Origin of the sequence: Kitasatospora sp. NPDC001547 (assembly GCF_042894165.1) — a bacterium.
GTDB lineage: Bacteria > Actinomycetota > Actinomycetes > Streptomycetales > Streptomycetaceae > Kitasatospora.
Genome location: NZ_JBIAVL010000036.1, coordinates 1 through 54887, shown reverse-complemented (window position 1 = coordinate 54887; position 54887 = coordinate 1). Strand labels below are relative to the sequence as shown.

The following is a 54887-nucleotide window of genomic DNA, read 5'->3' as shown; positions in this document are numbered from 1 at the left end:
GCGCGCCCCCGCGGCCCCCACGCCCCCCCCCCGCGCGGGGGGGGGGGGGGGGCCCGCCGCCGCCCGGGCGGGGCCGGGGGGGGGGGGGGGGGCCCCGGGCCCCGGCCGGCGCGGGCGCACCCGCAGCGGGCCCCCGGCTCGGATTCACCCGGATCCACCGGCCGGTCGGGTGAACACACCCGGGACTCCACCCGAAGGGCGCACACTGCGCACCGGAGCTGCCACGCTCCGGTGGCAGGCGACCGCACGGTGGATGACGGTGGATCAGGCGCACCCCCCGCGAGTCCCCTTGTCCGGCACCGTGCCGGCAGTCGCGGTCCTGCGCGCCGGAAGGATCATCCTCATGCGTTCTGCACGCACGCTGCTCGCCGGGGCGGCCGTCGCCGCCGTCCTGACCGTCGGTACCCCCATGGCCTTCGCCGACGGTGCCGCCGACCAGGGTAAGAACCTGACCTGGCAGGAGAAGCAGGACAAGCCCGAGACGAAGCCCTCCGACAGCTCCAAGGCCACCGACGACAAGAAGGTCGGTGCCGCCTCCGAGGAGCACAAGGGCACCGACGAGCACTACAAGGGCACCGACGACCACAAGAGCACCGACGAGCACAAGGCCACCGACGACCACAAGGCCGTCGAAGCCAAGGGCGAGGACCACAAGACCCCGCACGGCGGCGTGCACACCGGTGGCGGCGGTCTGGCGGTGACCGGCGGCGGGCTCGCCTCCGGCGCGGTGCTGCTGCTCGGCGGCCTCGGGGCGGGCGCGTACGCCCTGCGCCGCAGCCGCCGCGCCTCCGGCGCGGTCGCCTGACGGCAGGCCCTGCCAGGGCGTGCCCGACAGGGCACCCTGCTTCCGCCGCCTCCGGGCGTCCTCCCCGCACGGGGCGGGCGCGCCGGGGGCGGCGGTCCGTCGCGGAACCGGTTGAGCGGAGGACAGGAATGACGGGCGGTCCCGCCTCTGGAAGGCCCCGGCTGCTGCGCGCGGGGATGGGCGCGGCAGCGGTCGGGCTGCTGCTGATCTACAACTCGGTGGACACCGGGTCGGACGCGGACGCGGAGGACGGCAAGTCCGCTCCCCCGGCGGCCGCCGGACCGACCGTCCCCGGGCCGTCGGGTGCCGCCACCAAGGCCCCGGCCGCCGGCCCGCAGGCGCCGGTGCTCAAGCGCGCCAAGCCGACCCGGCTGCGGATCCCGCAGATCGCCGTGGACGCGCCGTTCACCGAACTGGGGCTCGGTCCGACCGGCCAGCTCGACGCGCCGCCGCCGGACGAGAAGAACCTGGTCGGCTGGTACCGGGACGGCGTCACCCCGGGCGAGCGCGGCAGCGCCGTCCTGGCCGGCCACGTGGACACCTCCAAGGGCCCGGCGGTGTTCCTGCTGCTGAGCTTCCTGCTGCCGGGCAACAAGATCGAGGTGAGCCGCGCGGACGGCACGGTCGCGGTGTTCTCGGTGGACTCGGTGGAGACCTTCGCCAAGGACGCCTTCCCCGACGCGAAGGTCTACGGCAGGACCCCCGACGCCCAGCTGCGGCTGATCACCTGCGGCGGCACGTACGACAAGAAGAAGCGGGACTACCTCGACAACGTGGTGGTCTTCGCCCACCTGGAGTCCTCGCACCCCGGCTGAGCCGGTCCGGCCGCCGTGCACACGACCGCCGGCCCCCGAGTGTCGGGGGCCGGCGGTCGTGTGCGGGGCGGCGGTGGCTCAGCCGCTCACGGTGGCCTCGAAGGCGTGCAGGTAGGGGTTGACCGGGCGGACCGCGGTGACGGTCAGCCCGGCCTCCGCCATCAGCCCGACCATGCTCTCCTCGGAGTGCTTGGCGCCGCCGACGTTGAGCATCAGCATCAGGTCCATGGCGGTGGTGAACCGCATCGAGGGGCTGTTGTCGACCAGGTTCTCCACCACCACGACCCGGGCGCCGGAGCCGGCCGCCTTCACCACGTTGGCGAGGGTGCGGCGGGTGCTGTCGTCGTCCCACTCCAGGATGTTCTTGATGATGTAGAGGTCGGCGCGGACCGGGATCTCCACCCGGCAGTCGCCCGGCACCAGGCTGGCCCGGGCGGAGAAGGCGCCGCCGGGCTGGAGCCGGGGGTCGGCGCCGGCCACCACCTTGGGCAGGTCGAGCAGGGTGCCGTGCAGTGCCGGGTGCCGCTCCAGCAGGCTGGCCAGCACGTGGCCCTGGCCGCCGCCGATGTCCGCCACCGAGTCGATGCCGGTGAGGTCCAGGTACTCGGCGAAGTCCTCGGCGGACTGCCGGCTGGAGGTGGTCATCGCCTTGTCGAAGACCTTCGCCGAGTCGCCCCCGTCGCTGTGCAGGTAGTCGAAGAACTCCTTGCCGAACAGCTCGGGGAAGACGTTGCGGCCGGAGCGGACCGCCTCGTCCAGCTTCGGCCAGGCCTCCCAGGTCCACGGCTCGGTGCACCAGAGGGAGATGTAGCGCAGCGAGTTGGGCGCGTCCTCGCGCAGCAGCCGGGACATCTCGGTGTGCTCGAAGCGGTCGTCGCCGCTCTCCGCGAAGATCCCGTAGCAGGCGAGGGCGCGCAGCAGGCGGCGCAGCTGGCGGGGCTCGGTGTCGAGTGCGACGGCGAGGTCGGTGACGGCGGTCGGGGTGTCGCCGAGCACGTCGGCGACACCGAGCCGGGCGGCCGCGCGGACGGCGGCGGCGCAGGCGGCGCCGAAGACGAGCTCGCGCAGGCGCATCGCGGCCTGGGGGCTGGTGTGGGCGGGGGCGGTGGTCATGGCGGGGCTCCTCGGATCCATGGGAGTGCCTGGGGCGGCGGGCGGCGAGGGGGTGCCGGGGCTCAGCAGCGGCCGGCCGGCTCGGAGCGCTCGCAGGTGTTGCGGGCGAAGGTGTTGTCGGCGCCGGGGTCGCGGTCGGCGAGGTCGGCGGGGCCGTTGCCGCTCAGCTGGTTGCCGGTGATCACGGCACGGGCGTTGGAGACGCCGACCACGCTCCGGAAGAGGACGATGCCACCGGAGAACTCCGAGGTGCCCGTGTTGTCGCGGACCTCGTTGTCCGTCACCCGGGTGTCCTCGGTGCCGGTGAGCACGATGCCGGCGCCCTGGATGGCCCCCAGCCGCGGGTTGGCCGCGCAGAACTTGTTGTTGCCGATGACGGTGTTGTGCCGGACGTCGAGGTTCCCGGCGCGGGGCACGCCCTCGTCGCCGACCACGAAGACGCCGGCGCAGTTCCCGATGATCCCGTTGTCCTGGACGGCCAGCCCGCGCAGCCGGCGGACGGTGACGCCGACGCGGTTGCCGGTCAGCACGTTGCCCTCGACCACGGTGCCGCCGGTGTCGGGCGAGCCGCCCTCGCGGTAGGCGTAGTTGGCGAGGAAGACGCCGGACTGGCCGTTGTCGGTCGAGCGGTTGCCGCGGATGGTGGCCCGGGTGGACATCTCCTGGCTGATGCCCTGCTGGGCGTTGTCATGGACGTAGGTGCCGCTGACGGTCAGGCCGGTGGTGCCGCTGGCGTCGATGCCGTTCTTGCGGAAGCCGGTGACGGCGAGGCTGTCGATGGTCACGTCGGACAGCGGCTGCTCCTCGGTGCCGACCACGCAGAGGCCGTGTCCGGCGGCGCCGCAGGCGTTCTCGGTACCGTCGCCGGGGACGATCACGCTGTCCGCGCCGGAGCCGCGCAGGGTGAGGCCGGGGGTGGTGATGCGGACGCTGCCCCGGTAGGTGCCGGGGAGCAGTTGGACGGTGTCGCCCGGTCTGGCGGCGTCGACGGCCTGCTGGATCGACTGGCCGGGGTGGACGAAGTGCGGGGAGGTGCCGATGTCGGCGCGGGCCGCGGGGGCGGCGGCCAGCGCGGTGAGGGCGGTGGTCAGGGCGGTGGCGGCGGCGGTGGCCGCGGCGAGGTGGTGGACCCGTCGCGTGGGCATGAGTGGTGACCTGTTTCTTTCGGCGCGCGTGGCGTTCCTGCTGGTGTGGTGGTCTTCCGCACGGCCCGGCGGCGTGGGCTGACGCGCTGTGCGCGGGCGGTGACGGCCGGTGGGTGCGGCCGTGTCGACGGTATGGGCGGCCGGGTGGGCCCGCCACCAGGGCTGGGCTGCGGGGCTGACGGGGTGTCGGCCGGAGGTGGGACGGCCCGGCGTGGCGCGCGGTCGTGGGCGGTCGGGTGTGGCCGGCGAGCGGGGGGAGGGTGACGGGTGGGGCGGAGCGACGGGTGGGGCGGGGCGTCGGTCCCCGGCGGGTACGGCGACGCGCCCGGCTGCGGAGGGCGGTCGGGCGCGTCGGGTGTGGCGGATGCGTCGGGCGTGACGGGTGCGTCGGGTCCGTCGAGCGGTCGGGCTCGGCGGCCCGGGGTCAGGCCGCGGCCCGGGCCTGCGGCCCGAGGCGGACGGGCAGCGCGGCGAGGTGCCAGGCGGCCGGGTTCGGGCCGCGCTCGACGGCTTCCGGGCCGACCGCGAGGGCCAGCCCCGGGTACGTCCGCAGCAGGGTGTCGAAGGCGACCACCGCCTCCTGGTGCGCCAGCACCGCACCCAGGCAGCGGTGGGTGCCGTGGCCGAAGCCCAGGTGCGCCTCGTGGTGCCCGGCGCGGTCCGGCGCGCTCGCCCGGCAGACGTCCAGGCGCTCGGGATCGGCGTACGCCCGCGGGTCGTGGTTGGCGCCGGCGAGGATCGGCATCACCGCCTCGCCCTTGCGGACCAGCGTGCCGGCCAGGAGGAGGTCCTCCGTCGCGTACCGCGGCACCCCGCCGATGGTCGGGCCGCACCAGCGCATCAGCTCGTCGACGGCGGCGGGCAGCAGGCCCCGGTCGGCCCGGACCATCGCCAGCTGCTCGGGGTGGGCGAGCAGCGCGGCCGTTCCGTTGCCGATCAGGGTGGCGGTGGTCTCGTGGCCGGCCACGATCAGGTTGAGGATCAGCGAGATGCTCTCCACCGGGTCGATGGTGTCGCCCTCCGCCGCGGCCAGCCGGGAGAGCAGGTCGTCGGCCGGTTCGGCCCGGCGGCGCTCGACCAGTTCCCGGGCGGCGGCCACCATGGCGCGCAGCGCCTCGTCCAGCCCGGGCCCGGCGCCCCGGCCGAGGTAGGAGCTCCAGCGGCGCCACCGCGGGCGGTCGGACTCGGGGATGCCGAGCAGTTCGCAGATCACCGTGACGGGCAGCGGGTAGGCGAAGTGCGCGACCAGGTCGACCACGCCGTCCGGGCCGGCGTGCTCGGGTAGCGCCCGGGCGTACTCCTCGGCGAGCCGTTCGATCCGGGGCCGCAGCCGTTCCACGGCGCCGGTCGTGAAGGCGGGGTGGACCAGCCCGCGCATCCGGCGGTGCCGGGCGCCGTCCGCGCCGAAGACCCCGGCGCGCAGGTACTTCGCGCACTCGGGCGGCATGCCGCGGGCGCGCCAGACCTGCTCGGTGCGGTGCGCGGGGGCGGAAGCGGGGGCGGTGCGGTCGGCGAGGGCGGGGGCGGTGCGGTCGGCGGGGGCGGGGCTCTCCGCGGCGGTGGGGCCGGCGACGGCGTTCACGTCGTTGACGAAGCGCGGGTCGGACAGCACGGTGCGGACGTCCTGGTACCGGACGGCGATCCAGAACGGCTCCACGCCGGGGATGCCGGCGCGGGCGAGCGGGGCGCGCTCGCGCAGGTCGGCGAAGGCGGTGAAGGGGTCGCGGATCAGGTGGTCGGCACGCAGGTCGACGGTCTCGGCCGGTTCGGCGGTGGTCACGGCTGCCTCCTCAGGAGTCGCGGAGTCCATCTGGTCACGGATCGTGACGGAGGGGCGGAGCGCGGTCCCCGGTTTCCGGGCCGGATTCACTCGATCGAGCACGGCGGTACGTTTCGTCCCGACGTGGCACGTCGGGCATCGGGCCCCGGGGGCCTCCGGGGCTCCCGGACCGGCCCGCCCGACGCCGGGGGCCGGTCGCGTGGCATGCTCGGGGCCATGAGCACCGTCCCCGTACCGCCCGCCGCCGCCCGCCGCAACCCGATCGGCGCCCACGTCCCGGTGGCCGGTCGCGGACTGGCCGGCACCGGCCTGGCGTACGCGGACCGGGTCGGCGCGGAGACGGTGCAGGTGTTCGTGGCCAACCCGCGCGGCTGGGCCACTCCCCCGGGCACCCCGGCCCAGGACGAGGCGTTCCGCACCGCCTGCGCCGAACGGCGCATCCCGGCCTGGGTGCACGCCCCGTACCTGATCAACTTCGGCTCGGACAACCCGGCCACCCGGGAGCACTCGGCCGACTCGCTGCGGCACTCGCTGCGCCGCGGCCACGCCATCGGCGCGCTCGGCGTCGTCCTGCACACCGGCTCGGCGGTCGGCACCGCGCCCGGCGGCGGTTCGCGCCGGGCCGAGGCGATGGCGCAGGTCCGGGCGGACGTCCGGCCGCTGCTGGAGGAGCTGGACCGGCTGGGCGACGACGCGCCCTGGCTGCTGCTGGAGCCGACGGCGGGCCAGGGCAGCTCGCTCTGCTCGCGGCTGGAGGAGCTGGCCGAGTACGTGGAGGCGCTGGACCACCACCCGAAGGTGGGAGTCTGCCTGGACACCTGCCACGCCTTCGCCGCCGGACACGACCTGGCGGAGCCGGGCGGGGTGACGGCCGCACTGGACGCCCTGGCCGCCGCGGCCGGTCCGGGCCGGCTGCGGTTGATCCACGCCAACGACTCCGAGGACGTCGTCGGCGCCCGCAAGGACCGGCACGCCAACATCGGCGCCGGGATGATCGGCGCCGAGCCGTTCCGCGAGCTGTTCGAGCACCCGGAGACGGCCGGGGTACCGCTGGTGGTGGAGACCCCGGACCGCAAGCACGGCGGGGACGGCACCGGGCACGCGACGGACATCGCGGTGCTGAAGGAGCTGCGGGCCCGGGCTGCGCTCCGGGGCCTCGCGGCCCGGGCGGCGAAGCCCCGGGAGCCGGTGGCCGCCGGACAGGCGTGAGCCCGGAGACCGACGGACGGCCTCCGGGCCCGGAGGGTGCGGGGATCAGCAGCCGCAGTCGCTCTCGCCGTGCTCGGCGTAGTTGAACCAGGTGGCGTGCGGGCCGAACAGGCCGACGCCCGCCGTGCCGGACTCCAGGCTCTGCCCCTCCGACTGCGTCGGAGCGAAGCCGCCCGCCATGGCCGAGGTCGGGACCGCCACCACGGCACCGGCCACGGCGACGATCACGGCGAGCTTGCGGATCTTCCCACGAAGCGACATCTGATGTCCTTTTGGTTCGTCTCTGGTCCTCACCCGCGCCCCCGACCGGCCGGTTCGACCGCCCGACGGGCCGGGCGGCGCCCCACCGGGGAGGCGCCGCGCCAACGTTGGCACACGAACGCGCGGCTTCGGGCGCACGCCGCAACCGGGCTGAGGCATTCGGGTGAGGCAACTCCCCCGGCCGGACGAATCCGGGCGTACCTCTGCGAATCCGGTCGAACAGCCGACGGGGGGTGCCGGACGAGTGCCCGTCGAGCCCCTCCGCGACCGCAAGTATTGCGGCGAGGGGCCGGGCGAACTGAACAAATCCCGTCGATTTGGTGCAAGGTGCCGCCCAGTCCGAGCATGAACGGTCGCTCCACGGCGCTCCACCGAGCGCGAGCAGCAGCAGGAGCAACAGGAGCAGCACCACGAAAGGCGCACCACCCTCATGCAGACCAGTCCCGCCGCACCCCGGCAGGCGACCCGACCGAGCGGCCCGGAGACCCCGGGGCCGGCCGGCTCCCCGTCGGACGGCCCGGCGCCGACCGGCCCGACGCCTCGGCAGACCGGCCCGGCACCGCGGCAGACCGGCCGCCGCTTCGGGCTGGTGACCGCCACCGCCCTGGTCATGGGCAACATCATCGGCGGCGGCATCTTCATGATCCCGGCCGCGGTCGCCCCGTTCGGCACCGTCAGCCTGGCCGCCTTCGCGGTGCTCACCGTGGGCGCGATCGCGCTGGCGCTGGTCTTCGGACAGCTGGCCCGCCGCAGCCCGCGCACCGGCGGACCGTACGTCTACGCCCGCGAGGCCTTCGGGGACTTCGCCGGCTTCCTGTCCGCCTGGTCGTACTGGATCACCACCTGGGTCAGCAACGCCGCGCTGGCCGTGGCCGCCGTCGGGTACCTGGACGTGCTGCTGCCGCTGCACCACTCCGTTCCCCTGGAGATCACCGCCGCGCTGGCCATCCAGTGGCTGCCGGCGCTGGCCAACCTGGCCGGCACCCGCTACGTCGGGGTGGTCCAACTCGTCTCCACCGTGCTGAAGTTCGTCCCGCTGCTGCTGGTCTCGGTGGGCGGCCTGTTCTTCTTCGACCCGGAGAACCTCGGCCCCTTCGACGCCGACGGCCGGGGCTGGGCGGGCGGCATGACCGCCGCCGCGGCGATCCTGCTGTTCAGCTACCTGGGCGTGGAGTCGGCCGCGATGAGCGCCGGCAAGGTCCGCGACCCGGAGCGCAACGTCGGCCGGGCCAGCGTGCTCGGCACCACCGGTGCGGCGGTGGTCTACCTGCTGGGCACGATCGCGGTGTTCGGCACCGTGGCGCACCAGCAGCTCGTCCACTCCAGCGCGCCGTTCTCGGACGCCGTGGACGCCATGTTCGGCGGCACCTGGGGCGGCACGGCGATCGCCGTCGCCGCGCTGGTCTCGATGACCGGCGCCCTCAACGGCTGGACCCTGCTCTCCGCCCAGGCCCCGTACGCGGCCGCCAGGGACGGCCTGTTCCCGGCCTCCTTCGGCAAGGAGCGGCGCGGGGTGCCGACCTTCGGCGTGCTGGTCAGCGTGGCGCTGGCCTCGGTGCTGACCGTGCTCAACTTCGCCAGCGGCGCGAAGGGCGCCTTCGACACGCTGGTGCTGGTCACCACCTTCACCGCCACCGTGCCGTACCTGCTGTCCACCGCCGCCCAGCTGTACTGGCTGGTGCGCGGGGCCGGCGAGAAGGTCGACCGCGGACGGCTGGTGCGGGACGCCGTCCTCGGCCTCGGCGCCTTCGCCTTCTCGCTCTGGCTGCTCGCCGGGGCCGGCTACGCCGCCGTCTACCAGGGCGTCCTGTTCCTGTTCGCGGGCATCCTGGTCTACGTCTGGATGGCGGGCCGCCGCCGCGACTGAACTCCCCGGCGGCAGCCGGAAACCGGACACACCACCCCGAACCTCCGTGACGCGCGCCGGACTTGTCCGGTGCACGTCCGATGTGCACGAGGATTTCACTTCCCGCATCTACCCGCGTAGGTGACCGGATCGCCACACTGGCGCACGCAATTCAGCAGTTCTTCCGATCTGATGATGGAGCGTCCGCCATGGCCCCCACCGCACCCGCGCGCCGGTTCCTGTCCTCCATACCGGCTGCCGCCGCCCTCGCCGCCGTGACCGTGTTCACGGCCGGCACCCCCGCCCAGGCCGCCCTGCCGACCCCGATCTCCGCGGCCACCGCCCGCAGCTACCTCGCCGCGATGCCCGCCACCGCGGAGACCCACGGCGACACCTACGACCGCACGCTGTTCCCGTCCTGGATCACCATCAGCGGCACCTGCGACACCCGCGAGTGGATCGTCAAGCGGGACGGCAGCAACGTCGTCACCGACACCTCCTGCAAGGCCACCAGCGGCAACTGGTCCTCGCCGTACGACGGCGCGACGACCACCACCGCCTCCTCCTTCGACGTCGACCACCTGGTACCGCTCTCCGAGGCCTGGGCCTCCGGCGCCTGGTCCTGGACCACCGCCAGGCGCCAGGCCTTCGCCAACGACGTCACCCGCCCCCAGCTGCTGCTGGTCTCGGCCACCAGCAACCGGTCCAAGGGCGACCGCGACCCGGCCGAGTGGCTCCCCCAGGCCTCCTACCGCTGCACCTACGCCCGCGCCTGGGTGCAGGTGAAGCAGTACTACGGCCTGGACGTGGACAGCGCCGAGAAGAGCGCGCTCACCGGCATCCTCGACAACTGCTGAACCCGACGGCCCTGCGGCCCGGCGCCCACCCCGCGCCGGGCCGCGGGGCCGTCCACGCCGGGCCAGGCGCAGGGCCGCGGGGCCACCGGGCCGGGCCGTAGGGCTGCGGGTCGTCCCACGCCGGACTGTAGGGCCGCGGGGCCACCGGACCGCGCACATCGGACCGGTCAGGCCGCCGGCTCCGCCCAGTCGGTCGTGTCCGCCGGGAAGGCGACCGGGTAGGCCTCCGCGAAGTCGGCCGAGCGGGCCACCTCGCGCCACCTGGTGTCCTCCGCCAGGAGCCGCCGGTCCATGGCGATCGAGCCCTCGGCGGCGTTGACCCCGAGCGGCAGGTGGTGCGGAACGTCGCGCCGCTTGGCCACCCGGACCAGGATCTCGGCGGCGCGGACCGGGTCGCCCGCCGTGCCGTCGCCGCCCTGCCGCAGCCGCCGGTTCACGGCGCCGACCGTCTCCCGGTAGGCCTCCGGGACCTCGTGGACGACCATCGAGGAGCCGGCCCAGTCCGTACGGAAGCCGCTGGGTTCGACCACCAGCACCCGTACGCCGAACGGCGCTGTCTCGGCGCGCAGCACCCGGCTGAACCCGTCGATGGCGAACTTCGCCGCCTGGTACGAGGCGATGCCCGGGGAGCCGCCGACCCGCCCGCCCATCGAGGAGAACTGCACGACCAGCCCGCCCTTCTGCTCGCGCAGGATCGGGAGCGCGGCCTTGGTGACGTGGTAGACGCCCCAGAAGTTGGTCTCGAACTGGGCGCGGAAGTCGGCGTCCTCGGTGGTCTCGATCGGCGAGACGTTGGCGTAGCCGGCGTTGTTCACCAGCACGTCGATCCGGCCGAAGGCGGCGCGCGCCTCGGCGAGGGCGGCGCGGGCGGCCGCCGGGTCCGTGACGTCCAGCGCGACCGGGCGGATCCGGTCGCCGAACTCCTCGACGAGGTCGGCGAGTTGCTCGGGCCTCCGGGCGGTCGCGGCCACCCGGTCACCGGCTTCGAGTGCGGCGCGCACGAGGGCGCGGCCGAAGCCGCGCGAGCTGCCGGTGATGAACCAGGTCTGTTCGCTGTCCTGCTGCATGCTCTGCTCCATGCCGCTAGTAAAACACCGTTGCGTTATTAGCGCAACGCCGTTGCGGTATTACGGCAACGGCGTTGCCCTACCATGGGCTGGTGGAAGACGCATCGGAGTTCCAGCGCGCACGGTCGCCCGAGGCCAAGCGCCGGCGCGAGACCGCGATCCTGGCGGCGGCCCGGTCGCTCGGAGCCGAGCGGGGCATCAGGGACGTCACCCTGACCGACATCGCCGCCGCGGTGGGGATGCACAAGTCGGCGCTGCTGCGGTACTTCGAGACCCGCGAGGAGATCTTCCTGCGGCTGACCGCCGAGGGCTGGGCGGAGTGGTCGGACGCCCTCACCGCACGGCTGCGGGAGAGCACGGAGCCGGGCCCGGCCGCCGTGGCCCGGGCGTTCGCCGCCACCCTCGCGGCCCGCGGGATGTTCTGCGACCTGCTCGCCCACGCCCCGCTCAACCTCGAACGCAACGTCTCGCTCGACGCGGTGCGCGACTTCAAACTCGCCACGCTCGCCGCCCGCGAACCGATCAGCGCGGCCGTCCGCGAACGACTGCCCGCCCTCGACGAGCAGGACGTCGTCGACCTGATCGCCACCGCCGTCTCACTGGCCGGGGCCATGTGGCAGATCGCGAACCCGGGCGCCGAGGTCGCCGCCCTCTACCGCGGCGACCCCCGGCTGGCCCACGCCGTCATCGAGGTCGAACCCCGGCTCGCCCGCATCCTGACCGCCACCCTCACCGGGCTGGCCGCCGGACGGAGCCGGCCGCAGGCCTGAACCGGCCACGCCGGACACGCCCGCTCCGGTGCACCCGGATGGATCATCTGACGTGCCGCACAAGGGATTTGACCCTACGGTGCGGCCAGGGGGTCAACCGAGCGGAAGGCTGTTTCTGGCATGGCTGGGAAATTCGAGCTGTACGTGGACGAGGGCGGCATGCACCGGTTCCGGCTCAAGGCGAGCAACGGGGCGATCGTGGTGACCGGCGACCCGCAGGAGAGCAAGGACGACTGCCTGAAGAGCATCGAGTCGATCCGCAAGCTCGCGCCGTACGCGGAGCTCAAGGAGACCGCCGGATCGGTGTGACGGGACGCGTTCCGGGACGCGGGTCGGTGGTGCGAATCGCCGACCCGCGTTCGCCTGTACGACAGATCCCTTTGGCCGGGAGCACGCCGGGCGTGGACAGAACTCCGGCATGCGCGTCGTCATCGTCACCGAATCCTTCCCGCCCGAGGTCAACGGAGTCGCCCACAGCGTGCTGCGGACGGCCGAGCATCTGGTCCGCCGGGGCCACCGGCCCCTTGTCGTCACCCCCGCACCGGCGCGGGGCACCGCGTGCCCGCCGGAGACCTTCGGAAACGCCGGGGCGGACGGGATTCCCGTGGTGCGCATCCCGTCGGTGCCGCTGCCGGGGTACCCGCAGGTGCGGATCGCGCTGCCCAGCCGGCAGCTGGCCGCCGCGATCGCCGGACACCGGCCGGACGTCGTCCACCTGGCCAGCCCGTTCGTGCTCGGCGCGCGCGGGATGCAGGTCGCGGCCCGGCTCGGGGTGCCCGCCGTCGCCGTCTACCAGACCGACCTGGCCGGGTACGCGCACGCCTACCGCGCCGGGCGGGGACTCGGGGAGGCCGCCGCCTGGCGGCGGATCCGGGCCGTGCACCGGGCGGCCGCCCGTACCCTGGCGCCCTCCACCCCCGCCGCCCAGGACCTGACCGCGCACGGGGTGCCGCGGGTGCAACTGTGGCCGCGCGGGGTGGACTCGGTGCGGTTCCACCCCCGGCACCGGGACGAGGCGCTGCACCGGGCGCTCGCCCCGGGCGGGGAGGTGCTGGTCGGATACGTCGGACGGCTGGCGCCGGAGAAGCGGGTCGACCTGCTGGCCGCGGCCTCGGCGCTGCCCGGCGTCCGGGTGGTGGTCGTCGGCGACGGCCCCTCGGCCCCCGGGCTGAAGGCCTCGATGCCGGGCGCGGTGTTCCTCGGCCGGCGCACCGGTGACGAACTGGCGCGCTGCTTCGCCACCCTGGACGTCTTCGTGCACACCGGGCCGCTGGAGACCTTCTGCCAGACCATCCAGGAGGCGATGGCCAGCGGTGTGCCGGTGGTCGGCCCGGCGGCGGGCGGCCCCCTGGACCTGGTCGCCCACCACCGCACCGGGCTGCTGGTGCCGCCCCGCGACGGCGCGGCGGTGGCCAGAGCGGTCGCGGACCTGGCCGCCGACCCCGCGCGGCGCGCCAGGTACGGGCGGGCCGGGCGGGCCGAGGTCACCGCGCGCACCTGGGAGGCGGTCGGGGACCAGCTGCTGCGGCACTACGCCGAGGTGCTGGCGGAGCACCGCGGGCTGGCGCTGCCGCCGGCCGCCCCGGCGGCGGTCGAGCCGGTGGCACCCGCCCTGCCGGAGGAGCTGCCGGCATGACCTCCGTTCCCGACGGTGGGGCGCCGGTGGTGGGCGCGGCTGCGGCGAGCGGCGGGGCGCCGGCGATCGGCGCGGCTCCGAAGACCGGTGGCGCGTCGGCGGGCGGCGGGCCTTCGGCGGGCGACGGGGCTCTGACGATCGTGCGGCTCGCCAACTTCGTCACCCCGGTCTCCGGCGGCCTGCGCACCGCGCTGCGCCACCTGGGCGCCGGGTACCTGGCGGCCGGGCACCGCCCGGTGCTGATCGTCCCCGGGGACCGGCGCTCCGAGGAGGAGACCGAGCAGGGCCTGGTGGTCACGCTGCCCGGCCCGGTGCTGCCGGCCAGTGGCGGCTACCGGCTGCTCACCGACCGGCGGGCGGTGGCCGCGGAGCTGACCAGGCTCTCCCCCGACCGGCTGGAGGTGTCCGACCGCACCACGCTGCGCTGGACCGGTGCCTGGGCGCGGCGGCACGGGGTGCGCTCGGTGATGGTCTCGCACGAGAGCGCCACCGGGGTGCTGCGCACCCGGGGCCTGCCCGGCCCGCTGGCGGCCGCGGCGGCCGACCGGCTCAACGCGGCCACGGCCCGCGCCTACGACTCGGTGCTCTGCACCACCGACTGGGCGGCGGCGGAGTTCCGGCGGATCGGCACCCCGAACCTGGTCCGGGCCCCGCTGGGGGTGGACCTGGACGCGATGCGCCCGCTGCCGCCCGCCGAACGGGCCGCCGAGCGGGCCCGGTACGCCGCCCCGGAGGAGACCCTGCTGGTGCTCTGCTCGCGGCTCTCGGCGGAGAAGCGGCCCGAGCGGGCGATCGAGGCGCTGGCCGTCCTGCGGGCCCGTCGGCGACCCGCCGTCCTGGTGGTGGCCGGAACCGGCCCGCTGCGGGAGCGGCTGGCGGCCCGGGCCGCCCGGCTGCGCCTGCCGGTGCGCTTCCTCGGGCACCTGGGCGGGCGGGCGGATCTGGCCCGGCTGCTGGGCTGCGCGGACGTGGTGCTCGCGCCCGGACCGGTGGAGACCTTCGGGCTCGCCGCGCTGGAGGCGCTGGCCTGCGGGACCCCGGTCGCGGTCAGCCGCTCCTCCGCGCTGCCCGGGTTGGTCGGGCCCGCCGGGGTGGCGGCCGTCGACACGGGCAACGGATTCGCCTCCGCCGTACGGCGGTTGCTGGACCGGCCGGAGGAGCCGCGGCGGGCCGCCGCCCGGGCGCGGGCCGAGCGGTACGGCTGGCCGGCCGCGGTGGCGGCGTTCCTGGCGGCGCACGGCGTACGCAACGACGAGGCGGTGGACGGGGGTCGGGATGAGCATGCTGGAAGCCGGGCGTGACCGGGCGGCCGAGCAGAGCCCCGCGGCGGGCGAGCTGCTGCGCTTCGTCGCGCTCGGGGACTCGCTGACGGAGGGGGTCGGGGACCAGGTCGGCGAGGGCCGGCGCGGCTGGGCCGCCGTCCTGGCCCACGCACTGGCGCCCGACGGGCGGGACGTCGAGTTCACCAACCTGGCGTACAGCGGGGCGCTCACCACTGATCTGACGCACTGTCAGCTCCCGGCGGCGCTGGCACTGCGGCCCCGGCTGGCGGCCGTCGTGGTCGGCGGCAACGACACCCTGCGGTCGGGCTTCGACATCCGGCGCACCACGCTGGAGCTGGACGCCACCATGGGCGAACTGTCCGGCCACGGCGCCAGGTTGCTGACCGCCTGCCTGCCCGACCCGGGCAGCCTGCTCCGGCTCCCGGCGCCGCTCGCCCGTCCGCTGGCCCGCCGGATGCGGGCGGTCAACACCGTGGTGCACGCGCTCGCCGAACGCCACCGGGCGGTGCACCTGCACATCGCCGAGCTGCCCTGGCTCGCGGAGCGCCGACTGCTGAGCGTGGACCGCCTGCACCCCAGCGCCGAGGGCCACCACCTGATCGCCCGGCGGTTCCACGAGCTGCTCACCGAGGCCGGCTATGCCCTCGGCCCGCCCCCGGCCGCGGCGCCCGCCGAACCCCCGCCGGGCCCGGCCGCCGACCTCTGGTGGATGGCCACCCGGGGCACCCGCTGGCTCGCCGCCCGCAGCACCGACCTGCTGCCGGGCCTGCTCGCCCTGGCGGCCGCGGAGGGCGTCGCCCGGCTGCGCGGCGGGAGCGCCCGGCACGACGAGCAGCTGGCGCGTGCGGCGGCGCAGGCACTGGCCTCGCTGGGGTGAGGCGGCGGCGGGCCGGCGGGTCCGTCGGTGCTGCCCGTCCCCGATCGTCGGAATCGGAGGTGCCTCCGGGTGGGAACCATCCGGGTGGCCCGGGTGGTCGTGTCCGGGGAGACGTGACGGAGGGAGCCGGGGTGGAGAGCGCGGGCAGGGACGGTCGGGAGGTCATGGCGGCGGCGGGGGTGCTGTTCCCGGACGGGGCGGGGCGGGTGCTGGTGGTCCGGCTGCCGTACGACCGGAAGCATCCGGTGGCGATCCCGGGCGGCGGGTGGGAGCCGGTGGACCGGTCGCCCCGGGAGACCGCCCTGCGGGAGATCCGCGAGGAGCTGGGCTTCACGCCGCGGCTGGGGCCGCTGGCCGGCGTGGACTGGGCGCTGCTGCGCCACGGCGACCTGCCGATCGTCGTGTACCTGTACTGGGCCGAGCCGCTGACGCCGGAGCAGGCGGCGGCGTTCCGGCCGGACGCGGCGGAGATCGGCGGCTGGACCTGGCTGACGGCGGAACAGGCCGGGCACGCGCTGCCGCCGCGGCTGTCGCGCCGGGTGACGGCCTGCCTGCTGGCGCCGCGCGACGCCGGACCGCTGGAGCTGGAGGACAGCCGGCCGGTCGGGCACACGCTCGGACGACTGCCCTCCGACGCTCCGGTGCCGGAGTACGCCGGACTGGCCGCGGCACCGGGGCTGACGCCGTCGGCAGAGGAGCCTGCGGAGCCGCCGATGGACCGGGAGACGTACTACGCCACCCGGCCGCGGATCCGGGCGAAGGCGCGGGCGCTGTTCACCGACGCCGCCGGCCGGGTCCTGCTGGTACGGCTGCGGCCGTGGGACGGGCCGCGCGGGCAGGAGCCGTACTGGACGCTGCCGGGCGGCGGGGTCGAGGCGGACCGTGAGATGCCCCGGGCGGCGGCCCGGCGGGAGGTCCGCGAGGAGCTCGGCTGGGAGGTCGAGCCGGGGCCGCTGCTGGTGCTGGACTGGCAGCCGGGTGCGGCGGCCGACCCGGCGACCGGCCGGGACACCGCCGTCCTGGTGTACGTGTTCGACGGGGGCACCGTGACGGAGCGGGCGCTCGGCTCGATCGTGCTGCCGGAGGAGGAGCTGGTGGAGTGGCGGCTCTGCGAGCCGGCCGAGGCGCGGGCGCTGCTCACCGGCCCGTCCTGGGACCGTACGGCCGCCGCACTGGCCGCCCGGGGACGGGCGGGCGGGCCGGTCGAGCTGGTGCGCGGGCGGGCCGTCGGACCGGACCGGGCGCAGGGCCTGCGGCCGGGCCTGTCACAGGGCCTCACGGAGGGCCTGTCGCAGGGGTGAGACCCGCTGGACGGAGCCCGGCGGGGGCCTGGGCCGCCGCCGGGGCTCCGTCCGCGGCCCCCTCCGTCGGAGCGGCGCGTCAGACCTCCAGCTCGGCCTCGATCCTGCTCAGCTGGTGGCGGGCCATCGCGAGGTTGGCCCGCGCCTTGTCCAGCGCGAGGTAGAGGAACAGGCCCTTGCCGGTGCGGCCGGTGAGCGGGCGGATCAGGTGGTACTGGCTGGTCAGGGTGATCAGGATGTCCTCGATCCCGTCCTGGAGGCCGAGCATGTCCATGGTGCGCATCTTGGCGCGGACCACGTCGGTGTTGCCGGCCGCCGCGACGTTGAGGTCCAGGCCGCCGGGGCCGTCGAGGGTGGCCAGCGCCATGCCGCTGTTGTAGTCCACCAGGGCCGCGCCGATGGCGCCCTCGATGCTGGTCATGGCCTGCTTGAGCGCGCCGGCTGCGTCGGTCATCTGGGTAACTCCCGTTCGGTGGTGGGTGGTTCGGTGCAGTTCGGACGAATGGTCCCGGTCAGCCCGCGTCGCGCGGGTCCTTGGGCACGAGGGCGTCGTCGAGCAGCCCGGCGATGCGCTGCGCGCTGCGACGGGCCTCCAGGTGCAGCCGGCCGACGTTGACGTCGGGGTGCGCCAGCAGGGCCAGCACGCAGCTGCCGCCGGCCGCGTAGGTGGCGACGTAGCCGTTCTCGCCGCGCACCAGTGACTCGCGGAACTCGCCCTGGCCGGTGGTGTCGGCGAGCCGCTGGGCCAGGGAGAGCGAGGCCGCCGTCATCGCGGCCAGCCCCGAGGGCTCGGTGCCATGGGTGTCGTGCGCGATCAACAGGCCGTCCACGCTGGCGACCAGGCCGCCCGCGAGGTGCGGCACGCGGTGTTTGACGGCACGCAGTTCGGCGAGCAACTCGGTCTCCAAGGCGATCAGTTGTCTCCTTCCGACACGCTGCTTGAGCGCCCGCCTCATGGCCGGAACGACGGGGTCGCGGGCGGGGAGTGGGTCAAAGTCGGGCCTCCAGAAGGTCTCGGACCCGGGTCAGCAGCGCGATGTCCGGGTCGGGGACGGCCGGCGGGTGGGCCGCGGCCGTGGTGGGCGGGCGTTCGCAGCGTGTGGGGGCTGGGGCGGCGGCGGGGGCGGCCGTGACCGGGGTGCCGGGGAGTCCGGCACCCCGGAGGCTGGCGCCGGGGACCCGGCGGTGCAGCCCGCCGGCCGGTCCCCTCGGCGCCGGTGGGGGAACTTCTCTTCCCGGCACGGCCGTTGGCGGCACCTCGGGCACCGGCACGGCCGTTGGCGGCACCTCGGGCACCGGCGCGGCCGTCCCCGCGTCGGGCGGGCGCGGGACGTCGGTCGGGAGCCGCGCACCGGGCCGGGCCGGCACGTCGGACGGGGGCGGCGCACCGGGCGGGCACGAGGCGTCCAGCAGCCCGGCGGCGGCCAGTCGGCGGACGTCCGCCGTCACCCCGAAGCCGGAGCGGCCGAGCAGCCGGGCCAGGTCCGCCGGGGTCCTGCGGCCGTCGGCGTGGTCGAGCAGCTCGCGGCGCCGCCGGCCGGACGGGCGGTGGGTCGGCCGGCGGCCGTGCCCGGCCGGACGGACGGGCGCGTTGTCGAGCCGGCCCCACGGCCAGATCCCGTCGAGCAGCCGCACACGGCGTTCGACCTCGCGGCGGATCCGGTCCGGGTCGACCTCCGCGACCGGCCCGAGCCAGTGCCGGGCGTCGGCCTCGAACCGCCAGACGCCGCCGGCCGGGTCGGCGAGCACGAAGAAGGCGGCGTCGAACAGCGTTCCCAGGTGGCCGAGTTCGAGCTCTCCCCGGGTGAGCAGCCGCCGTTCGACGAGCGCCTCGCCGACCCTGGACCGCGGGCCGTGGACCCGGAGCAGCTCCGCCCAGTCCGCGGGGGTGATCCGGCCGCAGCCGGTGAGCAGGTCGGCCAGACCGGGCGCCCGGGGGGACTCGGCGGCGGTCACCCGGCCGTCGACCAGGTGGAGGCTACCGAGCGGTCCGTGCAGGGCGCCGGTGGCGCGGCGGTCGGCGAGCAGGGCGAGGGCCTCGCCCGGCGTCCTCGGGGTGGCGGCCCCCACCGGGGGCGGCGCGGTGCCGGTCGCGGCGGTCACGCGCTCACCCCAGCACCAGTTCCTCGGTGAGCGCCTGGAGGCGGAAGCGGGCGGCGGCGAGGTTGCCCTCCGCGCGGTCCAGCCAGAGGTGCAGGACTAGCCTGCTGTCGAAGACGGTGTCGATGAAGCGGATCAGGTGGTAGCTGCGGCCGGCGGTGACGATGATGTCCTCCAGCGGGGCCCGCCGGTCCTCCGCCGCGGTGAAGGTCTGGCTTTCGACGGCCGCCCGCACCAGGTCGGTCGCCTCGGCGGCCGAGGTCTCGTGCTCTCCGGTCGGGCTGTCGCCGAGGCTGCCGAGGGCGAGCCCGCTGCTCCAGTCGACCAGGCTCGCGGCGCGGGCCCCGGGGATCGCCATCGCTCCGGAGAGGCATTCGTCGATACCGGGCACACCGGCTCCTTCGCGCGGTCTGGGCGGCCGGGCGCAGCGCGGCGCCGACCGGTTCACCACCAGCAGTGGTTGGTTCGACACGGAAGGCTACTGCCGGATCCCATATGACGAACATTCCAATGGCATATTCACATCAGCAACGGCCAGTTCCAGCCAAGAACTGACGGCACATCAGGCCGGACGGAGGGATGACACCAGTGGTGGACCAGGGGGGTTGGAACGCCGTTCACCGGCTACCTGGCACGGCACCTTGGCCGAGACCGGGCCGTACCTGGGGGTTTCGGGGCTGAAAATGCGATAAGAGGATGCCGCCATGGGGCGCCGACACGGCGAAGGGGCTCCCGAGGGCCGGGCCGCCGGCCCGGTCTCCCGCCCGCTCAGGCCTGGCCGACGGCCTCGGCGAGCAGCCGGTAGGAGTCGAACAGCTCGGTGCGGTCGTAGGTGCTGGTGGTGACCAGGAACTCGTCCGCCCCGCTGCGCTCCACCAGCGCCGCCAGCTCGGCGGCGGCCTGCTCCGGGGTGCCCGCGATGTGGCCTTTGAGCGACTGCTCGTACGCGGCCCGCTCCCTGACGGTCATCTCCCGGGCACGGATCTCGGCCGCGGGGGCCAGGGGCGGGAACTCGCCGTGGGTGCGGGAGTACGCGCCGGACCACGCCTCCGGGACGAGCAGCTCTCGCGCCCGCTCGGCCGTCTCCGCGACCGCCACCGTGCCCGACACCACCACGTACGGCTCGGCGGCCCGCGCGGAGGGGCGGAACCGGGCGCGGTAGCGGTCGATCGCCGCCAGCATCCGGTCCTTCCCGCGCGGGGCGGCGATCACCAGCGGCAGCCCGGCCTCGGCGGCCAGGTCGGCGCCCTCGCCGGTGGCCAGCACGAAGGCCGGGACGTGCAGGCCCTCGGCCGGCCGGGCGTGGACTCCGCGGTGGGCCTGCTGCGTGCCGTCGAAGTAACCGAGCAGTTCGGCCAGCTGGGCGCCGAACTCGTCCGCGGCGTCCTTCTCCCGCCCGAGCGCCCGCCGGACACCGTCGGTGAAGCCCACCGAGCGCCCGAGCCCCATGTCGATCCGCCCGGGGAACAGCGCGGCCAGCACCCCGAACTGCTCGGCCACCACCAGCGGCTGGTGGTTGGGCAGCATCACCCCGCCGGTGCCGACCCGGATCCGCGTGGTGGCCGCCGCCACCGCCGCGGCGAGCACGGTGGGCGCCGACCCGGCCGCCCCCGGCACCCCGTGGTGCTCGGAGACCCAGAACCGGTGGTAGCCGAGCCGCTCCGCCTCGCGGGCGAGGGCCACCGTGTCCCGCAGGGCCTGGGCCGGCTCCTCGCCCCGCCTGGTCCGGGAGCGGTCGAGCACGGAGAGCCTGGTCGTGGTCGCGGCGCTGGTCACGCGGTGGACAACGCCCGCCCGTCGCCCGGGCATTCCCCGGCCCGCCGCGGCCGGCGGCGCCGCCACCGCCGGACCGCCCCCGGAGCCGGACTCAGTCGGTCACCGAGAACCCGTGCGCCGAACCCAGCCGGTGCAGCGAGGCCTGGCCGGGAACCCCGTCCGCCGCCCCCGCCTCGTACCCGCAGCGCCGCTGCCAGGCCGCGTACGCGGAGACCGTCCGGCTGCCGAACGAGCCGTCCACCCAGCGCTGTTCGAGCAGCCCCTCGTCGACGAGGGCCTGCTCCACGATCGCCGCCTCGGCCGGGTACGTCAGGTGCCCCTGCTCGGCCCCCGGGTCGGTCCTGGCGGCCGCGACCAGGTGGGCCACCGAGACCGTCCGTCGGCCGGGCAGGTAGCCAAGCAGCCGGCGCAGCGAGCCCTCGCCCGGGACGCCGTCCGCCGCCTGCCCGGAGTAGCCGAGGCTCGCCTGGTAGTCCGCGTAGTTCCGGGTGTCCGCGTCCGTCCAGTTCGGGCCCGGGCCGGAGCGGTAGTGGTCGCCGAAGCCGTGCGAGACCAGCGCCCGCCCGACCGCCGTCACCTGGTAGCCCTGGGCGCCGTAGCCGTACGGCAGGCCGTTGATGCTGACCTGGTAGCGGGCGGGCGCGGCCGGGGGCACCGGCTGCTGCTGCGAGGGCGGGTCGCCGGGGGAACCGGGCCCGGCCGTGAAGTCGGGCCAGGAGCCGGGGTCGGTATGGTCGTTGTACGGCACGTGGGCGTGGGCGTACCAGCCGCCGCGGGTCTCCCAGACCTGCTCGTCGCGGCGGCCGGAGAAGTCGCCGGGCCGGCCCATCGGCCAGGCGTCGGGCACGCCCCAGGAGGAGACCCAGGCGTGGATCCGGTCCCAGCCCGCGCACGGGGTGTCGACCAGCCGGGGGTAGACGACGCCCCGGTAGCGGCAGTAGGGGAAGAACACCGCCTCGATCTGGATCACCACCCGCCCGGCCCGGTTGGTGCGGGTCGGGCTCTCGGCGGGGCTGAGCAGGCTCTTCGAGCGGGAGTCGGCCGGGAACAGCTGCGCCGTGCGGCCGCTGAACGGGTCCCAGACCAGGTGCGGCGCGCTGCCGGCGCCGCTGCCGGTGAAGTATCCGACCAGGTCCTCGTAGGAGCACCAGTCCTGCGGGGCGGCGGCGGTCGCGTTGCGGTCCCAGGTGATGTGGGCGATGGCCTTCGGCGGGTACTGCTGGTCGGTCGGTGCGTGGTCGCCGAGGTCGTGGATCTCGGCACCGGGCAGCCACGGTTCGGGCATTGCGCTCTCCTCCGAACGGCGTGAGGGCATCACTTCCGGTATCGGCAGGAACGGCTCGCGGGTTGACCCCGAGGGCGCGGATGCGGGGTGGTGAACCCCCCGCACCCGCGCGGCCGTTCGACTCCACAGGGGGCGCTCGCGCCCGCGTGCGATTCGGGCGCCCGTGCGGGGGCGGCCGTTCGCGCGGAGGGGGCGCATTCCACCCCCGCCAGGGCCCCGCTGTCAATCGTTGACATCACAAGTGGTCTAGTCCACGGTGGTCCGGCGGACCGGCGCCAGCCCGTTCCCGGGGCCTCTCGTCGCGCCCAACCGACCGCCGTGGAACCGAATCTGACGACCCGATGGAGAAACCCGCACCATGCAAAGAGTCTGCCTCGCCCTGCCCACCATGCGGTCCTGCCCCGACACCATCACGGAGCTCGCCGAGGAGGCGGCCTACGCCGTCGCGCACTTCGGGGTCGAGGTGCACCTCCTCGTCCTCGACACCACCGACGCCACCCGGTTCGCGGAGAACGCGGCCGCCGTGGCCGCGCTGGAACCCACCCCCGGCGTGGTCGTCCACCACCTCGGCGAGGCGCGGCAGCGGGACTTCCTGCGCCGGGTGGCCGAGCGCACCGGCGCCGCCGACCCCGACCTGCTGCTCGACCTGATGCTCCCGCGGGCCGTCGCGTACGGTTCCTGCGTCAACCGGCTCTTCCTGGGCGCGGCCGCCCTGGGCTGCACCTCGACGCACCTGCGCAACGACGACGCCGACTTCCAGGTCGTCGACGGGCAGAAGGTGTTCCCGATCCACCACGAGCTGCTCTCGATCGGTCGGCCGGCCGGCGAGGCGGCGGCCGGCGTGTCCCGCTCCGAGCTCGACCCGGCCGACGCCGACAAGCCGGTGATGCTGGTCAGCGGCTCCTTCATCGGCGAACTCAACGTGGACATCAGCGAGATCCACGAGCTGGACCCGGCCGTCTACCGCGAGGTGGTGCGCCTGTGGACCCCGCCGGTGTGGTCCGAGGAGGAGCGGGACGCGATGGTCGACGTCTCCTTCAAGGGCGCCGGCTCCGAGCCGTTCGGGACCGACGAGTCCGTCCTCGGCGTGCCCGACATCTGGGACGTCTACATGTGCAACATCGCCCTGGACCACCGGGCCTACGAGGTGCTGCCGCTGCTGCCCTCGATCGAGACCATCGGCAGCGACTACGCCCTGCTGCACGCCCTGGTCCACTCCCGGATGCCCGGCGTCGTCCACAACCGCCACATCGTCAACTACTACACGCCCGAGCGCCGCACCGGCGCCGGCTTCGTCGCCTACCAGCTGCGGTTCGTCAAGTTCTTGCTCTCGATGCTGTACCTGTACCCGGTCTACGGCGGGATGATCGACCTCGGCCGCGGTCTGCTGGACGAGCGGCACGGGCTGAAGGTCGAGCCGATCCTCGACCTGGTGCGCGGCAGCGTCGACTGGGACCGGGCCGGGAACGAGCACTGCCTGGACGTCCTGGACCGCTCCTACCGCAAGCTGGGCGGCAAGTACGCCGAACTCGCGGACGTGGTGGCCGGAAAGCGGCAGCAGCTCCTGGACGAGGCGCGGGAGGACGCCGAGCGCTGGGCGGTGCTGGTGGAGGCCTGGGCGGGGATGGTGGCCGCCGCCCGCGCGGAGGGGCTCGGCGCCGCGTCCGAGGTCGCGGCCTGGTGAGCGAGGAGTTCCGGATCCGGCTCCTGGCCGAGGGCGACTGGGACGCCGTGGTCGCGCTGGAACACGACGCCTACGCGGCCGACGGCCTGTCGGAGGGCCGGGAGGCGCTCCGGTCGCGCGCCCTCAGCTCGCCGCAGACCTGCTTCGTGCTGGAGCAGCACGGCACGGTCCGCGGCTACCTGCTGAGCCTGCCGTACCCGCCGCTGCGCTGCCCCGACCTGGACCGGCCGGAGGCGACGGCGTACGCGTCGGACAACCTGCACGTGCACGACCTGGTGATCGCCGAGGAGCTGCGCGGCCGGGACGTCGCGCTGGGGTTCATCCGGCACTTCCGGGAGCGGGCGGAGAAGCAGGGGTACGAGCGGATCTCGATGGTCGCGGTGCGCGGGGCCGACATCCTGCTGCGGCTGCTCGGCTACCGGGCGCACCGGGAGGTGCCGGTGCCCGCCTGCTACGGGCGGCGGGCGGTGTACATGTCCATGCCGGTGAGCTGAGCGGCGGTGTACATGTCCATGCCGGTGAGCTGGGCGACCGGCCCCACGCCCCCGCTTCTCCTCGACCGGCGCTCACCCGGTCGGGCTAGCCCCAGCGGCGGCGCTCACCCCTTCGGGTGAAGCTGTTGGCGGGCTGCGTCCCCTCCGCAGCCCGCCGGCACCACCCGTCCGCATGGTTGAGGAGCAGCGCATGAAGGCCGCCGTCGTCCGCGATTTCGCCGCGCCCCTGGCCGTCGAGGACCGTCCGGTACCCGAGCCGGCCGCCCACCAGGTCCGGGTCCGGATCGAGGCCTCCGGCCTCTGCCACACCGACATCCACGCCGCCCACGGTGACTGGCCGGTCAAGCCCACCCCGCCGTTCGTCCCCGGTCACGAGGGCGTCGGCATCGTCGAGGCCGCCGGAAGCCGGGTCCGGCACGTCCGGGTGGGCGAGCGGGTCGCCATCCCCTGGCTCGCGGACGCCTGCGGACGCTGCGACCAGTGCGTCACCGGCTGGGAGACGCTCTGCCTCCAGCAGCACAACAGCGGCTACTCGGTGGACGGCGCCTACGCCGAGTACGCCCTCGCCCACGGCGACTACGTCGTCCCCGTCCCGGACGGCATCGACCCGCTGGACGCCGCGCCGCTGTCCTGCGCGGGCGTCACCACCTACAAGGCGCTCAAGGTCTCCGACGCCGGACCGGGCACCCGGGTGCTGGTCTCCGGCATCGGCGGGCTCGGCCACCTGGCCCTCCAGTACGCCCGGATCTTCGGCGCCGAGACCATCGCCGTCGACGTCACCGACGACAAGCTCGCCCTCGCCCGCGACCTCGGCGCCGACCACGTCCTCGACGCCCGCACCCAGGACGTCGCCGCCGAGGTCCAGGCCCTCGGTGGCGCCCACGCCGCGATCGCCCTCGCCGTCAGCAACGCCTCCTTCCAGGCCGCCTACGGCGCCCTGCGCCGCGGCGGCACCCTCGTCCTGGTCGCCCTCCCGGCCGCCGGCAAGCTCGACCTGCCCGTCTTCGAGACGGTGTTGAACGGCACCAAGGTGATCGGCTCGATCGTCGGCACCCGCGAGGACCTCGCCGAGGTCTTCCGGCTGCACGCCCTCGGCCGCACCCGGGTGATCCGGGAGACCCGCCGCCTCGAGGACGTGAACGCCTGCTTCGACGAGGTCCTGAGCGGCAAGGTCTCCGCCCGCCTGGTCTTCGACCTGCGCTGACCCTCGCCCGCCGTCCCGCCCAGCCGTCGTCCCGCCCAGCCGCCCGCCGTTCCACGCGGACCGGGGACGGCCCCGGCCGGGCGGGTTCGTCCGGGCGGGGTTGCAGTTGCGTCTCCGTTCCGTTCGGCGGGGGTACGAACCGGGGGGCGGTCCGGGATCGTGGGGGCGACCACTCGTGCGGCAGGGGGAGTTGCCATGGGGGACGGCCGGGGGCTGGCACCGGATGCGGTGGCGGCGCTGCTGGGCGACGGGCCGCACCGGGCGGTGGCGGACGTCGTGCGGGCGCGGTTGCGGATGGTGCCGGAGGGGGCCCGGGCGCTCGCGGCGGCGGAGGCGAACCCGGGCGACGTCCGGGCACGGGCGCTGCTGACCGCCGCCGTCGCGCAACTGCTGGCCGCGGACCAGGCCTTCGCGCAGTACCTGGCCACCACCGGGCTCGGGAAGCCGGGCGATCCGCCGACCGTCCAGCTGCGGAGCGAGCCCGGCACCGTGCAGCTGCGGGTCGGCCCGGCGTCCGCGCCGCCGCCGAAGGGCCCGACCACCGTCCAGTTGCGGACCGGCCCCGCGGCCGCCCGCGCCCGGGCGCTCGCCGCCCGGCGGAGCAGCGCCGGGATCGTCGTGGCGCTCGTCCTGGTGCTGGTCGCCGCGCTGGTCGCGCTCGGCGTCCACCTGGGCTCGCGCCCGCTGCTGAAGCCGGGCGGGCCGGGCCTGGCGCACGCCGCGCCGCCGCTGGGCGACCCGGCGCTGGTGCGGGGGGTGCTGCCCGACGAGGGGGCGATGCCGCGCGGGTGGCGGGTGCAGCGGGGGCCCCGGTCGGGGACGGGCACGGCCGGTGAGCTGCCGTGCCTGCTGCCGGACGCCTGCGACCAACAACTCGCGTACGCCACGGTGACGTTCGGTGCGGCCTCGGTGCAGAGCGTGGAGTTCAGCGCGGTCGCCTTCGCCTCCCCCGAGGCCGCCGCCAAGGCGTTCGACAGCACGCTGGAACGCACCGGCGGCGAGGAGTCCACGGCGGTGGCCGTCCCGCAGGTCGGCGACCGGAGCGCCACCCGTACCCACGGTTCCTCGTCGGCGGTGGCACTGGTCCGGGTCGGCGGCGTACTGCTCCTGGTGCGTGAGGAGGGGCCGGGCGCCGCCCTCACCGCACCCGGCCTCACCGTGTTCGCCCGGCTGGTCACCGACCGCGCCCGGCAGGCCCAGGACGGCCGCACCCCGGACGCCTCCGCCCGGGGTGCGGCGGGCTGACCGAGCGGCAGTCGCGGAACACGGCCGTACGGTCAGGGCCCACCCGTTCCGGGGCGCCGACGAACCGGTCGCCGTCGAACACGCTCTCCTTGAGGAAGTGGCCGATGCCGCCGGCGCCGTCCGCCGGCAACGCGCGGGCGCACAGCCGCTCCGCGCGCTCGGAGAGGCTCGGCACCGGCAGCCCGGGCACCTCTCGGCGCCCTGGTCAGGGTGAAGAGTGCGGCTGGGCCCACCCGTCGTCGGTCCAGGCCCGACCGGCCGGACCCTGCCCCGGAATCGCGCCCACGGGGAGCCGCCCCGCCCCGCGAGCGGCCGACAGGGCCGTAGCCCGAATGCATGTATCGCTCTCTTGACTGGCGTCACCGACGCGCCATACTGGCCTCACTCCCCGCTCGCACGATGAGGTGCCCGCCCATGGAGCTCTCCCCCTCAGCGCACGTGGACACGTTCTGTCGAGACCACCTCCCGCCCTTCGAGCAGTGGCCGGAACTCCTCTTCGAACTCCCGGAGTTGATCTACCCCGACCACCTGAACAGCGCCGCCGCCCTACTCGACGACACCATCGAACGCCTCGGCCCGGACCGCCGCTGCCTGCTCACCCCCACCGGCGGGTGGTCCTACGGCGAACTGCGCGACCACGCCGACCGGATCGCCCGCCTGCTGACCGAGGACCTCGGCCTCGTCACCGGCAACCGGGTCCTGCTGCGCGGCCCCAACACCCCCTGGCTGGCGGCCTGTTGGCTCGGCGTCCTGAAGGCCGGCGGGGTGGCCGTCACCACCGTGCCGCTGCTGCGCGCCGCCGAGCTGACCGAGCTGCACCGGATCGCCCGGCCCGTCCTCGCGCTCTGCGACCACCGCTTCCTCGACGAGCTGCACCGGGCGCGCACCCCCGGCCTGCGCGTCCTGCCCTACGGCGGCCCCGGCCCCGAGGACCTCACCGCCCGCAGCGCCGCCAAGGCCGCCGACTTCCCGGCCGTCCCGACCGCCGCCGACGACGTCGCGCTGATCGCCTTCACCTCCGGCACCACCGGCCGCCCCAAGGCCACCCTGCACTTCCACCGCGACGTGCTCGCCATCGCCGACACCTTCTCCCGCCACCTGCTCCACCCCACCCCCGAGGACCTCTTCACCGGCACCCCGCCGCTCGGCTTCACCTTCGGCCTCGGCGGCCTGCTGGTCTTCCCGCTGCGGGCGGGCGCCGCCAGCCTGCTGCTGGAGCAGGCCACCCCCGAGCAGCTCGCCGAGCAGGTCCGCCGGCACCGGGTGAGCGTGCTGTTCACGGCGCCGACCGGGTACCGGGCGATCCTGGCCGCCGGCCTGGCCGACCGGCTGGCCGGGGTCCGGCGCTGCGTCTCGGCGGGCGAGCCGCTGCCCGCCGCCGTCGGGCAGGCCTTCCACGCCGCCACCGGGCAGCGGCTGATCGACGGCCTCGGCGCCACCGAGCTGCTGCACGTGTTCGTCTCGGCCGCCGACCAGGACATCCGCCCCGGCTCCACCGGCCTGCCCGTCCCCGGCTTCCGGGCCGCGGTCCTGGACGGGCAGGGCCGCCCGGTGCCCGACGGCGAGCCCGGACTGCTCGCCGTCAAGGGCCCGACCGGCTGCCGCTACCTGGACGACGAACGCCAGCTGGACTACGTCCGCGACGGCTGGAACGTCACCGGCGACACCTACGTCCGGGACGGCGACGGCTACTTCTGGTTCCGGGCCCGCAACGACGACATGATCGTCTCGGCCGGCTACAACATCGCCGGGCCCGAGGTGGAACAGGCCCTCGCCACCCACCCCGACGTGGCCGACTGCGCGGTGGTCGGCGCGCCGGACGAGCGGCGCGGCGCGGTGGTCAAGGCGTACGTGGTGCTGCGCGAGGGCGTCCCGGCCGGTCCGGAGACGGCGCGCGGGCTCCAGGAGCACGTCAAACGCACCATAGCGCCGTACAAGTACCCGCGGGCGGTCGAGTTCGTGCCCGAGCTGCCGCGCACCGCGACCGGCAAGCTGCACCGCGCCGAGCTGCGCCGACGGGCCGCGCCCGCCGCGTCCGGCGTCGCGCCGGTCCCGGCCAGCGTCGCGGTCGAGCGCCGGGTGGAGTGGTCCGACACCGACGCCGCCGGGCACTACCACTTCTCCGCCGTCCAGCGCTGGGCCGAGGCGGCGGAGGCGGCGCTGCTGCACCGCCTCGGGCTGGCCGACCTGTTCGGGCGGATCCCCCGGGTGCACTTCGAGGCCGACTACCGCGAGCGGCTCTGGTTCGGCGACCTGGTCCGCACCGAGCTGCGGGTGGTCCGGGTCGGCGGCTCCTCGCTGCACTACGCCTTCGAGGTGCACGGACCGCACGGGCTGGCCGCGAGCGGGCGGATGTCGGTGGTGCACTCCGCGCCGCACGAAGGGGGCAGCGAGCCGTGGCCCGCGCAGGTCCGCCGCACGCTGGCGGAGTCGGGGCCGCAGCGGCCCGAGGTGCTGGCATGAGCCCGGCACCGGACACCGCCCGGATCGCGGTGATCGGCGCCGGTCCCGGCGGGCTCTACTTCGCCGCCCTGGCCAAGCAGTTGGCGCCCGACCGGGAGATCACCGTCTTCGAACGGGACGCCCCGGAGGACGAGACCGGCTTCGGCGTGGTCTTCTCCGACGAGACCCTGGACGGCATCGCCCGGGCCGACCCGCGGGTGTTCGCCGCGATCAGCGCCGAGTTCGCCCGCTGGAGCGACATCGACGTCCGCTACGCGGGCGAGGTCCGCACCAGCGGCGGCCACGGCTTCGCCGCCCTGGACCGCAACCGGCTGCGCGCCGTCCTGCGAGAGCGCTGCGCCGAACTGGCGGTGGAGGTGCGCTACCGCACCCCGGCCCCGCCGGTCGACCGGCTGGCCGCCGGGTACGACCTGGTGGTGGCCGCCGACGGCATCCGCTCCGGCACCCGGGCCGCTTACCCGGAGAGCTTCCGCCCGGACCTGGACGAGCGCCACTGCCGCTACATGTGGCTCGCCACCGACAAGGTCTTCGAGGCCTTCACCTTCATCGTCGAGCGGTACGACTTCGGCGTCCTCCAGGTGCACGCCTACCCGTACAGCGCCACCCGCTCGACCTTCATCGTCGAGGCGGCCGCGGACGCCTGGCGGCGTGCGGGCTTCGAGGCCCTGGCCGCACGGGAGTCGGCGCGCGGCGAGAGCGACCTGGCGAGCGTGCGGCGCTGCGCGGAACTGCTGGCCGGGCACCTGGACGGCCACCGGCTGATCCCCAACGCCTCGCGCTGGATCCGCTTCACCACGGTGCGGAACGCCGGCTGGCGCCACCGCAACGTGGTCCTGCTCGGCGACGCCGCGCACTCCGCGCACTTCTCGATCGGATCGGGCACCAAGCTCGCCCTGGAGGACGCCCTCGCCCTGGCCGCCGCGCTGAGCGAACAGCCGTCACTGGACGAGGCGTTAGCCGCCTACGAGGCCGAGCGCCGCCCGGTGGTGGAGTCCACCCAGCGCGCCGCGCAGGCCAGCCTGGAGTGGTTCGAGACGATCGGTCGGCGCACCGGGCAGGGCGTCGACCAGTTCGCCTTCAACCTGCTCACCCGCAGCCGGCGGGTCACCTACGGCAACCTGCGGGCCCGCGACCCCGCCTTCGTGGACGCCGTGGACACCGCCTTCGGCGGCTCGCCCGGGGTACCGCCGATGTTCCGGCCGCTGAAGCTGGGCGCGCTGGAGCTGCGCAACCGCGTCGTGGTGCCCCCGCTCGCCACCTTCACCTCCCCCGACACGCTGCCCAGCGGCTTCGACCGGGCCCAGTTGACCGCGCACGCGCTCGGCGGCGCGGGGCTGGTGATCGCCGGGATGACCGCGGTCGGCCCCGAAGGCCGGGCCACCGACCGGTGCCCGGGCCTGTGGACCGACCCCCAGGAGGCCGCCTGGCGTCAACTCGTGGACGCTGTCCGGGCGGTGAGCGACACCCCGCTCGGCATCCAGCTGACCCACGCCGGCCGCCGGGGCGCGACCGCCGCCCCCGGGCCGGACGGCGTCGGGCGCCCGCTCGCCGAGGGCTGGCCGCTGCTCGCTCCCTCGGCCATCCCCTGGGACGCCGACAGCGCACTGCCGCACGAGGCGAACGACATCCAACTGGCCGCCGTCACCGCGGACTTCGCGGCCGCCGCCGAACGGGCCGCCCGGGCCGGCTTCGACGTGCTGGAGCTCCAGTTCGGCCACGGCCATCTGCTCTCCTCCTTCCTCTCCCCGCTCACCAACCGCCGCACCGACGGGTACGGCGGCCCGCTCGCCCACCGGCTGCGGCTGCCGCTGGAGGTGCTGACGGCGGTGCGCGCCGTCTGGCCGACCGGCCGGCCGCTGCTGGTGCGGATCTCGGCGAGCGACTGGGCGCCCGGGGGCACCACCGAGGAGGAGGCCGTGGCGATCTGCCGCGCGCTGGCCGGCGCCGGGGCGGACGCGCTGGACGTCTCCACCGGCGAGGTGGTGGCTCACCAGCGGCCGCCGTACGGGCGCGGCTACCAGACGCCCTTCGCCGAGCTGGTCCGCGCCGCCACCGGGCTGCCGACCGTCGCGGTCGGCGCGATCTCGAGTTCCGACGACGCCGACTCCGTGCTGCTGGCCGGGCGGGCCGACCTGGTCGCGGTCGGCCGCGCCCAGCTGTACGACCCGCTCTGGACGCTGCACGCCGCCGCCGAGCGGGGCTACACCGGGCCCGGCGCCCGATGGCCCGAGCCCTGGCGGGCGGGCAGCCGCAGGCCACCGGGTCCGAGTGCCGACCGGGTCGCCCCGCGCCTGCACCTGCTGCGCGAGCCGCCCGCGCCCGTCCACCGCCGCTGGTCACCACCCCGCCCCGGCGACACCCCCGAGGAGTGATGAGAACCGTGCCCCACCTGCCCCGTTTCACCGCCGCCGCCGTCCAGGCCGCCCCGGTCTACCTGGACCCCGCCGCCACCGTCGACAAGGCCGTCGCGCTGATCCAGGAGGCGGCCGGGCACGGCGCCGAACTGGTCGTCTTCCCCGAGGTCTTCGTGCCCGGCTACCCGTACTGGAACTGGACGATGAACCCGGTGCAGGGCTCGCCCTGGTACGAGCGCCTGTACCGGGCCGCCGTGGACGTCCCCGGCCCGTACGTCGACACCCTGCGGGCCGCCGCCCGGCAGGCCGGCGTGGTGCTGGTGATCGGGATCAACGAACGCGGCCGGCCAGGCCTCGGGCCGCTGTACAACACCGTGCTGGTCATCGACGCGGACGGCGAACTGCTCAGCGCGCACCGCAAGTTGATGCCGACCTGGGCGGAGAAGCTGACCTGGGCGCAGGGCGACGGCGCCACCCTCACGGTGCACCCCACCGCCGTCGGCCCGCTCGGCGCGCTGGCCTGCGGCGAGAACACCAACCCGCTGGCCCGCTTCACCCTGCTGGCCCAGGGCGAACTGGTCCACGCCGCCTGCTACATCGCGCTGCCGGTGGGCCCCGAGGACTACGACATGGCTGACTCGATCGCGCTGCGCACCGCCGCGCACTGCTTCGAGGGCAAGGTGTTCTCCGTCGTGTCCTGCTCCACCGTCTCGCCCGAGATGGTGGACCTGATCGCCGGCGACGACCCGCAGGTCCGCAAGCAGCTCGCCCGCCCGCACAGCGCCCTGTCCGGGATCTTCGGCCCGGACGGCCGCCCCGTCACCGAACCGCTGGTGGACGAGGAGGGCATCGTCTACGCCGAGATCGACCTCGGCCACTGCGTCCGGCCCCGGCAGATGCACGACATCGTCGGCCACTACAACCGCTTCGACGTCTTCCGGCTGCACGTGGACAAGCGCCCGCTGCGGCCGCTGGTGTTCCCCGAGGAGGAGGCATGACCAGCCCCGAACCCGCCCCCGACCGCCACGACGACCACCGCGACCACCGCGACGGCTCCGACGACCACGAATCCTTCGACGACGACCGGATCGGCCGGGCCCGGGTCACCGACAGCCCCGAACTGCTCGCCTACTACAAGGAGTTGGCCGCGCACGAGGCCGGCGCCCTGTGGACGGTCGCGAACGAGATCGAGCCCTGGTACCCCCAGCCGAAGTCCGTCCCGGTGCTCTGGCGCTACGCCGACCTCCGCCCGCTGGTGCGCAAGGCGCTGCCGCTGGTGAAGGCCGACGACGCCGGGCGCCGGGTGGTGATGCTGGTCAACCCCGGCCGCCGCGAACTGAGCGCCGCCGTCGGCCTGTTGTACACCGGCCTGCAGATCATGGGCCCCGGCGAGGCGATGACCGCGCACCGCCACCAGGCCTCCGCGCTGCGCTTCGTCCACGAGGGCACCGGCGCCTGGACCATCGTGGACGGGCAGAAGCTGAGGGTCGGCCCGCGCGACTTCGCGATCACCCCGAACAACACCTGGCACGAGCACGGCAACGAGGCCGACGACGCCCCGGTGATCTGGCAGGACGGCCTGGACATCCCGCTGGTCAACACCCTCGACGCCAACTTCTACGAGGTCCACCCCGAGCTGTACCAGCGGCCGGGGCCGGTCATCAACTCCTCGCTGCTCAGCTACGGCGGCAACCTGCTGCCGTACGGCGCCGAGAAGTGGAGCAGGCCCTACTCGCCGCTGTTCGGCTGGCCCTGGGAGCCCAGCTACCACGCGCTGCGCGAACTCGCCCGCGCCACCGGGGGATCGCCGTACGACGGCGTGATCATGGAGTACACCAACCCGGTCACCGGCGGCCCGGTGATGCCGACCATGTCCGCCCACCTCCAGCTGCTCCGCCCGGGCCAGGCCACCCGCGCCCACCGGCACACCGGCTCGGTGGTGTACACCGCGGCCAAGGGCCGGGGAGTCTCGGTGGTCGCCGGACAGCGCTTCGCCTGGCAGCAGGGCGACATCTTCGTCGTCCCGTCCTGGGCGTGGCACGAGCACGCGAACCTCGACCAGGGCGAGGACGCCTGCCTGTTCTCCTTCAACGACTTCCCGGTGATGCACGCGCTCGGCCTCCACCGCGAGGAGGCCCACCCGGACGGGCAGCAGCCCACCACCACCGCCTGACCAGGAGCCCCACCGCCATGCACCTGTTGACCTTCCGCACCCACGACGCCGGGCACGCCGACGGCACCGGCCACGCCGGCACCCCGCGCCTCGGCGCCCGGCTGGACGGCGACCGGGTCGCCGACCTGACCGCCCTCGCCACCGCCGCCGGTGCCCAACTGCCCCCCGACCTCCTCGGGTTGATCCGCGCCGGGGAACCGGCCCTGGCCACCGCCCGGGAGCTGCTCGCCGGGGACCCGCCCACCAGGCCGCTCACCGAGGTCGCGCTGTGCGCACCGCTGCGCCCCGGCAAGATCGTCGGCGTCGGCCTCAACTACGTTGAGCACGTGGCGGAGTCGCACCGCACCCTGGACACCGACCGCGAACTGCCCGACCGGCCGGTGCTGTTCGACAAGCCCTCGACCGCCGTCACCGGCCCGGGCGGCCCCATCCTGCACAACGCCGACCTCACCAAGCAGCTCGACTGGGAGTGCGAACTCGCCGTGGTGATCGGCGCACCGGCCTTCCGGGTGGCCGAGGCGGACGCGCTGCGGTACGTGTTCGGCTACAGCATCGTCAACGACATCAGCGCCCGCGACCAGCGGCGCTCCGGCCAGTGGTTCTTCTCCAAGGGCCAGGACAGCTACGCGCCGTTCGGCCCGGTCGTGGTGACCGCCGACGAGATCCCCGACCCGCAGCGGCTCGACCTCTCGCTGAAGGTCAACGGCGAGCTCCGGCAGGACTCCAACACCCGCCACATGCTGTTCGGCGTCGCCCGGCTGATCGCCGACATCTCCTCCGGCGTCACCCTGGAACCGGGCGACGTGATCGCCACCGGCTCCCCCTCGGGCGTCGGCGCCGGGATGGTGCCCCCGCAGTTCCTCCAGCCAGGCGACGTGGTCGAGGCCACCGTCGAGCGGATCGGCACGCTCGCCAACCCGGTGATCGACGCCCGCTGACCCGTCCCGGACCGGAAAGGACCGTCCACCCGATGACCACCTACCGGATCGGCCAGATCGTCCCGAGCTCCAACGTCACCATGGAGACCGAGGTCCCCGCCCTGCTGCGGGCCCGCGAGGCGGTCGCCCCCGAGCGGTTCACCTTCCACTCCAGCCGGATGCGGATGACCAGGGTCACCCCCGAGCAACTGCGCTCCATGGACGGGGAGTCCGACCGCTGCGCCACCGAGCTCTCGGACGCCCGGATGGACGTGATCGGCTACGCCTGCCTGGTTGCGGTGATGGCCACCGGCCCCGGCTACCACCGCGAGGCCGAACGGCGACTGCACCTGCGCACCGTCCGCAACGGCGCCCCGGCGCCCGTCGTCACCAGCGCCGGCGCCCTGGTCGCCGGGCTGCACGAGCTCGGGGCGGCGAAGGTCGCCATGGTCACCCCGTACCTGCGGCCGCTGGCGCGGACGGTGGTCGAGTACCTCGCCGCGGAGGGCATCGAGGTGCTCGACCACGCCGCCTTGGAGATCGCCGACAACCTGGAGGTCGCCGCCCACGACCCGGCCCGGCTGCCCGCGATCGCCCGCGGCCTCGCGTACACCGAGGCCGACGCGGTGGTGCTGTCGGCCTGTGTGCAGCTGCCCTCGCTGTCCGCGGTCGAGGAGGCCGAGCAGCAGCTGGGCAAGCCGGTGGTCTCGGCCGCCGTCTGCACCACGCACCAGCTCCTGCGGGCCCTCGGGCTGCCCGCCTTCGCGCCCGGGGCCGGGCACCTGCTCTCCGGGGCCTACGCGTAGCGGCGCGCCTGCGCGGAGCGGCCCGCCCTGCGCGCGCTGCAGTCTGCGCCGCACGCTGCCGCTTGCCCTGTGCGTAGCGGTCCGCCCTGTGCGTGGCCGCCTGCCAGACGCGTGGCGCGGCCCGCCCCCCGCGTCGGGCCCTGACCCGTGGGCGCCTCGGGAACGCGGGAATCCGCGTCCCCCGGACCGGCACTCTCGTTATGATCGCCACCAGTCGCCGGGGAGGAGGGCCCGCATGTCCGACAGCACAACGCGGCCGAGCTCCCTGATCCACACCGTCTACGGCGAGTTCGTCCGCCGCCTCGGCGGCTGGATATCCATCGCCGACCTGATCGCCCTGCTGGCCGAGCTGGACGTCGACGGCCCGGCCGTCCGCTCGGCGACGTCCCGGCTGAAGAAGGCCGGCACCCTGCTCCAGGAGCGCCGCGCGGGGACCGGCTACCGGCTGGCCCCCGCGATGGAGCCGGTGTTCGAGGAGGGCGACCGGCGGATCTTCCACAGCCTGGAGCCCGCCGCACTCGACGACGGCTGGGTGGTGGCGGTCTTCTCGGTGCCCGAGTCCGCCCGCGCCCACCGCCACCAGCTGCGCTCCCGGCTGAGCTGGCTGGGCTTCGGCAACGCCGCCCCCGGGGTCTGGCTGGCACCCGCCCGGCTGCTTCCGGACGCCCGTCGGCTGCTGGACCGGCTCGGGCTGAGCGCCTACGTCCACCTGTTCCTCTCCGCCGAGTACGCCGGCTTCGCCGATCCCCCTGCGGCGGTGGCGAGTTGGTGGGACCTCCCGGCGATCGAGGCACAGTACGCGGCGTTCGCCGACACCTGGCGCCCGGCCGCCGAGGAACTGCGCGGACGGTCGCCGGTGGACCCCGCCGAGGCGTTCCGCGACTACGTGCCGATGCTCACCCAGTGGCGCCGGCTGCCGTACCTGGACCCCGGGCTGCCCGCCCAGCTGCTGCCCGCCGACTGGAACGCGGTGCCCGCCCGCGCGGTGTTCACCGAGTTGCACGGACTGCTCGCCGAGCCCAGCCTTCGGTACGTCGAGAAGGTCACCGGGCTGCCCCACCCCGAGGAGCCGCGATGACCGCCACCGCCCCCGCCGACCTGCTGATCCGCGCCGCCGCCGTGCACACCCTGGTGCCCGGCGAGCCGCCCCGCCGGGCGGTCGCCGTCACCGGTGGCCGGATCACCGCCCTCTCCGCCGCGCCCGACGGGCTGGACGCCCTGATCGGCCCGGCCACCGAGGTGGTGGACGCCGCGGGCTCGACCGTGCTGCCCGCCTTCGACGACACCCACACCCATCTGATCCTGGCCGGGCACAGCGTCCACGGCGTGCCGGTCCACCGGGCCCGCGACCTCGCCGGGTTCCTCGGCCTGATCCGCGAGCGCGCCGCCGCCACCCCCGCCGGGGAGTGGATCCGCACCACGGTCAACTGGCAGGAGGTGCTGCTGGCCGAGCAACGGATGCCCACCACCGCGGAGTTGGACGCGGCTACCGCCGAGCACCCGGTGCTGGTGCGCCGCGGCGCGTACAACATGGTGCTCAACTCGGCCGCCCTGCGACTCGCCGGGATCACCGAGTCCACCGAGGCGCCGCCCGGCGGTGTGATCGAGCGCGACGAGCACGGGCGGTTGACCGGCCGACTGATCAACCGGGCGGTCGAGCCGGTCGAACGGGTGCTGCCGCGCCCCACCCTCGCCGAGCGGATCGAGGGCCTGCGCGCCGCCTCCGCCGACTACGCCGCCTGCGGGATCGGCACGGTCCGCGACTGCCTGGTCCCGGTCGAGGACCTCGACGTGCTGGACGCCGCCCGGGCCGAGGGCGCCCTGGCCGTCCGGGTCCGGGCGCTGGTCTCCGGCTTCGCCGCCCGCACGCCGGAGCAGGTGGACGCGCTGCTGGACCGGATGGACGACTGGCGCGCCGCCGGCCGGGACGACGACCGGCTGCGGCTCTGGGGCGTCAAGTTCGGCATCGACGGCGGCTTCGAGGCGGCCGCGGTGGAGGAGCCGTACCAGGGGCAGCCCTGCTACCACGGCCGGTTGCTCTGGGAGCCGGTCGAGCTGCTCGCGGCGGTGGACCGGGTGGTGGAGCGCGGCTGGCGGGTCGGGGTGCACGCCTGGGGCGACCGCGGGCTGCGAGTGCTGCTGGACGTCTTCGAGCAGGTGCTGAAGCGCCGCCCGGGCCTGCCGCCCGGCACGCTGGTGGTCGAGCACGGCGGCCTGGCCCGCCCGGGGCAGCGGGCCCGGGCGATCGCGCTCGGCATCCCGGTGACGGTCCAGCACCCGCTGCTGCACGACGGCGCGCTCACCCAGCAGCGGGCCTGGGGCGAGGAGCGCACCGCCGCGCTCTTCCCGCTGCGCGAGTGGCTGGACGAGGGCGCGCTGATCACCGGCGGCTCGGACTTCCCGGTCGGCCCGTACGGCGCGATGGTGTCGGTGTGGGGCATGACCACCCGGGGCACCACGGCCGGGGTGGTCGGGCCGGAGCACGCGATCGGCCGGGCCGAGGCGGTCGCGCTGCACACCGTGAACGCGGCCCGGCTGACCGGCGAGAGCGCGCTGCGCGGCAGCCTGCGGCCGGGGACGTTCGCCGACCTCACACTGTGGCCGGTCGATCCGCTGGACTGCCCGGTGGACGCGCTGCGCGAGCTGCGGCCCACCCTGACGGTGGTCGACGGGCGCATGGTGCACCGCATGTGACGGCCCGTCAGGCCGTGGCGAGCTCCCGCAGGTCGATGCCGCGGTGCAGCGCGCGCAGGTCCTCGTGCAGGGTGGACGGCGGGACGACGAGCACCCCGCAGCGGGCCCGGTTCAGGCAGTGCCGGGTGACCGAGCGGCGCGCCAGCCCGCGCACCCTGGCGCGGACACCGCCCTGCTCCCCGGTGCTGACCACCAGCAGGTCGCCGGGGCGGTCGGCGAGCCCGGTCAGCACCGCCGCCGCCTCGCCGCGGACGACCAGCGGCCGCACCGCCACGCCGATCGGCAGGCCGCCGAAGGCCTGCTCCAGCGCGCGCTCCATCCGCGCCTCGGCGAGTTCCTGCCAGGCGCGCAGCAGCGGCGGGCACGGCCGGGCGCGGTAGTTGCGCTCGCCGCCGACCGGCGTCCAGGCGAGCACCGGGACCAGGACGGCCTGCCGGACCCGGGCCTCCTCGGCCGCCCGGTGCAGGGCGGTCAGGCTGTGCAGTGATCCGCTGACTCCGACGATGACGCGGGCGCCGTCCGACATGATCCTTCACTTTCCGATGCCAAAGCTCTTTGATGTCTGCGATTAGGTTGCCACTATCCCCATTAGGCCTGCAAATCGAAGGCATTCACTGAATGCGGCCTTGCATCGCCCGGCATATCCATGCCCCGGCCCCACCGCCGGGCGACCTTCGACGTCGGCCACCCCTTGTTCGAGCAGGTGTTCGAACGAAGGCGTAGGCTGGTCCCATGCACGGCACCGTCCACCTCCAGCCCTCGCTGTTCGACGACGCGGACCGCGTCGGCATCCGCCTCGGCCCGCTCGACGGCCTGCGGCGGCAGCCGCTCGGCGACGGCGCCTGGCTGGACGTGCTCCCGGGCTGGCTACACGGGGCGGACGAGTTGTTCGAACAGCTGGCCGCCACCGTGCCCTGGCGGGCCGAGCGCCGCGAGATGTACGAGCGGACGGTCGACGTCCCGCGCCTGCTGGCCTCCTACCCGGCGCAGGCCGAGCCGCCGCACCCGGTGCTGGGCCTGGCCCGGGCCGCGCTGAGCCGGCACTACGCCCAGGAACTGGGCGAGCCGTTCCGTACCCTCGGCCTCTGCTACTACCGGGACGGCCGGGACAGCGTGGCCTGGCACGGCGACCGGATCGGGCGCGGCGCCCGCGAGGACACCATGGTGGCGATCCTCTCCGTCGGCGAGCCGCGCACCCTCGCGCTGCGGCCCCGGTCCGGCGGCGCGACGGTCGTCCGCCACCCGCTCGGCCACGGGGACCTGGTGGTGATGGGCGGCTCCTGCCAGCGCACCTGGGAGCACGCGATCCCCAAGACGGCCCGCCCGGTGGGCCCGCGGATCAGCATCCAGTTCCGGCCGCACGGGGTGTCCTGACCCCCGGCTTGCCGCGCACCCGCCGGGCACGGAGGCTGGCGAGTGGGCCGGTGGCACGAACCCCACAGCCACCGGGCACCGAACATCCGGACCCGAACGCCGGGCATCGACCGCCCGGAACCGACCGCCGGGCACCGGCCACCGGGCCCGTCAGGAGGCCGCATGCCGAAGCCGGGCGTCTACCACGCCGGAGTCCCGTGCTGGGTCGTGCTCACGACGCCGGACACCGCACGGGCGCAGGCCTTCTACGGTGCGCTGTTCGACTGGGAGTTCGTCCCGACCGGCCCCGCCGAGGCGGTGGCCACCCGGTACGGCGCCCAGGTCGCGGGCGTCGTACGGGCCCGGCCGACCGACCCGCCCGCCGCCTGGACCACCTTCCTCGCCTGCCCCGACCCGGCTCGCACCCTCACCGCCGTCCGGGCCGCCGGCGGCCGCCTCGCCCGGGAGCCGTACGAGGTGCCCGAGCAGGGCCGCGCCGCCCTCGCCGTGGACCCGCTCGGCGCCCGCTTCGGGCTCTGGCAGGCCGGCACCATCGACGGCGCCGGCCTGGTCGACGAGCCGGGCGTGCTCGCCTGGAACGAACACCTCTCCCCCGACCCGGACGCCGCGCGGGCGTTCTACCACCGGGTCTTCGGCTACGGCTACGACCGGCCGCGGGCGGGCCACGCCCTCGCCCGGGTGGCCGGACTGCCCGCGTGCAGCATCGGCCCCGCCGACCCGGCCACGGGTACGGGCGCGCGCTGGCTGGTCCACTTCGCGACCGAGGACACCGACCGCACGGCCGACCGGCTGCGCGCCCTCGGCGGCACCGTCGTCACCGGGCCGGCGCCGGCGCCGTTCGGCCGTACCGCGCTGGTCCGGGACGACGCCGGCGCGGAGTTCGTGCTGGTCGCCGTCCCGGCCCGGGACGCCGCGGCGGCGGCCTGAACCCGGACCGCTCCCGCACGCCCGCGTGCCGGGCGCGGCCACCCCTTCCGGTCAGTCAATTTGCTTGCCCGGAAAGTCCGTTCGCCCCGCACCGGCACCGCACGGGGCGATCGGCCCCGCCCGTCCGGCTGTCCGTTGCGACCGCTACCGTGCTGGCATGAGTTCCTTCCTGCGCGCGTACCTGGTCGACCCCGCGGAGCTCCGGCGCCGCGTCGGCAGCGGCAACGACGGGGCGGTCGACGAGGCCCTCGCGTACTTCGGCCCGTCCCTGGACCGGTCCGACGAGCACTTCGCCGACGAGATCGCGCAGGGCGCTCCGACCGCCCTGGCGGCGCTGCGCGCCGTGGTGCACGGCGGCCCCTTCTCCGGGGACGAGGGCCACGCCTTCCAGTACGGCTACGCCTACCGGCGGCTGTGCTGGCTGGTCGGGCAACCGCTGGAGGTCGACTCCTTCGGCCCGTTCCGGGGCACCTGGCTGGAGGTCGTCGACGACGGCCTGAAGGCGTACGGGATCACCGCGGTCTCGGTCGCGGACTTCCAGTACGGCGGCGGCCTCCCCGCCGAACTGCCCCACTGCGACGTGCCGTCCTGCGCCACCTGGTCGGCCGAGGACTGCCGGCGGGCCCTGGCGCAGTTCGAACGGGCCGAGCGCGAGGGTCGTCCCCCGGCGCCGGAGCGCGAGGTGGCCGAGGCCGTCGCCGAGGTCGTCGGCTGGCTCCGGCTCGCCCGGAGCCGGCAGGGCGGCGACGTCGTCGGCTTCGTCTCCTGAGCCACCCTGGTCCTGGGCCGCCCGGGGCCGGGCGGCCCAGGACGGTCCCGGGAGTCCCGGCCCGGCAGCGGGACTCCCGGGCGGCCCGGCGGGCGGCGGAGGTCAGTCCTTCACCGCGCCCGCCAACCCGGAGACCAGCTTGCGCTGCACCGCGATGAAGAAGATCAGCACCGGCACGGTCATCAGCGTGGACGCCGCCATGATGCCGCCCCAGTCGTTCTCGTCCGGCTTGAAGAAGACCAGCAGCGCCGAGGGCAGCGTCTGGTTCTGGGTGGCGCTGATGATGAAGGTCTTGGCGAAGACGAAGTCGTTCCACGCCGCGATGAAGGAGAACACGCTGGTCGCGGCCAGGCCCGGGGCCACCAGCGGCAGCAGGATCCGCCACAGGATGCGGGTCCGGCCGGCCCCGTCGATCTGCGCGGCCTCCTCGATCGACACCGGGACGGCCGCGACGAAGCCGCGCATCATCCAGATCCCGAACGGCAGCGAGAACGCCAGCTGCACCAGGACCAGCGAGGCCAGGGTGTTCAGCCCGATGCCCGGCGCGAACCGGCCGGCGTCGCGGAACATGAAGAACAGCGGGATGGTCAGCGCCTCGACCGGGATCATCTGGGCGATCAGGAACATCACCATGATGGTGGTGCGGAACCGGAACCGGAACCTGGTCACGGCCACCGCCGCCAGGAAGACCACGACCGCCGACAGCACCACCACCGACAGCGCGACCACCAGGCTGTTCACGAAGTAGCGGCTGAAGCCGTCCACGCTGAGCACCTGGCGGAAGCTCTCCAGCGTGGGGTGGGCGGTCCACGGCCTGGGGTCGAGCGACTGGATCTCGCCCTTGGGCTTGAAGGCCGAGAGCACCATCCAGAAGATCGGGAAGGCGGTGACCACGCCCAGCAGGACCGCACCGGTGTTGGCGGCCAGCCGCCACCGGCCCCGGGTGTTCCGGCCGCGGTCGCCTCGGCCGCCGGGCCGGCCGCGACCGGTTCGGCCGCCACCGGCCCGGGGGCCGTCGGAATCCCGAGTCGGTTCCACGGCGAGGGAGTTCACCGGGCTCATAGTTCGTTCCCCGTCCGTCGCAGGGTGCGGATGTACAGGACCGTCGGGACCACCAGGATCAGCAGCATGATCACGCCGATCGCCGCGCCCAGCCCGTACTGCGAGGAGGCGAACGCCTTCTGGTACGCGTACACGTTGAGCACCAGGTTCTGGCCGGCGATGCCGCCGCCCTCGGTCATCACGTAGATCTGGGTGAAGACCTTGAAGTCCCAGATCACCGACTGGATCACCACGATGGTCAGGATCGGCCGCAGCATCGGCGCGGTGATCCGGCGGAAGGTGGTCCAGGTGTTGGCACCGTCCAGGGCGGCGGCCTCCATGATCTCCTCCGGGATGGCCCGGATGCCCGCGTAGAGGGTGACCATCACGAACGGGTAGGAGTGCCACACCACCACGGCGCCGACGATCAGGAACGCCGTCCACTTGTCGTAGAACCAGTTGAACTCGTGGAAGCCGGAGAGCCCGAGCCCCTCCAGGGTGTGGTTGACCAGGCCGAGGTTGGTATCGAACAGGAAGCTCCACACCGTCGAACCGGTCATCGCCGGCGCCGCCCAGGCGGCCATCGCCGCGGTGGTCAGCACCAGCCGCGGCCACCGGCCGACCTTGGTGAGCAGCACCGCGAGGGCGGCGCCGACGGCCAGGGTGGCGACCACGCAGAACGCGGCGAAGCCGATGGTCTGGAACAGCACCGTCCAGAACTGCTCGTCGTCGAGGATCCTCGTGTAGTTGCCGAAGCCGACGAAGGAGGTCGGGACTCCGCCGGAGGCCTGGGCCTGCCCGAAGTCCAGGACGGACAGCAGGCCGAGCTGGTAGATCGGGTAGGCGACCAGCGGGATCAGGACGACCGCGGCCGGCAGGAGCAGCAGCAGCGGGGGCCGCCGGCGCCGACCGCCCGGGGGTGCGGCCGGCGCCCTGCCCCCTCGGCGCCTCTGCGGGGAAGGCGGCGCCGGGGCGGTCGGGGTGGATACGGACACGTGCGGGACCTGTCTCTCTGTCGGGCGTCAGCGCGCGGCGAAGGCCGAGGAGACCTGCGCGGCGGCGTCGGCCGAGGCCTTGGCCACGTCCGCCTTGCCGGTGACGACCTGCTGGAGCATCGTCGGGATCACCGCCTGGGCGTCGATCTGCGCCCACGCCTGGTCGAGCGGGACGAACCTGGTGCCGGCCGCGATGGTGTCGGTGAAGGGCTTCAGGAACGCGTCCTTCGCCGCGACCTTGCCGCTGACGGACTTGAGCGTCGGCAGGTTCCCCATCGCGTCGTACATCTGCTCCTGGTACGTGGGGCCCGCCAGCAGCTCGGCGAACTCGACGGCCAGCGTGCGGTGCTTGGCCGCCTTCATCACGCCCAGGTTGTTGCCGCCGGCGAAGGCCGGGGCGATCGAGCCGGGCTTCTCGCCGGGCAGCGGCACCACGCCGTACCTGCCCTTGACCGCGCCCGCCTCCACCTTGCCGCGGTTGGAGTTCAGCAGCACCGCCATCGCCGACTTGCCGGCCGCGAACAGGTCGACGGTCTTGCCGCCGGTCAGGTCCGCGCACTGCTGGGCGGGGCAGCCGTCGGCACCGAACAGGTCGGTGTAGCGCTTGATCCCGGCCTGCGAGGCGGGCGAGTCGATCGCGGCCTTGAACGAGGAGCCGTCCTTGGTGGCGATGTCGCCGCCCGCGTCCCAGACGAAGGGCAGTGCGGCGAAGGTGTACTTGCCGCCGACGGCGATGCCGAAGGTGTCCGGGTGGGCGGCGTGGATCCTCTGGTTGGCGGCGACCAGTTCGGCGTACGAGGTCGGCGGGGTGAGGCCGGCCTCGGTGAACAGGTCGGTGCGGTAGTACAGCGCGCGCACGCCGACCCACCAGGGCAGGCCGTAGGTCTTGCCGTCGACGACGGCGGTCCTGGCGATCGCCGGGTCGAGGTCGCCCTTGTCCTGCCACTTGTCCAGCTCGGCGGTGATGTCGGCGAGGCCGCCGGCGGCGACGTAGCCGGGCAGGTCGGTGTTGCCGAACTCGACCAGGTCGGGGGCGCTGTTCGGGTCGTTGAACGCGCCCTTCATCTTCGCCGCGCGGGCCGATGCGTCGGTGTCGATGTAGCTGACGTTGACGGTGACGCCCTGGTGGGAGGACTGGAACTCGGTCACCGCCTTGGCGATCACGGCCTCCTTGGCCGCGTTGCCCGCCTCGTTGTACAGCCAGACCTGCAGGGTGCCGGTCCGGTCGTCGGCGGCCTTGTCGCCCGCCGGCGAGGCGGTGCCGGGGGCACAGGCGGTGGCGGCCAGGCAGCCGGCGGCGAGCACGACGGCCGCGGCGGACCGTCCGATGAGTCGCATGGTGGAGACCTCCCCTCCCGACAGCTGCCGCCGAGACGTCCGCCGCTGGGGACGGGCACGTCGAAGCAGGCCCTGACCGGGGCCGATGGTGGGTGAAGTGGTGGGGGTACGGCAGGGCGCAGCGCTCGGGTGGGGCGACGTCGCCTGCTCGATGGCAGGGACGTTAGGCGGGCGCGATCGGCGCCAACAAGAGGGAGTTGGCCAAAGTTTTGCACTGCACAACGTTGTATCGAAGATGCGGCTGTCCGGCCGCGAACGGGTACGTTCTGACAACCGCCGCCGACCAGCGGGGGAACACCGGCAGAACGATCACCAGGGGAACGGACCCATGACGGAGACGGCGCCCAAGAAGCCCGCGACCGAACGCAACCAGTCCTCCTCGCTGCGCCGCGCGCTCGCCGTCCTCGGCTACGTCCGCGACCACGGCGACGGGCGCGGCGTCCCGCTCGCCCAACTCGCCGACGGGCTCGGCCTCAACAAGAGCACGGTGCTGCGGCTGGCCGGCCCCCTGCTGGACGAGCACCTGCTCGACCGGGACCGCGAGACCGGCTGGTTCCGGCTCGGCCACGGCTCGCTGCGGCTCGGCCAGGCCTACCTGACCACCCTCGACCTGCGCAGCGTCGCCGCCGAGCACCTGCGCCGGCTCCAGCGCGAGGCGGGCGAGACCGTCCACCTGACCGTCTGGCAGGCGCCGGGGATCGTCTACCTGGACAAGGTCGAGGACGAGACCAACGTCCGGATGGCCTCCCGGGTCGGCAGCCGCGCCCCGGCCTACTGCACCGCGACCGGAAAGGCGATCCTCGCCTGGCTGCCCGAGGAGGCCGTCGCCGAGGTGGTCGCGGCCGGCCTGCGCCCGGTGACCGCCTGGACCATCGCCGACGAGCCCCGGCTCCGCGCCGACCTCGCCCGCATCCGCGCCCGCGGGTACTCGATCGACGACCGCGAGAACGAGCCCGAGGTCCGCTGCGTCGCCGCCCCGATCTTCGACCACACCGGCGAGGTCACCGCCGCGCTGTCCGTCTCCGGCCTCACCTCGCGGATGACCGCCGCCCGCGTCCGCGCCCTCGGCCCGGTGGTCGCCCAGGTCGGCCTGCGGATCTCCCGGGAACTGGGCTCCGACCGCCCGGTGTCCTGAGCGCCCGGTGTTTCCTCCGGGCCTCCCGACCGCCCGGTGCCCTGAGCGCCCGGCGGTCTCCCGGGTTCCGGGGCCGTCGTCCCGCTCCCGGAAACGCGGACAGGGCCCGGCGCCGTTTCCACGGCACCGGACCCTGTCCGATCTCGGAGCGCCAGGCCCGGGTCGCACGGACTCTTCCTACTGAAAGTAGGACGTGCTCTGGTAGCACCACTGACGCCTGACGAGGAATCACTCCCTCGCGACGAGAAGTACAGTACCAGCTCCGTGATCATTCGCCGAACCGGAGGGGAAGCCCGCATGACGAGCGCTCGGCCGGAGGCCGGTCCGGCCGTCGTCCCGTACGCGGCCGGGCGGCTGATGGACGTCCACCGTCCGGCCGCCGCCGGCGCCGGGCCGGCCCCCGTCGTGCTGCTCTGGCACGGCAGCGGCCCGAACGAGCGCGACGTGCTGCGGCCGCTGGCCCAGGAGGGCGCCGGGCTGGGACTGCTGGTGCTCGTCCCGGACTGGAGCGCCGAGCAGCCGGACGGCGGCGGGGCCGAACTGCTCGCCTCGCTGGCCCGCGCCCGCGGGATCGCCGCCGAGCACGGCGGGGACCCGGACCGCTTCGTCCTGGCCGGCTGGTCGATGGGCGGCCGCGAGGCGATCGCCGTGGCCACCCACCCGGACACCCCCGCCGAGCTGCGCCCCACCGCCGCCGTCGGCATCGCGTCCCCCTACTCGACCAGGGCCGTCACCACCGGCGGGGCCCCGCTCGACCACCTGGCGCAGGCCCCCTCCCCCGTCCCGCTCCGGCTGGTCCACGGCACGGCGGACGACGTCGTGGCCGTCGAGCACACCCGGCAGTTGAGCGCTGTTCTGACAAGGCAGATGTCGGCGGTACGCACCCTCGAACTCCCCACCGACCACGCCGGTGTGGTGATGACCGTCTACCGCCCCGAGGCCCGCCGCTGCCTCCCGGCCACGGACCCCGCCACCCTGGCCGCCGGCCGACGGACCGCCGCCGTCCTCGCCGAGGCGGCCGGGCTGCCGTCCTGAGCACCGTTGCGGTTGTGGCGACTGCGGTCCTAGCGACCGCCCGCCGGCTCCCACAGCCCGTGGCCGTGCTCCAGCGCCTCCAGGTCGCGCTGCAGCGGGGGGCGCGGGACGGCCAGGACCGGGCAGGTGGCGTGCCGGACGCAGTAGGCGGTGACGGACGGGTGCACCAGTCGGGCCAGGCGGCCGCGTTCCCGTCCGGCGCCGAGCACGAGCAGGTCCCCGGGCCGGTCGGCGCACCGCACCAGGGTGTGGCCGGTGTCGCCGCGGACGGCCTGACAGCGCAGCCGGACGCCCGCGTGGCGTCCGGCGAAGGCCTCGTCGAGGGCCCGCCGCAGCCGGGCCACGGCGGCGTTGCGACCGGCGTCGACCACCGGCGGGCAGGGGGTGCGGCGGTAGCCGAGCTCGTCTCCGGGCGGGGTCCAGCAGAGCACCGCGAGCACCTCGACGTCCGTCCGGCGGGCTTCGGCCACCGCGCGGTGCAGTGCGGTGAGGCTGCCCAGCGAGCCGCTGACGCCGACCACGATCCGGCCCTGCCCCGCGCCACTGTCCGTCATGGCCCCGCCCCTGCCTCTCCGCCCGCCCACGCGCCTGTGTGCCCGTGTGCCCGTGTACCCGAAGGCCCGTACGCCCGAAGGCGCTCGTGCCGGCGCACCGGACCGCGTTCCGCCGATGCACCTCAGCAAAGCGGTCCGCGCCCCTGCGGTCCCGCCCCGTTGACGCCGCTCTGACGCGGGGCCCGTGCTTCCGTACGCGTCCCTGACGCCGTACGGGCGACGCGGGCGACGCGGGCGACGCGCGCCCGGCGTCCACAGGAAGCCCACGGACCGCATGTCCGGCACAGGGATCGACCGTCATCGAACTCATGCCGGAGCTGTCCCGCCCGAACCGTGCCGCATAGAGTGCCGGACAGAGCGCCGCGTCGCGCGGCGGATCACGGCGGACGCGGACCGGAACGATCTCTGACGGGGTGGGCATGGGTACGGGCTCGGGCACGGCACTGACGGCCCACCAGTTGATCGGCCTGCTGGTCGACCCGGGCGGCTTCCGCGGTTGGGACGAGCCGCCGGCCGTCGACCGGACCGACCCCGACTACCGCGCCTCGCTCGACCGCGCCCGCGAGCGCACCGGCCTGGACGAGGCCGTCCTCACCGGCGCGGGCCTGATCGACGGCCGCCCGGTCGCCCTGGTCGCCTCCGAGTTCGGCTTCCTCGGCGGCTCGATCGGCGTCGCCACCGCCGAGCGGATCACCCGCGCCGTCGAGCGCGCCACCGCCGAGCGGCTGCCGCTGCTCGCCCTGCCGGTCTCCGGCGGGACACGGATGCAGGAGGGCTCGGCGGCCTTCCTCTGCATGCTGCGGATCACCGCCGCCGTCCAGGCGCACCGCGCCGCCGGCCTCCCCTACCTCACCTACCTGCGCAACCCCACCATGGGCGGGGTCTTCGCCTCCTGGGGCACGCTCGGCCAGCTGGTCCTCGCCGAGCCGGGCGCCCGGCTCGGCTTCCTCGGCCCGCGCGTGTACGAGGAGCTGCGCGGCGTGGAGCTGCCGCCGGACGTCCAGCGGGCCGAAACGCTCGCCGGGCAGGGGCTGGTGGACGCCGTCGTCCCGCCGCAGGAGCTGCGCGAGCTGCTCCGCCGCACGCTCGCCGTCCTCACCGCCGCACCGCCGTCCCGTTCCGCTGCTCCAGACCCTTCCGCTCCTCCATCCCCTTCCGGTCCTCCGGCCCCTTCCACTTCCCCCGCTCCCGCGACCGCTCCGGCCGGCCCCGAGCGCCCCGACGCCTGGGACTCCGTCCGCCGCACCCGGCGCCCCGACCGCCCCGGCACCCGCGAGCTGCTGCGGCACACCGCCGAGGAACTGGTGCTGCTGGACGCCCCCGGCGGACGCGCCGGCGCACTGGTCCGGGCGCTGGCCCTGCTCGGCGGCCGGCCCGTCCTGGTCGTCGGGCAGCAGCGGCGGACCCCCGACCACGAGCGCCCCTTCACCGCCGCCGACCTGCGGGCCGTACGGCGCACCGCGCGGTGGGCCGAACAGCTCGGGCTGCCGCTGGTCACCGTGGTGGACACGGCCGGCGCCGAGCTGTCCGCCCAGGCCGAGCTGGACGGCATCGCGGTGGAGATCGCGCACTGCCTGACCACCCTGCTCGCCCTGCGCACGCCCGTCCTGGCCGTGCTGCTCGGCCAGGGTTCGGGCGGCGGGGCGCTCGCGCTGCTACCGGCGGACCGGGTGATCGCCGCCGAGCACGCCTGGCTGGCGCCGGAGGGCGCCTCGGCGATCGTCCACCGGGACGGCGCCCACGCCGCCGAGCTGGCCCGCTCCCAGGGGATCGGGGCGCACCACCTGGCGGAGGTCGGGCTGGTCGACGAGGTGGTCCCGGAGCTGCCGGACGCCGCAGAGGAGCCGGAGGCCTTCTGCACCCGGCTCGGGCAGGCCGTCGGCGCGGCGCTCGACACCCTGGCGGCGGCCACCGAAGCGGACCGGCTCACGGCCCGGGCCGTCCGGCACCGGCGGCTGGGCGACCTGCGCTAGCCGCTTCCCCGACCATCGGATCGGCGCCTGCCCGCCTTCGACCGCCGGGCCGCAAGCACGGTCCGCCCGCTGCCGGATCTGAGAAGGAGCCCGGTTCCTCCCGGGCAGAACGGCGAGGCGCCCGTCCGGACGTGTCCGGACGGGCGCCTCTTCTCGTCTTCACGGCCACTCGGCGGCGGGCCCGGTCGGTGCCATCCGGCGACGGCTGCCCCAGCGTGCGGTCAGCCGACGGCCCGGGTTCCCCGCCGCTGCCCGGGCCGGGTTACGGCCACCCGTTGGCCGTGACGTTCGCGCCGGCGACGGGACCCGCCCAGTCCACGGCCTGGGTGTTCGCGCCGGCGACGGGACCCGCCCAGTCCACGGCCTGGGTGTTCGCGCCGGGGGTGGGGCCCGGTCAGTCGACGGCCGACGCGGCGGTGGCGCCGGTGAGGGCGAGGACGGCGGCGGCCGCGAGGCCGGCCGCGACGGTCAGAGCGCGAAGTGTGGCGCCGGTCTCAGCGCGGGCTTGATCCCCTGCACCCAAAGTGCCGCCCCCGGGTCGCCGAGTGACGGCCGCCTACCCCCGGGCGGTGAGTGCGCTCACACGTGATCAAGCCCAACGACGGACCGTAGTAGACACCCGCCGAACACCCGACCCGTTCCCGCACTCCTCGCGTTCGCGCAGCTCAGCGCCGGTCGGCGCGCTCCGCGCAACCGGCCCTTCGAATCCACGGCGCCCCGCCGCGTACGACCGCGGGTCGTAACGAGGGGGTCTTGGCGACGGCCGATCCGGTCTGCCAACAATGGCTTCCGTCGTCAGCCGCACCGGCTCCTGTCCCGCCGGTGAACGGCTTGCTGCCGAGTCACGCCCCGCGACCGTTCCGGCCCCTGTCCGGCCGTGGTCCAGGGCGGGGTGTGACCCGGCCCAACCTGATTGAGGTCTTGTTCTTCATGCCCGCTTTCAAGCTCCGTATGCGCACTTCCGCCGCGATTCTCGCCGGCACCGCCGGTCTGACCGCCCTGGGCGCGGGTGTCCTGCCCGCCACCGCGAACGCCGCCACCGCCTCCCCGCAGGCCGTCGCCGCCCAGATCGTCCCGGCCAACCAGCTGTCGTCCTTCAGCCAGATCATCGCCCACGAGTCCAGCTGGAACGTGACCGCGACCAACCCGAGCTCGGGCGCGTACGGCCTGGCCCAGGCGCTGCCGGGCTCCAAGATGGCCTCGGCGGGTGCGGACTGGAAGACCAACGCCGCCACCCAGATCAAGTGGGCGCTGGACTACATGAACACCCGCTACGGCAGCCCGAACGCCGCCTGGGCCTTCTGGCAGGCCAACCACTGGTACTAAGCCGGCCCCGTCGGCTCACCTGACCACTCCCCCCACACCCCGGGGGTCGGACAGGGACCACCGGGGTGCCCGAGAGGGCCCGGACCCGCGCGACCCGCGTGGTCCGGGCCCTCTCGCGGTTCTCCGGCGGCCCGGCTCGTGGTCTCCTGGTCGTCGACGGCTGCCCGTGGACTCCCGGTCGCGCACTCCCCGTTGCGGACTCCCGGTCGCGGTCTCCCGGTCGCGGTCTCCCGGTCGCGGACTCCCCGTCGCGGACTACAGCTCGCCGGTGAGCCCGAGCAGCTCGCGCATCCGCGCGTACTTGGCGACCAGCCGCTCGGCGGTCGCCGGGTCCAGGGCGGCCAGGCGGGCCGGATCGGAGTTGTGCGCCAGGTCCGCGCGCTTGACCAGCAGCGCGCCCGGGGTGGCCAGGATGCGCGCGGCGTACTCCTCGACCGGTTCGTCCGGGCGCCGGGTGAGTGCCTCCACGATCGCCTTGGTCTCCGCCGGCAGCGCGGCCCCGGCCAGCCACTCCCGGCTCAGCCGGTCGTCCTCGACGGTGTCGTGCAGCCAGCCCGCCGCGATCTGCGCCGCACTGCCGCCGCGCGCCGCCGTTCCCCGGGCGACCGCCGCGATGTGCTCGCCGTACGGGTGGCCGTTCTTGTCCACCTGCCCCCGGTGGGCCCGGCGCGCGATCGTCTCCACCTCGGACAGGCTCAGGTACTGGTCGTCCATCGGCTCATCGTAGGCCCGGGCGGTCGGCACGGGCGGCCCTCCCCCCGTACGGACGACCGGCCTGGACGATCCTGCCGGGTGGCGGGCCCGCGCCCGGCCCGTTGATCACCCCGTCGACGGCCACTGGTTTACTGCCCCGGGGGTTCATGGGCTTCGGGGGGTCACCACGCTCGGGAGTCGACGCCCCCGACGGGAGACCCCCGTCGAACCGGCAGATCCGTCCGAGCGATCCGAGGCCACCATGCCAGCCCTGCACCCCCTGCTGTCCGCCTTCGCGCCGATCTGGGTGCTCACCGGCGTCGGCTACGTCGTCGGCCGCACCGGGCTGCTCGGACCGCAGGCCGAGACGGTGCTCAACCGGTTCGTCTTCCACGTGGCGATGCCGGCCGCGCTGTTCCTGATGATCGCCCGCACCCCGCTGGACCGCTTCGCCAACGCCTCGATGCTCGCCTTCGCGGCCGGCACCGTGGTCGCGACCGGCCTCGGGCTGCTCGCCGGGCGGCTGCTGTTCCACCGCAAGCCCGGCGAACTGGCCATCGGCGCGATGGCCTCCGGCTACGTCAACTCGGCGAACCTCGGCATCCCGGTGGCCGTGCAGGTCCTCGGCGACGCCTCCTTCGTGGCACCCGTGGTGCTGTTCCAGATCCTGCTGGTCACCCCCGCCGTCCTGGCCGTCCTGGACGGCGGCGCGGCCGGCCGCCGGGCGCTGCTCACCCTGCCCGTCCGCAACCCGATCCTGCTGGCCACCGCGCTGGGCGCGGTCGCCTCGGCGACGGGGATGCACCTGCCCGCCGAGCTGAATCGTTCCTGCGAACTGCTCGGCGGCGCCGGCGTCCCGGCCGCCCTGATCGCCCTCGGCATCTCGCTGCACAACCGCCCGCCGGCGGACGGGCGACCGCGCCGCCCCGAGGTCGGGCTGACGGTCGCACTCAAGACCCTGGCGCAGCCCCTGGTCGCACTCGTGGTGGCCGGCCCCGTGCTCCACCTGCCCGCCCACCAACTGCTCACGGTGGTGCTGTTCTCCGCGTTGCCCGCCGCGCAGAACGTGTACACCTACGCCCGCGAGTACCAGCAGGGCACCGCCCTCGCGCGGGACGCGGTGCTCTGGTCGACGCTGACGTCGATGGCGACGCTCTCGGTGATCAGCTGGACCCTCGGGCCCGCGTAGTTCCGGCCGGTCACTTCTCTCTGGCGGCCGCCACCACCCCGGTCATGGCCGCCAGGAAGCGCCGGGCGGTGTCCAGCTCCCCCGGCTCGAACTGCCGCATGGCCGCGACCAGATCGCCGATCAGCCCGCCGAAGAAGCCCTCCCCCAGTTCCATCGCCCGCTCCTCCACCAGCAGCCGCACCCGGCGCCGGTCCTCCGGGTCCCGCTCGCGCCGGATCAGCCCGAGCCGCTCCAGCCGGTCCACCAGACCGGTGGTGCCCGCCGAGTTCAGCCCCAGCGCCTCACCGAGACGGCCCGGCGTGACCACCTCCCCCGCACGGGCCGCGTCCAGCAGGTGGATCAGCGCCCGCAGATCGGTCGGGTGCAGACCATTGGCGGCCGCGAACTCGGCGCCGAACAGATCGAGTTCGACCGTCAGACCGCGTAGCAGGTGGACCAGCCGCATCGGCTCCACAACCTCGGACACCCTGTCGTCCTTCCTCGGGTAGGCATGTGCCATTATTCTCTCGCTCAGCGAGATACTTGTTCAACGTGATACTTGTCCAACGAGTGGCCCGGCCGACTCGGCCGCCATCACACCACACCCGCGGAGGCCCGGATGTCCGCCCGCACCGCCCCCTTCCTCGCCGCCTACGACGCCCTGCTCGCCCGCTGGCCCGTCCCGGTCGAGGCGCTCACCGTCCGCACCGCCCACGGCACCACCCGGATCAACGCCTGCGGTCCCGCCGACGGCCGCCCGCTCGTCCTGCTCCACGGCGGCGGCGCCACCTCCACCATGTGGTTCGCCAACGCCGGCGCCTGGGCCGAGGCCGGACATCGCGTCCTCGCCATCGACCTCATCGGCGACCCGGGCCGCAGCGTCCACGACGGCGCCGCCCTCGACGGCGTCCCCGGGCTGCTCGGCTGGCTGGACGCCGTCCTCGACGGACTCGGCGTCTCCCGGGCCGACTTCTGCGGCCACTCGTACGGCGGCTGGATCGCCCTGGAGTACGCCCTGCACGCGCCCGACCGGGTCGGCCGGCTCGCCCTGCTCGACCCCACCCAGTGCTTCGCCGGCTTCCGCCCCGGCTACCTGCTGCGCGCCGTCCCGCTCTTCCTCCCCCACCGCACGCCGGCCCGCGCCCGTGCCTTCCTCGACTGGGAGACCGGCGGCACCTCCGGCCTCGACCCCGCCTGGCGCGAGCTCTACGCCCTGGGCTACGCCGACTTCCCCGCCTCCCGCGTCATCACCGGCCCCCGCCCCACCCCCGAATGCCTCCGCACCCTCACCACCCCCGTCCTCACCCTCCTCGCCGAGCACAGCCGCACCCACGACCCCCACCACATCGCCCGAACCGCCCGCCGCACCCTCCCCACAGCAGAAGTCGCCATCCTCCCCGGCGCCTCCCACCACAACCTCCCCATGGCCGCCGCCCCCGACCTCAACCCCCGCCTCACCACCTTCCTCAGCCCCACCCCCCACACCTGACCCCACCCCCGCTCGGGAAGTCGGCCAGGCCGACTTCCCCCACGCCCCACCGACACGACCGCACCGCACCGCACCGCACCACGACAAACCACCCTCGCCCCCGCACGAGAAGTCGGCCAGGCCGACTTCCCACGGCACAACCCACTACCCCCGCCATCACACGGGCACGCCACCCGGTGGCCAGACCACCCCACCAGGCCCCCAACAACCAACACTCCGCACCTCGCGCGAGAAGTCGACCCACCCCCCTTCCCACAGGGCACGCCCCACGCACACGACCCCGCCACACCCGCAGCACCCCCGCATGAGAAGCCCGCCAGGCCGACTTCCCACACCTCGACCCACCACCACCCGCCATCACACGGGCAGGCCACCCGGCGGCCGGACCACCACCAGCCATCCCCACAGCAACCAACACTCCGTACCTCGCGTGAGAAGTCGACCCGCTCGACTTCTCACGCGCACACCCACCCACACGACCACACCGCACAACGCCAGAGCCCCTCGCCTCACCTGCAGCACCCTCCCGACTTGTCACACCACGGCACACCGCCGCGCGGCGGCGGGGCTGCTGCTCGGCAAGGGCGCGCTGCCGTACGACCCGGCGCCGGTCGCCGAAGCCTCCGGGATCCGGCTCGGCACGGGCACGTGACCAGCCAGGGGATGGGGAAGCCGGAGCTAGCCGAGATCGCCGGACTGATCCCCCGGGTCCTCACCGCGCGCCACGCGACGACAGACCGGCCCCGCCACACCCGCAGCACCCTCCGCATGAGAAGCCCGGCTGGCCGACTTCCCAACGACGGCACACCTCTGCGCGGTGGCCGGGCTGCTGCTCGGCAAGTGCGCGCTGCCGTACGACCCGGTCCCGGTCGCCGAACCCTCCGGGATCCGGCTCGGCACGGGCACGTGACCAGCCAGGGGATGGGGAAGCCGGAGCTGGCCGAGATCGCCGGACTGATCCCCCGGATGCTCACCGCGCGCCACCCGACGACAGACCGGCGTCACACCCGTCCCCTGAGGTTCCCCCGACGTGCGGAAGGTTGCCGGAGATGGCCTGATGGGCCATGAGAAGGGAGCCTCTGCCATGGCCGCACCGATGAAGTACCCACC

At 75.0% G+C, this 54887-nt stretch carries 50 protein-coding genes and 1 pseudogene; 33 read left to right on the top strand and 18 right to left on the bottom strand.

Translation table 11 applies throughout. The features are described from left to right. Positions 1 to 343: 343 nt before the first annotated feature. Complete coding sequence (locus tag ACFY0X_RS35290; RefSeq protein ID WP_387760610.1) at positions 344 to 805, top strand: hypothetical protein; 462 nt, start codon at positions 344 to 346, stop codon at positions 803 to 805. Positions 806 to 933: 128 nt separating this feature from the next. Then, positions 934 to 1620, top strand: coding sequence for a class F sortase (locus ACFY0X_RS35285; protein ID WP_387760609.1), 687 nt, complete (start codon positions 934 to 936; stop codon positions 1618 to 1620). A gap of 78 nt (positions 1621 to 1698) precedes the next feature. Here ACFY0X_RS35285 and ACFY0X_RS35280 read toward each other — a convergent pair whose 3' ends face one another. From ACFY0X_RS35280 to ACFY0X_RS35270, 3 genes are all read right to left on the bottom strand, one after another. Then, positions 1699 to 2733: a methyltransferase gene (locus ACFY0X_RS35280; RefSeq protein ID WP_387760608.1), complete on the bottom strand. Its 1035-nt coding sequence runs from the start codon at positions 2731 to 2733 to the stop codon at positions 1699 to 1701. Between the two features lie 62 nt (positions 2734 to 2795). Beyond that, positions 2796 to 3878 (bottom strand): nitrous oxide reductase family maturation protein NosD, encoded by a 1083-nt coding sequence (locus ACFY0X_RS35275; protein WP_387760607.1) that lies wholly within the window; start codon positions 3876 to 3878, stop codon positions 2796 to 2798. Between the two features lie 424 nt (positions 3879 to 4302). Beyond that, on the bottom strand, positions 4303 to 5658 hold the full coding sequence (locus tag ACFY0X_RS35270) for a cytochrome P450 (protein WP_387760606.1): 1356 nt from the start codon (positions 5656 to 5658) through the stop codon (positions 4303 to 4305). A gap of 216 nt (positions 5659 to 5874) precedes the next feature. Between ACFY0X_RS35270 and ACFY0X_RS35265 the strand changes: the two genes are divergently transcribed. Further along, positions 5875 to 6867 carry a deoxyribonuclease IV gene (locus ACFY0X_RS35265; protein WP_387760605.1) on the top strand — a complete coding sequence of 331 codons (993 nt, stop codon included), beginning with the start codon at positions 5875 to 5877 and terminating at the stop codon, positions 6865 to 6867. 45 nt (positions 6868 to 6912) lie between these two features. On the opposite strand, the gene ACFY0X_RS35260 is transcribed toward ACFY0X_RS35265, so the two are convergent. Continuing rightward, positions 6913 to 7128: a hypothetical protein gene (locus tag ACFY0X_RS35260; protein ID WP_387760604.1), complete on the bottom strand. Its 216-nt coding sequence runs from the start codon at positions 7126 to 7128 to the stop codon at positions 6913 to 6915. 430 nt (positions 7129 to 7558) lie between these two features. On the opposite strand from ACFY0X_RS35260, the gene ACFY0X_RS35255 reads away from it, so the two are divergent. Together ACFY0X_RS35255 and ACFY0X_RS35250 are read left to right on the top strand one after the other, a co-directional pair. Continuing rightward, positions 7559 to 8995, top strand: coding sequence for an amino acid permease (locus ACFY0X_RS35255; protein ID WP_387760603.1), 1437 nt, complete (start codon positions 7559 to 7561; stop codon positions 8993 to 8995). Positions 8996 to 9183: 188 nt separating this feature from the next. Next, a complete protein-coding gene (locus ACFY0X_RS35250) occupies positions 9184 to 9831 on the top strand; it encodes an HNH endonuclease family protein (RefSeq protein WP_387760602.1) in 648 nt (215 codons plus the stop codon). Between the two features lie 167 nt (positions 9832 to 9998). On the opposite strand, the gene ACFY0X_RS35245 is transcribed toward ACFY0X_RS35250, so the two are convergent. Beyond that, on the bottom strand, positions 9999 to 10910 hold the full coding sequence (locus tag ACFY0X_RS35245; RefSeq protein WP_387760601.1) for an SDR family NAD(P)-dependent oxidoreductase: 912 nt from the start codon (positions 10908 to 10910) through the stop codon (positions 9999 to 10001). Positions 10911 to 10987: 77 nt separating this feature from the next. Here ACFY0X_RS35245 and ACFY0X_RS35240 point away from each other — a divergent pair, with 77 nt between their 5' ends. The 6 genes from ACFY0X_RS35240 (at position 10988) to ACFY0X_RS35215 (ending at position 16765) form a co-directional block, all read left to right on the top strand. After that, positions 10988 to 11668, top strand: coding sequence for a TetR family transcriptional regulator (locus ACFY0X_RS35240; protein WP_387760613.1), 681 nt, complete (start codon positions 10988 to 10990; stop codon positions 11666 to 11668). Between the two features lie 120 nt (positions 11669 to 11788). Then, positions 11789 to 11977, top strand: a complete 189-nt coding sequence (locus tag ACFY0X_RS35235; RefSeq protein ID WP_224283924.1) for a DUF1508 domain-containing protein — start codon at positions 11789 to 11791, stop codon at positions 11975 to 11977. A gap of 109 nt (positions 11978 to 12086) precedes the next feature. Further along, positions 12087 to 13304: a glycosyltransferase family 4 protein gene (locus ACFY0X_RS35230; RefSeq protein WP_387760600.1), complete on the top strand. Its 1218-nt coding sequence runs from the start codon at positions 12087 to 12089 to the stop codon at positions 13302 to 13304. Continuing rightward, entirely contained in the window at positions 13301 to 14605 is a 1305-nt protein-coding gene (locus ACFY0X_RS35225) for a glycosyltransferase (RefSeq protein WP_387760599.1), read from the top strand. The genes ACFY0X_RS35230 and ACFY0X_RS35225 overlap by 4 nt, the downstream gene beginning before the upstream one ends. After that, positions 14580 to 15464 carry an SGNH/GDSL hydrolase family protein gene (locus ACFY0X_RS35220; RefSeq protein WP_387760598.1) on the top strand — a complete coding sequence of 295 codons (885 nt, stop codon included), beginning with the start codon at positions 14580 to 14582 and terminating at the stop codon, positions 15462 to 15464. Before ACFY0X_RS35225 ends, ACFY0X_RS35220 begins: the two co-directional genes overlap by 26 nt. A gap of 113 nt (positions 15465 to 15577) precedes the next feature. Further along, positions 15578 to 16765 (top strand): NUDIX domain-containing protein, encoded by a 1188-nt coding sequence (locus tag ACFY0X_RS35215; RefSeq protein WP_387760597.1) that lies wholly within the window; start codon positions 15578 to 15580, stop codon positions 16763 to 16765. Positions 16766 to 16844: 79 nt separating this feature from the next. Here the strand turns inward: ACFY0X_RS35215 and ACFY0X_RS35210 are convergent, their stop codons facing one another. The 6 genes from ACFY0X_RS35210 to ACFY0X_RS35185 form a co-directional block, all read right to left on the bottom strand. Further along, a complete protein-coding gene (locus ACFY0X_RS35210) occupies positions 16845 to 17219 on the bottom strand; it encodes a hypothetical protein (protein WP_387760596.1) in 375 nt (124 codons plus the stop codon). A gap of 58 nt (positions 17220 to 17277) precedes the next feature. Then, positions 17278 to 17673 carry a roadblock/LC7 domain-containing protein gene (locus ACFY0X_RS35205; protein ID WP_387760595.1) on the bottom strand — a complete coding sequence of 132 codons (396 nt, stop codon included), beginning with the start codon at positions 17671 to 17673 and terminating at the stop codon, positions 17278 to 17280. 82 nt (positions 17674 to 17755) lie between these two features. After that, positions 17756 to 18868 carry a hypothetical protein gene (locus ACFY0X_RS35200; RefSeq protein ID WP_387760594.1) on the bottom strand — a complete coding sequence of 371 codons (1113 nt, stop codon included), beginning with the start codon at positions 18866 to 18868 and terminating at the stop codon, positions 17756 to 17758. Between the two features lie 4 nt (positions 18869 to 18872). After that, positions 18873 to 19256 carry a hypothetical protein gene (locus ACFY0X_RS35195; RefSeq protein WP_387760593.1) on the bottom strand — a complete coding sequence of 128 codons (384 nt, stop codon included), beginning with the start codon at positions 19254 to 19256 and terminating at the stop codon, positions 18873 to 18875. Positions 19257 to 19633: 377 nt separating this feature from the next. Beyond that, positions 19634 to 20641: an LLM class flavin-dependent oxidoreductase gene (locus ACFY0X_RS35190; RefSeq protein WP_387760592.1), complete on the bottom strand. Its 1008-nt coding sequence runs from the start codon at positions 20639 to 20641 to the stop codon at positions 19634 to 19636. Between the two features lie 91 nt (positions 20642 to 20732). After that, positions 20733 to 21926, bottom strand: a complete 1194-nt coding sequence (locus ACFY0X_RS35185) for a peptidoglycan-binding protein (protein WP_387760591.1) — start codon at positions 21924 to 21926, stop codon at positions 20733 to 20735. A gap of 358 nt (positions 21927 to 22284) precedes the next feature. Here ACFY0X_RS35185 and ACFY0X_RS35180 point away from each other — a divergent pair, with 358 nt between their 5' ends. From ACFY0X_RS35180 to ACFY0X_RS35120, 13 genes and pseudogenes are all read left to right on the top strand, one after another. After that, positions 22285 to 23610: a DUF6271 family protein gene (locus tag ACFY0X_RS35180; protein ID WP_387760590.1), complete on the top strand. Its 1326-nt coding sequence runs from the start codon at positions 22285 to 22287 to the stop codon at positions 23608 to 23610. Continuing rightward, positions 23607 to 24104 (top strand): GNAT family N-acetyltransferase, encoded by a 498-nt coding sequence (locus ACFY0X_RS35175; RefSeq protein WP_387760589.1) that lies wholly within the window; start codon positions 23607 to 23609, stop codon positions 24102 to 24104. The genes ACFY0X_RS35180 and ACFY0X_RS35175 overlap by 4 nt, the downstream gene beginning before the upstream one ends. Positions 24105 to 24294: 190 nt before the next feature. After that, complete coding sequence (gene adhP, locus ACFY0X_RS35170) at positions 24295 to 25308, top strand: alcohol dehydrogenase AdhP (protein WP_387760588.1); 1014 nt, start codon at positions 24295 to 24297, stop codon at positions 25306 to 25308. 195 nt (positions 25309 to 25503) lie between these two features. After that, entirely contained in the window at positions 25504 to 26553 is a 1050-nt protein-coding gene (locus tag ACFY0X_RS35165) for a hypothetical protein (protein WP_387760587.1), read from the top strand. 414 nt (positions 26554 to 26967) lie between these two features. After that, positions 26968 to 28593: pseudogene (locus ACFY0X_RS35160) on the top strand (AMP-binding protein); the annotation flags it as partial. Positions 28594 to 28632: 39 nt separating this feature from the next. Beyond that, the gene (locus ACFY0X_RS35155; protein WP_387760612.1) at positions 28633 to 29016 is read left to right on the top strand and encodes an acyl-CoA thioesterase; all 384 of its coding nucleotides are present in this window, start codon (positions 28633 to 28635) and stop codon (positions 29014 to 29016) included. Then, positions 29013 to 31388: an FAD-dependent monooxygenase gene (locus ACFY0X_RS35150; protein WP_387760586.1), complete on the top strand. Its 2376-nt coding sequence runs from the start codon at positions 29013 to 29015 to the stop codon at positions 31386 to 31388. Before ACFY0X_RS35155 ends, ACFY0X_RS35150 begins: the two co-directional genes overlap by 4 nt. Further along, positions 31388 to 32368 carry a carbon-nitrogen hydrolase family protein gene (locus ACFY0X_RS35145; protein WP_387760585.1) on the top strand — a complete coding sequence of 327 codons (981 nt, stop codon included), beginning with the start codon at positions 31388 to 31390 and terminating at the stop codon, positions 32366 to 32368. The genes ACFY0X_RS35150 and ACFY0X_RS35145 overlap by 1 nt, the downstream gene beginning before the upstream one ends. After that, entirely contained in the window at positions 32365 to 33543 is a 1179-nt protein-coding gene (locus ACFY0X_RS35140; protein WP_387760584.1) for a cupin domain-containing protein, read from the top strand. The genes ACFY0X_RS35145 and ACFY0X_RS35140 overlap by 4 nt, the downstream gene beginning before the upstream one ends. A 17-nt stretch (positions 33544 to 33560) precedes the next feature. Continuing rightward, the gene (locus tag ACFY0X_RS35135) at positions 33561 to 34481 is read left to right on the top strand and encodes a fumarylacetoacetate hydrolase family protein (RefSeq protein WP_387760583.1); all 921 of its coding nucleotides are present in this window, start codon (positions 33561 to 33563) and stop codon (positions 34479 to 34481) included. Between the two features lie 32 nt (positions 34482 to 34513). Then, positions 34514 to 35266: an Asp/Glu racemase gene (locus ACFY0X_RS35130; RefSeq protein WP_387760582.1), complete on the top strand. Its 753-nt coding sequence runs from the start codon at positions 34514 to 34516 to the stop codon at positions 35264 to 35266. 235 nt (positions 35267 to 35501) lie between these two features. Next, positions 35502 to 36344 carry a PaaX family transcriptional regulator C-terminal domain-containing protein gene (locus ACFY0X_RS35125; protein ID WP_387760581.1) on the top strand — a complete coding sequence of 281 codons (843 nt, stop codon included), beginning with the start codon at positions 35502 to 35504 and terminating at the stop codon, positions 36342 to 36344. Then, positions 36341 to 37960 (top strand): amidohydrolase, encoded by a 1620-nt coding sequence (locus ACFY0X_RS35120; RefSeq protein ID WP_387760580.1) that lies wholly within the window; start codon positions 36341 to 36343, stop codon positions 37958 to 37960. Before ACFY0X_RS35125 ends, ACFY0X_RS35120 begins: the two co-directional genes overlap by 4 nt. A gap of 7 nt (positions 37961 to 37967) precedes the next feature. Here the strand turns inward: ACFY0X_RS35120 and ACFY0X_RS35115 are convergent, their stop codons facing one another. Then, positions 37968 to 38486 carry a universal stress protein gene (locus ACFY0X_RS35115; protein WP_387760579.1) on the bottom strand — a complete coding sequence of 173 codons (519 nt, stop codon included), beginning with the start codon at positions 38484 to 38486 and terminating at the stop codon, positions 37968 to 37970. Between the two features lie 206 nt (positions 38487 to 38692). Here ACFY0X_RS35115 and ACFY0X_RS35110 point away from each other — a divergent pair, with 206 nt between their 5' ends. The 3 genes from ACFY0X_RS35110 to ACFY0X_RS35100 all read left to right on the top strand — a co-directional run bounded on the left by ACFY0X_RS35110 (position 38693) and on the right by ACFY0X_RS35100 (position 41030). Next, on the top strand, positions 38693 to 39334 hold the full coding sequence (locus ACFY0X_RS35110; RefSeq protein WP_387760578.1) for an alpha-ketoglutarate-dependent dioxygenase AlkB: 642 nt from the start codon (positions 38693 to 38695) through the stop codon (positions 39332 to 39334). Positions 39335 to 39496: 162 nt separating this feature from the next. Further along, a complete protein-coding gene (locus ACFY0X_RS35105; protein WP_387760577.1) occupies positions 39497 to 40261 on the top strand; it encodes a VOC family protein in 765 nt (254 codons plus the stop codon). Positions 40262 to 40418: 157 nt separating this feature from the next. After that, positions 40419 to 41030, top strand: coding sequence for a hypothetical protein (locus ACFY0X_RS35100; protein WP_387760576.1), 612 nt, complete (start codon positions 40419 to 40421; stop codon positions 41028 to 41030). A 102-nt stretch (positions 41031 to 41132) separates the two neighbouring features. On the opposite strand, the gene ACFY0X_RS35095 is transcribed toward ACFY0X_RS35100, so the two are convergent. From ACFY0X_RS35095 to ACFY0X_RS35085, 3 genes are read right to left on the bottom strand one after another with little or no spacing between them, the layout of a single operon-like run. Continuing rightward, positions 41133 to 42092 carry a carbohydrate ABC transporter permease gene (locus tag ACFY0X_RS35095; RefSeq protein ID WP_387760575.1) on the bottom strand — a complete coding sequence of 320 codons (960 nt, stop codon included), beginning with the start codon at positions 42090 to 42092 and terminating at the stop codon, positions 41133 to 41135. Then, positions 42089 to 43066 carry a carbohydrate ABC transporter permease gene (locus tag ACFY0X_RS35090; RefSeq protein ID WP_387760574.1) on the bottom strand — a complete coding sequence of 326 codons (978 nt, stop codon included), beginning with the start codon at positions 43064 to 43066 and terminating at the stop codon, positions 42089 to 42091. The genes ACFY0X_RS35095 and ACFY0X_RS35090 overlap by 4 nt, the downstream gene beginning before the upstream one ends. 27 nt (positions 43067 to 43093) lie before the next feature. After that, positions 43094 to 44404, bottom strand: coding sequence for an extracellular solute-binding protein (locus ACFY0X_RS35085; RefSeq protein ID WP_387760573.1), 1311 nt, complete (start codon positions 44402 to 44404; stop codon positions 43094 to 43096). Between the two features lie 328 nt (positions 44405 to 44732). Between ACFY0X_RS35085 and ACFY0X_RS35080 the strand changes: the two genes are divergently transcribed. Both ACFY0X_RS35080 and ACFY0X_RS35075 read left to right on the top strand, forming a co-directional pair. Beyond that, positions 44733 to 45539, top strand: coding sequence for an IclR family transcriptional regulator (locus tag ACFY0X_RS35080; RefSeq protein WP_387760572.1), 807 nt, complete (start codon positions 44733 to 44735; stop codon positions 45537 to 45539). Positions 45540 to 45836: 297 nt separating this feature from the next. Continuing rightward, a complete protein-coding gene (locus ACFY0X_RS35075) occupies positions 45837 to 46574 on the top strand; it encodes an alpha/beta hydrolase family protein (protein ID WP_387760571.1) in 738 nt (245 codons plus the stop codon). Positions 46575 to 46603: 29 nt separating this feature from the next. Here the strand turns inward: ACFY0X_RS35075 and ACFY0X_RS35070 are convergent, their stop codons facing one another. Next, positions 46604 to 47128, bottom strand: coding sequence for a universal stress protein (locus tag ACFY0X_RS35070; protein ID WP_387760570.1), 525 nt, complete (start codon positions 47126 to 47128; stop codon positions 46604 to 46606). 419 nt (positions 47129 to 47547) lie between these two features. Here ACFY0X_RS35070 and ACFY0X_RS35065 point away from each other — a divergent pair, with 419 nt between their 5' ends. Together ACFY0X_RS35065 and ACFY0X_RS35060 are read left to right on the top strand one after the other, a co-directional pair. After that, positions 47548 to 49101: a carboxyl transferase domain-containing protein gene (locus ACFY0X_RS35065; RefSeq protein ID WP_387760569.1), complete on the top strand. Its 1554-nt coding sequence runs from the start codon at positions 47548 to 47550 to the stop codon at positions 49099 to 49101. A 951-nt stretch (positions 49102 to 50052) separates the two neighbouring features. Continuing rightward, positions 50053 to 50427 (top strand): transglycosylase SLT domain-containing protein, encoded by a 375-nt coding sequence (locus ACFY0X_RS35060; RefSeq protein ID WP_387760568.1) that lies wholly within the window; start codon positions 50053 to 50055, stop codon positions 50425 to 50427. Between the two features lie 255 nt (positions 50428 to 50682). Here the strand turns inward: ACFY0X_RS35060 and ACFY0X_RS35055 are convergent, their stop codons facing one another. After that, positions 50683 to 51141, bottom strand: a complete 459-nt coding sequence (locus tag ACFY0X_RS35055; RefSeq protein WP_387760567.1) for an HD domain-containing protein — start codon at positions 51139 to 51141, stop codon at positions 50683 to 50685. Between the two features lie 241 nt (positions 51142 to 51382). Here ACFY0X_RS35055 and ACFY0X_RS35050 point away from each other — a divergent pair, with 241 nt between their 5' ends. Beyond that, the gene (locus tag ACFY0X_RS35050; protein WP_387760566.1) at positions 51383 to 52309 is read left to right on the top strand and encodes an AEC family transporter; all 927 of its coding nucleotides are present in this window, start codon (positions 51383 to 51385) and stop codon (positions 52307 to 52309) included. Between the two features lie 10 nt (positions 52310 to 52319). On the opposite strand, the gene ACFY0X_RS35045 is transcribed toward ACFY0X_RS35050, so the two are convergent. Continuing rightward, on the bottom strand, positions 52320 to 52754 hold the full coding sequence (locus tag ACFY0X_RS35045) for a MarR family transcriptional regulator (RefSeq protein WP_387760611.1): 435 nt from the start codon (positions 52752 to 52754) through the stop codon (positions 52320 to 52322). A gap of 153 nt (positions 52755 to 52907) precedes the next feature. Here ACFY0X_RS35045 and ACFY0X_RS35040 point away from each other — a divergent pair, with 153 nt between their 5' ends. Continuing rightward, a complete protein-coding gene (locus tag ACFY0X_RS35040; RefSeq protein ID WP_387760565.1) occupies positions 52908 to 53777 on the top strand; it encodes an alpha/beta fold hydrolase in 870 nt (289 codons plus the stop codon). Positions 53778 to 54887 lie beyond the last annotated feature (1110 nt).

What these genes read in the sequence shown, in the direction of transcription:
- ACFY0X_RS35060 (WP_387760568.1), top strand. Translation starts at nt 50,053, where the DNA reads ATGCGCACTTCCGCCGCGATTCTCGCCGGCACCGCCGGTCTGACCGCC.
- ACFY0X_RS35125 (WP_387760581.1), top strand. Translation starts at nt 35,502, where the DNA reads ATGTCCGACAGCACAACGCGGCCGAGCTCCCTGATCCACACCGTCTAC.
- ACFY0X_RS35135 (WP_387760583.1), top strand. Translation starts at nt 33,561, where the DNA reads ATGCACCTGTTGACCTTCCGCACCCACGACGCCGGGCACGCCGACGGC.
- ACFY0X_RS35130 (WP_387760582.1), top strand. Translation starts at nt 34,514, where the DNA reads ATGACCACCTACCGGATCGGCCAGATCGTCCCGAGCTCCAACGTCACC.
- ACFY0X_RS35260 (WP_387760604.1), bottom strand. Translation starts at nt 7,128, where the DNA reads ATGTCGCTTCGTGGGAAGATCCGCAAGCTCGCCGTGATCGTCGCCGTG.
- ACFY0X_RS35110 (WP_387760578.1), top strand. Translation starts at nt 38,693, where the DNA reads ATGCACGGCACCGTCCACCTCCAGCCCTCGCTGTTCGACGACGCGGAC.
- ACFY0X_RS35185 (WP_387760591.1), bottom strand. Translation starts at nt 21,926, where the DNA reads ATGCCCGAACCGTGGCTGCCCGGTGCCGAGATCCACGACCTCGGCGAC.
- ACFY0X_RS35075 (WP_387760571.1), top strand. Translation starts at nt 45,837, where the DNA reads ATGACGAGCGCTCGGCCGGAGGCCGGTCCGGCCGTCGTCCCGTACGCG.
- ACFY0X_RS35210 (WP_387760596.1), bottom strand. Translation starts at nt 17,219, where the DNA reads ATGACCGACGCAGCCGGCGCGCTCAAGCAGGCCATGACCAGCATCGAG.
- ACFY0X_RS35180 (WP_387760590.1), top strand. Translation starts at nt 22,285, where the DNA reads ATGCAAAGAGTCTGCCTCGCCCTGCCCACCATGCGGTCCTGCCCCGAC.
- ACFY0X_RS35085 (WP_387760573.1), bottom strand. Translation starts at nt 44,404, where the DNA reads ATGCGACTCATCGGACGGTCCGCCGCGGCCGTCGTGCTCGCCGCCGGC.
- ACFY0X_RS35220 (WP_387760598.1), top strand. Translation starts at nt 14,580, where the DNA reads ATGAGCATGCTGGAAGCCGGGCGTGACCGGGCGGCCGAGCAGAGCCCC.
- ACFY0X_RS35115 (WP_387760579.1), bottom strand. Translation starts at nt 38,486, where the DNA reads ATGTCGGACGGCGCCCGCGTCATCGTCGGAGTCAGCGGATCACTGCAC.
- ACFY0X_RS35255 (WP_387760603.1), top strand. Translation starts at nt 7,559, where the DNA reads ATGCAGACCAGTCCCGCCGCACCCCGGCAGGCGACCCGACCGAGCGGC.
- ACFY0X_RS35080 (WP_387760572.1), top strand. Translation starts at nt 44,733, where the DNA reads ATGACGGAGACGGCGCCCAAGAAGCCCGCGACCGAACGCAACCAGTCC.
- ACFY0X_RS35265 (WP_387760605.1), top strand. Translation starts at nt 5,875, where the DNA reads ATGAGCACCGTCCCCGTACCGCCCGCCGCCGCCCGCCGCAACCCGATC.
- ACFY0X_RS35290 (WP_387760610.1), top strand. Translation starts at nt 344, where the DNA reads ATGCGTTCTGCACGCACGCTGCTCGCCGGGGCGGCCGTCGCCGCCGTC.
- adhP (WP_387760588.1), top strand. Translation starts at nt 24,295, where the DNA reads ATGAAGGCCGCCGTCGTCCGCGATTTCGCCGCGCCCCTGGCCGTCGAG.
- ACFY0X_RS35285 (WP_387760609.1), top strand. Translation starts at nt 934, where the DNA reads ATGACGGGCGGTCCCGCCTCTGGAAGGCCCCGGCTGCTGCGCGCGGGG.
- ACFY0X_RS35105 (WP_387760577.1), top strand. Translation starts at nt 39,497, where the DNA reads ATGCCGAAGCCGGGCGTCTACCACGCCGGAGTCCCGTGCTGGGTCGTG.
- ACFY0X_RS35040 (WP_387760565.1), top strand. Translation starts at nt 52,908, where the DNA reads ATGTCCGCCCGCACCGCCCCCTTCCTCGCCGCCTACGACGCCCTGCTC.
- ACFY0X_RS35120 (WP_387760580.1), top strand. Translation starts at nt 36,341, where the DNA reads ATGACCGCCACCGCCCCCGCCGACCTGCTGATCCGCGCCGCCGCCGTG.
- ACFY0X_RS35165 (WP_387760587.1), top strand. Translation starts at nt 25,504, where the DNA reads ATGGGGGACGGCCGGGGGCTGGCACCGGATGCGGTGGCGGCGCTGCTG.
- ACFY0X_RS35245 (WP_387760601.1), bottom strand. Translation starts at nt 10,910, where the DNA reads ATGGAGCAGAGCATGCAGCAGGACAGCGAACAGACCTGGTTCATCACC.
- ACFY0X_RS35275 (WP_387760607.1), bottom strand. Translation starts at nt 3,878, where the DNA reads ATGCCCACGCGACGGGTCCACCACCTCGCCGCGGCCACCGCCGCCGCC.
- ACFY0X_RS35225 (WP_387760599.1), top strand. Translation starts at nt 13,301, where the DNA reads ATGACCTCCGTTCCCGACGGTGGGGCGCCGGTGGTGGGCGCGGCTGCG.
- ACFY0X_RS35150 (WP_387760586.1), top strand. Translation starts at nt 29,013, where the DNA reads ATGAGCCCGGCACCGGACACCGCCCGGATCGCGGTGATCGGCGCCGGT.
- ACFY0X_RS35145 (WP_387760585.1), top strand. Translation starts at nt 31,388, where the DNA reads ATGAGAACCGTGCCCCACCTGCCCCGTTTCACCGCCGCCGCCGTCCAG.
- ACFY0X_RS35250 (WP_387760602.1), top strand. Translation starts at nt 9,184, where the DNA reads ATGGCCCCCACCGCACCCGCGCGCCGGTTCCTGTCCTCCATACCGGCT.
- ACFY0X_RS35050 (WP_387760566.1), top strand. Translation starts at nt 51,383, where the DNA reads ATGCCAGCCCTGCACCCCCTGCTGTCCGCCTTCGCGCCGATCTGGGTG.
- ACFY0X_RS35235 (WP_224283924.1), top strand. Translation starts at nt 11,789, where the DNA reads ATGGCTGGGAAATTCGAGCTGTACGTGGACGAGGGCGGCATGCACCGG.
- ACFY0X_RS35280 (WP_387760608.1), bottom strand. Translation starts at nt 2,733, where the DNA reads ATGACCACCGCCCCCGCCCACACCAGCCCCCAGGCCGCGATGCGCCTG.
- ACFY0X_RS35045 (WP_387760611.1), bottom strand. Translation starts at nt 52,754, where the DNA reads ATGCGGCTGGTCCACCTGCTACGCGGTCTGACGGTCGAACTCGATCTG.
- ACFY0X_RS35095 (WP_387760575.1), bottom strand. Translation starts at nt 42,092, where the DNA reads ATGAGCCCGGTGAACTCCCTCGCCGTGGAACCGACTCGGGATTCCGAC.
- ACFY0X_RS35070 (WP_387760570.1), bottom strand. Translation starts at nt 47,128, where the DNA reads ATGACGGACAGTGGCGCGGGGCAGGGCCGGATCGTGGTCGGCGTCAGC.
- ACFY0X_RS35055 (WP_387760567.1), bottom strand. Translation starts at nt 51,141, where the DNA reads ATGGACGACCAGTACCTGAGCCTGTCCGAGGTGGAGACGATCGCGCGC.
- ACFY0X_RS35140 (WP_387760584.1), top strand. Translation starts at nt 32,365, where the DNA reads ATGACCAGCCCCGAACCCGCCCCCGACCGCCACGACGACCACCGCGAC.
- ACFY0X_RS35065 (WP_387760569.1), top strand. Translation starts at nt 47,548, where the DNA reads ATGGGTACGGGCTCGGGCACGGCACTGACGGCCCACCAGTTGATCGGC.
- ACFY0X_RS35100 (WP_387760576.1), top strand. Translation starts at nt 40,419, where the DNA reads ATGAGTTCCTTCCTGCGCGCGTACCTGGTCGACCCCGCGGAGCTCCGG.
- ACFY0X_RS35230 (WP_387760600.1), top strand. Translation starts at nt 12,087, where the DNA reads ATGCGCGTCGTCATCGTCACCGAATCCTTCCCGCCCGAGGTCAACGGA.